The following is a 48675-nucleotide window of genomic DNA, read 5'->3' as shown; positions in this document are numbered from 1 at the left end:
CGGATAGGAAATTCAACGGCCCAAATGAGGTGAGAGGCGAGCGGGGACAGCGTGAGGCATGGGCTGCGGATCATGGGGCTGCGGATTTGGCCCGAGCGCAGCCCGAGCGGAGTCGCGCACAGTGCTCAGATGTGGGAGGGGGACGAGGGGATGTCGAAATGGGCGGAAGCGAGCGGCCGCGTGGCCGAACGTGTTCGGACAGACTGGAGGCGGGCGACTCAGTCGTCGAAGTCGGCGGGCAGCGGCGGGTCGAATATCAACTCTGGGACCGGCTCGGCCTGGGTAGGATCGAAGGCCGGGGTCGGGTCGAGGAGGAAGTCTCCTTTCGCCTATCTAAACCTATGAGTCGACATCGCTCAACGAGAAGGCATAGTCAGAAGCCGGTGAAGTCCAAAGTCTTCTTCTCTTCGGCGAAGCGGCTGGATTGAAGTGAGGAGATATCTAAGACAGAGGTGGTCCCGCCTCTGACGAGGTCCGCAACGATCTGGCCTACAACGGGAGCGTGCATGAGGCCTGTGCCGGAAAATCCGGCAGCAGTAACCAAGCCTGGAATCGACCGTTCGAGCACGGGAAGATAATCGACGGTTCCAGGGTAGAGGCCGGCCCACCCACTTAGGACTGCGGAGTTGGGTCCAGTGAGGCGAAAAGACCGAGATGCTTGTTCGCGTACAGCGGTTGACCATCTCTTCGACACGGCTTGGTCATAGCTGTCTGGATTACTTGGGTCGTCGTGGCCAAGGAAACCGCCAACAAGCGCCCGCCCCGAGCCATCAGGACGCATGTGCACCTGCTGATCGATATCGATGAGCCAAGGGATGCTTTCGGGAACTTGGGCTGTTTGTTCCAAGATCAGGAGTTCGTGGCGACGTGATACGAACGGGACCTCGAGTCCAGCAAGCGAGGAGATCACTCCGGCGTGTGGCCCGGCAGCGTTGACGACGGTCTCGCCGGTAAACAAGCCCTCTGAAGTGCGGACTCCTATGACCCTGTCATCGTCTCGAAGGATTCCCTCGACTCGTGTGTTGAATTCGAGATGCGCTCCGCCTGCTTGCACCTTCTGGGCGAATCCCTCAACTACGCGATGATGGTCGAGGTATCCACCGGTCTTGCAGTAGTTGCCGGCTTGGAAGCCCGTAACACCCAGTGACGGCCAGAGTACACAGAGTTCTTCCCTGCTCAAGACATCGCAGTGGACTCCTAGTGAATTGAGTAGGTCGGCTTGAGTCGTCAGGCCGTTGGTGTCTTTCGAAGTGAGAAAAAGGTGGCCCGTTTGCTGGTAGCGGGGGTCGATACCGAACTTCTGCTCAAAGTTGAGCCAAGTTGGAAGACTGAGTTGTGCCATTTGAACGTTTATTTCAGATCCGTGGGCAACTCGGATTCCTCCACCAGTTCTGGTTGATTGGCCAGTTCCCGGTTCGAATTGTTCAACAATCCGCACGCTGCTTCCCGCTTCTAGAAGGGCGTGAGCGGCGGCAAGTCCAATGATGCCTGCCCCGACGACGATCACGTCACTTGTGTTCGGGCTGATCCTTCGAACACTAGGTCGCGGGAGATTCATGACCTGTCTCTCTATAGGCGGGTAGTAAGTAACCCATCATCTCAATGGAGAGGGACTCTGACATTCTCTACGTTTGCTCTGTTCAGCATGGGACCATATGGGTCCACGTCAAGAGGCAGACAAGTAAATGAAGTTGGTGTTCTCCTAGTGGTTGCACGCCGAAGCGAAGATTGATGTTCTTGCGACCTTCAGCAGGGTGATGCCGTCAGTTGTGTAGGTGACGCCACGATGAGTGAACATTGGTGTGGCATTCCAAGAGGCCTTGGGGTCTGCGTTCTCGGGTCAGGCAGCGCTGAAGCAGTTGGAGGTTTCCCGCACAACTCGGGTTTGTTCTCGCCGCTAAGACCTCATGACATAGGATGAGGATGCGTTTGCGTGACCCGGAGATGGACAGGTGCACCCATGAAAGCGTCAGATTGGCTTGAGGAGCTATAGGCGTCGTTCGTCGATAGAAAGTCGGCGAAAAGCTTCACACACGTAATGTCAGAAGCCACCGAAGGTCCGGCGTAGGTATGGACTTCGCCAAAGGCCAGACTCCTCAATCAAGGAGATAGCCGCTCGATGGGCGGGCGGTGCGGCCCCGGGTATGCCGGAAGGCTCGTATCCGCCATCGGTGAGGGGGAGGATCAGAGCGAGCGAGGCCCCCTCGAAGGCGTTCGATACTAGGATGAGCGCGACTGGAAGGATTACGTGAAGCGGTCTCCCTCCAGAGATCTTCCAGTAGTGGCGCACGATGCCCCATGCCGTCGGCTGTACGGTGGGGTTACCAGGAATCATCTCAATCTCTGCGCGCTTGAGGAAGTTGCCGCGAACTGAGAACTTGTCGGCTTCGAGTATCGCATGGGGGCAGGACGTGAACGAAGGAAGGAATCAGCCGACGCAGGGTGGGGCTGTGATCACCTTTGGCACTGTGCCTGAGTTGCCCAAGGTGTTTTGCGTCGGCTTCAACAAGACCGGTACGACCATGCTTCACCGCCTGTTCTCCGAGCAGTTGGGCTATCGATCTGACCACAACCCCGAATGGACTGACTGGTCCATTGCCAGCGGGACGAGAGAACTCGATCGGCACGATGTGTTTTCGGACGGCGGATGTGCGTCGATTCGGGAGTTGGACCGTCTCTACCCGGACGCACGTTTCGTATTGAACACACGGTCTTTGAAGCGGTGGGTTTTGAGCAGACATAAGGCGGTCGAGCGTTCCCGGGCTGCCGTACGTTGGGCACTCACCAAGTATGTGCCGCTAGGGCTCTTCGCGAGCGGGGTGAACCGGTGGGTCTTAGAGAATGATGAGAACAGCATGCTCCGATGGATCGCGGTTCGTAACTCGTTTCACAGACACGTCATCCAGTACTTTTCCGAGAGACCGGACAAGTTATTGATCTTAGACATCGAGGATGACCTGGCTCTTCAGAATCTTTCCCGATTTTTGGGTGTCGATACGGTCCTGGAAGCGAAGACAGCGAATGCTGAAGGGCATGGGTCCACGACGAGGATTATCCTCGATGCGATCGGGGCGAAGATGTCCCGGGACCGAAGCGAGCGGGCCGTCGGAGCCTTGTTCGAGAAGTACGACCTCGCTCGTCATGCCGATGAACTGACCTGGTTCCAGTCCGACGTGCATCATGTGAACCGGAGTGCCTCAGGCCGAGTCCTGCAGCTTCTTCCTTACATGCGGCCGCTCGTTCAGGGCGTGTATGTTCGGCTCGTACGAACTCGGAGTAAGGCGCGAAGTTTCATGGCCAAATGGCTCGTGGACACGTTCATTCGGTTCTTCAGGAGTGAACGAGACCTCCATTACTTCACGACGGTTCGCAGATTAGGGAGCGCCTCGCAGTGACGTGTACGGTCGAACAGGTCGATGGTCGGCGCGGTGTGTCCCGGTTCATCGATTTCGCGTGGCGCGTCGAGCGAGGGGCCGCGTCTAAATGGGTGCCCCCCCTTCGCGTGATGATCCAGGGCGACCTCGATCGGAAAGGCAATCCGTTCTATCGGAATGCAGATCGCGCCCTGTTCATTGCCAAGAGAGATGGTCGTCCAGTCGCACGCGTGGCAGCGATCGACAATGGCCGCCACAACGACCACCATGGCGATCGCGTCGGCTTCTTCGGCTTTTTCGAAGGCCAAAACGACCAGGAGGCCACTCGTGCCGTCATGGCCGCCGCCGAGGCATGGTTGGCTGCACGTGGGAAGACGTCTGTCCGTGGGCCCGTGAACCCATCGATGCATCACGAACTTGGGATTCTGGTAGATGGATTCCGCAGCGAGCCTGCGATCATGACCCCGTGGAATCCTCCGTATTACGGCACCATGCTAGAGGCCGCCGGATACAAGAAGGCGCGGGACCTTTTCGCGTTCGATCTGCCGGCGGGAGATGATGCCATTTCAGATCGGGTTGGCAGAATCGCCGAACGTCACCGAAAGCGGACCGGAGTGACATTTCGGAGTTGGAAGCCGAGCGCGATCAAGGAGGAGGCCCGCAAGGTCCATGGGCTTTACTGCGAGGCTTGGGATGGGAGTTGGGGCTTCGTTCCACCAACGTGGGAAGAGTTCTGGCATATGGCGAAGGATCTCAAGTCCGTTTTGCACCCGGACTTCGCTTTCGTGGCAGAGGTGGAAGGAGATCCAGTCGGCTTTATCATGATCGCTCGGGATATCAATCGGGTGCTCCAGCGCATTCCCTCGGGTCGGCTTTGGCCTTGGAACATTGCCCTTCTCCTCCTCGGTCTTCCGCGGGTCGTGAGAGGGCGAATCGTGTTACTTGGGCTCAAGCGTGATCACCGGAACCGCGGCCTGTTTCCACTTCTCGCTGCTGAGATTGCCCGGCGGGCCAGCGCGATCGATGCCGACGGCGCAGAAGCCTCGTGGATTCTCGAAGAGAATGAGTCTCTACTGCGACCGCTCGAGTCGTTGGGGTTAGCCCCCACTAAGCGCTGGCGCATCTTCGAGAAAATGATCGATTGACTCGGCGCTCTCGAAACAGCGCTTGTGGCAGGTTTCCTGGGCTGTTTCGAAGTGGTGTGACCTTCACCCGACTCTCATGATTCCTCGCGTCGTACATCGGACGTGGAAGACCCACGACGTTCCGAAGCGATTCCTCGAGGCTCTTCGGAGTTGGCAAGAGATCCGTCCTGAGTGGGAATATCGGTTCTGGACGGACGACGATCTGGCTGATCTAGTTCACGAAAGGTCTCCAGAGCCATCACGAAGGGGTCGTGATATCCCGCAGCCAGGTATTGGTTGATCTGGCCGATTTGGAATCGTTGTCAACAACTCCATCATCCTCGTGCACGACTCCAATGAACACGTGGCCCAGGAAACCGCGGTGGATGAGGCATTGGCCATGGCGGGACAGACACCCTTTCAGCCCATCGTGCTCACGACGATGACGACCAGCGGAGGCCTGGTTCCCCTGGCCCTCACGGGCTCGGAGATGTGGAGTCCGCTGGCCCTGGCCATCATCGGCGGTCTGCTGACCTCCACAACTGCTGACCCTGGTCCTGGTACCCGCGCTCTACCGGATGGCGGCGGGGCTCATGGAGAGGGTCGGCAGCGAAGACGATGAGGTGGAGCTCTCACTGGCGTGAGGAGGAGCCCATCTGCTTGCACCTGCACTCGACGGATCCCTATATATAGCTACCTCGATATACCTGCCGATCCGTGCCCCCTGAAGAACAGCGGGTAGGTCTCCCATCCCTCATGCGGAATCGACTCCATGCGAAGGTCCGTCTTCTCGCGCGTGTTCACCGGCTTCTTCAGCTTTCTGAACCGGTTCATCGACTGGCACCGCCTGCCGCGACCGCTGGCCATTCTGAACCTCATGGCCCTCCGCACCGTTCTGCGCCACGAGAACCTGTACGATACAAGCACGCCGGGCACGGGCACTGCCGGGGGCGAATCCGCCGGAGTGGAGATCCCGGACTTCGCCGTCAGCTTCCGGACCGAGGATGGGAGCTTCAACGACCTCGAGCACCCCGAGATGGGGCGGACGGGTGAGCGCTTCGCGAGGAACTTCCCGCTCGCCCACTCTTTCCCCGAGACCGGCGAACGTCTCATGTCTCCGAACCCCCGGGACATCAGCAACGAATTGCTCGCCCGTCAGGAGTTCGTGCCCGCGGAGATCCTGAATATCCTGGCCGCCGCCTGGATTCAGTTCCAGACCCACGACTGGTTCAATCACGGGCGCTCCAAGGACGAGGAGCGGTTGGAGATCCCGCTGCGGCCCGGTGATCCCTGGCCCGAGCACCCCATGAAGGTGCTGCGCACCCCCCCGGATCCGACCCGCACCGCCGCCGACAAGGATCTGCCACCGACCTTCGTCAATACCGAGTCCCACTGGTGGGACGGCTCGTCGGTGTACGGCAGCGATGCCAAGGTGGCCGCCGGTCTGCGCACCTTCGAAGACGGAAGGATGAAGGTCCAGGACGGGCGACTCCCCCTGGACCCGGACACGGGGCTGCCTTCGACAGGCTTCAACGAGAACTGGTGGGTAGGGCTGGGCCTCCTCCACACGCTGTTCACGCTCGAGCACAACGCCATCTGCGACCGCATCCGGGGTGTGTATTCGAGCTGGAGTGACGAGCGCGTCTACCAGACCGCCAAGCTCATCAACTCGGCGCTGATGGCGAAGATCCACACGGTGGAGTGGACGACGGCGATTCTCCCCAACAAGGTCCTGCAGACGGGGATGAGCGCCAATTGGTGGGGCCTGGCGGGACAGCCCGTTCGGACCACATGGGGGCGCATCAGCAAGAGTGAGGCGATCAGCGGGATTCCCGGCTCGGAACGGCATCACCACGGCGCTCCGTTCGCCCTCACCGAGGAGTTCGTCACTGTCTACCGCCTCCATCCCCTCATCCCCGACGAGGTTAGGGTGCAGGCGGCCAGGGACGGCTCGGTCATCAAGGACGTGGACTTCAAGCAGCTGGCGCTGCGCAACGCCGTGAGCTTCTTCGACGAAGTGCCCATCGTAGACGCCATGTATACGATGGGTGTCGAGCACCCCGGGGCAATGGTCCTCCACAACTACCCCAACTTCCTGAGAAACCTCACGCTGCCCGATGGCGAGATCCTGGACATGGCCGCGGTGGACATCCTCAAGGACCGGGAGCGGGGCATCCCCCGGTACAACCAGTTCCGACGCCTCCTGCACATGCGGCCCTTCAAGACCTTCGAGCAGATCACGCCCAACCGGAGTTGGTCGGCCAAGCTCAAGGAGGTCTACGAGGGGGATATCGAGCGCATCGATCCTCTGGTGGGCATGCTGTCCGAGACGCCGCCCGCCGGCTTCGGCTTCAGTGACACGGCCTTCCGCATCTTCATCCTCATGGCGTCACGCCGAATCAAGAGCGACCGCTTCTTCACCGACGACTACAACCCACGTGTCTACACGCCCGAAGGCATGCGCTGGATCGCCGAGAACGATATGAGTGCCGTGCTGCTGAGACACTATCCCGAACTCGCGCCGGCACTCAGGGGCGTGACGAACGCCTTCGCCCCCTGGAACCGCCTGCCCATCGGACGGAAGGTCGCCCGGGCACCTGGTCATCGGGAAGTGCTCGCCGAGCGCCGGAGCACGGCCGGTCCGGTGGATAGCCAAGTGGCACCGTAAGGATGAACGGCAGCACCCCGCGGGCCAGTCGGGGGGACAGCCTTCGCTTCAACGCGTTCCAGATGGCGCCGCACCTGCTGCGTGGCGTATTCACCCCACGTCCGTGGTTGACGGCGCTGCTGGACAACCGGCACCCGGACCCCCTGGGCGTAAAGCTGGTCGGCACGCTGCGGCGGAGCTACGCGAGCGACTACCTGTGGCTCAGCGTCGCCGGCAAACCCACGCTGCTGGTCCTGGACCCGAAAGGCATACGCCACGTGCTCGATGCGTCCCCCGACGTCTACGGGCCGCCGGATCTGAAAGTCCGCGGCATGTCCCACTTCCAGCCGGGAGCCGTCACGATCTCGACGGGCGACGATTGGAAGCGGCGCAGGGCTTTCAACGATGATGTGCTTGCCGTCGGGGAGCGTGTCCACCCCCGCGCCGCTGAGTTCCTGGCGGTCGTGGAGCGCCACGTCACTTCCTTGGCCAAGACGGGCACCATGAGGCTGAGGTGGACCGACATCCACGGTGCATTCCGCCGAATCACGGCGGGCGTGGTCTTCGGCCTCGATGTCGATGCCGAGTCGGTGCTGGCGCGTCTGGACGGGCTCATGAAGAACGCCAACCGTCTCGCGGGCCAACCCGACACGAAGGGGTTGCACGCGTTCCAGCACGAGATCCTCGACCGGATGTGCGACCCGGCAGCCGGAGGGCTGGCCGTGGCCGCCTGTCCCTATGTAGAGCCCGACGACCCTCTCCCCGTGGCCGGGCAGATCCCCCACTGGCTCTTTGCCATGAAGGACACCCTGGCCACGAACTGCGCCCATGCGCTCGCCCTCGTCGCCGTCCATGGGGACGTGCAGGAGCGGGCCCGGGCCGAAGTGGCCTCCGCCGACCTGAGTGATACCGCATCGGTGGACGGGATGGCCTTTGTGGAAGGGTGCCTGCGGGACAGCCAGCGACTCTGGCCCACCACGCCAATCATCGTGCGCAGAGCCGTTCAGGACGACGAAGTGGAGGGTCACCCGGTGCCGGCGGGCTCACAGGTGCTCATCCACAACGGCTTCAATCACCGCAATCCCGACTTCATGGCCGACCCCGACGCGTTCTATCCCGAGGCGTGGAAGCAAGGCGGCTGGGACTACCGCTTCAACGCCCTGAGCAATGGTCCCCAGGCGTGTGCCGGCAGCGGCATCGTGCACTTCCTGGGCCGCGCGGTGCTCGGCAGACTGCTCCAACACCATCGTTGGACGCTGAGCCACCCCACGCTCGACCCTGGGCAGCCGATTCCCCACGCCTTCGACCACCAGGCGATGCTGCTGACGGGAGAGTCCGCCTAGCTGGCCTCTCCCTTGTCCACCGGAAGGGACTGGATCCGCTCTCCAAACGGAGCCATGGCGCTGCTGAGATTCTGAGCCTCGCTCCCTCCCAAGGAGAGGAGTCGGACCCGAGAGCGGGCGCGCACCGTGGCGGTGCGCCGCTTGTCGTTGAAGACCGCCACCTCGCCGAAGTGCTGACCGGGCCCCAGCGTCGCCAGATGCTCCTCTCCGCCGTCCACCGCTTTCCGCACGACGTCGACCTCTCCTTCGGAGATGACGTACATCTGCTGGCCGACGTCGCCTTCCCGCACGATGTCCTGGCCGGGCTCGTACATCTCCTTGCGCACGCCGAAGGGCTCGTTCATGCGGATGTTGGCGATGTCCCTCCCGGAGAACGCAGTGAGGATCCAGTCCAGTAGGATCCGCAGCTTCCTGTCCCAGGAGGGAATGAAGTACATGAACGTGGCCCGCCAGGCCACCCATCCCGGAATGCCCCACATGGGGATCCCCTTCAGGTGCGCTACAGCGCGGCGGTGCCCGATGGAGCAGCCTTCACCGACGCCGGAGAAGCGGAAGGGCTTGAGAGGTTTGCCGCTCAGAGCCCGCAGCATGTTCTGGCCCACATGCTTGCCGCCGAACATGGCGTAGGTGGCGATGGTCGGGCACACGCCACCATCGGGATGGGGCATCGCCGCACAGTCTCCGGCAGCCCACAGGGAGTCGCTTCCGAGCACACGCCCATGGACGTCCAACAGTAGCCGCCCCCGCTTGTCCTGCTCGTGGGGGAGGCTGTCGAGAAGGGGTGAGAACGCCGAACCGGCGCAACTGAGCACGCTGCGGGTGGGAATGCGGTCCTCGCCGTTGAGCACCGCCTCTTCGGAGGTCGCGGCCGTGAGGCGGGTGTTCAGGCGGAACTCGACGCCGTTCTTGGCCAGGTAGTCGCGGGCGTACTTGACCAGACGAGGCTGGCTGTCACCAAGCTCCGGCAGGATCTCCTCGCCACTGTGCACGACGATAACGCGGAAGTCCTTCCGGTCGAGACGGGGGAACTCGTTCTTCACCAGCACCTGGAAGTAGTTGGCCAATTCCGAGGCGACCTCGATGCCGCCGAAATTCCCTCCCACGACCACAAAGGTGAGCAGGCGGCGGCGCTCCTCCGGGTCGGATTCCAGCTCCGCCATCTCCAACAAGCTCAGCACGTGGCTGCGAGCCTTCACGCAGTCCCAGTACGTCTTGACCCGCAGCGAGTGCTCCGCCATTCCGGGAAAGCGCGACAGATCGTCCAGCCCTCCCAGAGCCAGGATCGCATGGTCGTACTCCAGCACGTATTCGCGACCATCGATGGCCCGGCTGGTCACGATCTTTTTCGCGACCGTATCGATGGACTCAATCTCGGCGTTGTGGAAGTGTGCGGGCTTGAAGACCCACCGCGCGGGCGTGACGAGCTGCTGGGGTTGGATTCGCCCGACGAGCATTTCGGGGATGAATCCGTGGAAGGTGTGGTAGTTCTCGCGGCTCACGACGGTGAGCTCGACTTCGCCCCGTTTGATCGCCTTGCGCAGGCTTTTCACGACGTAGACTGCTACCCATCCACCACCGAGGCAGACGATACGCGTTGGTTTTGCCATCAGGGCTTCCAAGATTTAAGATATCAGCCACAATACTTGCTGTGGCTCCTGTAGCGCCAGCCAGCCCCCTGGGCGCCATGCACTCCAAAGGTGAGTGGGTCTACGACATTCTGTTCTCGTTGAGGGAGAGTCCGGCACCGGAAAGGAATGGTTCGCGAGGGCGATTGATCCTGGTAGCCCTCGCTCGGCTGAGCCGTTCGTTGCCGTGAACTGCGGAGCGCTTCCCGAAGGTCTGGCCGAGGGGATTCTCTTCGGCCACGAAAAGGGCGCTTTCACTGGCCACGAACTGGCTTGACCGATACGAAGAGTGGACCCCCTACAACAAAGGCAAAGGCTTGGAATCCACCGACGATTCCTGACTGCCGGCTCCGGGGAGCTTCGGTCAGGCTCGACATCGGAGACCCCCGTCCGGCCCGCTCAGCACACAGGTGGCTTGCGTCCAGAGTCCGCGACACGCGGGACCGCCGCGTATTCGGGGCCTCATCCGACTGACTCTTAATCAGTAGGTTCGGGGTTCGAGTCCTTGGCGGGGCGCTATCAGGCAGCAAGGCCCCTCAGCGCTCAGCGCGTTGAGGGGCCTCGTCAGTTGGCTCGGGGACGTCCGCCAGATTTGCCTCAGCCGGCTGGCTCGGCCCCAATCGCCGCCAGCCCGACCCGAACTACCTGCGCGTCCTCGGATCCCCGCGCTCCGCTCGCGGCCATCGCTCCGACGATTTCTCCGTTCATAATGATCGGGATCCCGCCTTCGTAGTGGATCGCACCTGGAATCGAGTCCTGAGTGCCCGCGGCCAGACCCTGCCCGTACGCGCCCGACGTCCCGCCCGTTTCGAGCACGGCGACCACCTTCATCCGAACGATGTCCGTGGTTCGGGGGTTCGCCTCGTCCATGCGGCGAAGGTACATCGGGACGCCCTCGGCGTCGGCCACATAGATCGTGAGATTCCAGCCGTTTTCTCGGGCTTCGGCCTCGGCAGCGTCGACGGCTTGCTGGGCCTGCGCCATGGTCAGCTGCGCCTCTGCGGGGCGGGTTCCGAGAACGGCGATCAAGGACGCGGCGAGCGCCAGCGTGCGGTGAATCGTAAGCAACTTCATGACGAGTGACCCTCTTGGATGTTCCGAATCGTGTAAGGGGCCACGTTCGCGGACTCGAGCGTGGTGGGCAACGGCCGACCACCTTGCCAGTCGCTTGTCCCCATCCGCTTCGATATACTTGGCGGCCCGTTGAACGCCGCCTCGGACGAGATCATGAGCACGCTTCGCGCGACGCTTCGCACTTCGCTTTTGGCCCTGATTGCTGCCATCCCCGTTGCTTGTGCCACGGGTGGGGCGCCTGGGTCCACATCCAGCGTCCAGCGCCCTGCCACCGACACTGAGCTGGAGCGCCTGGAAGCCCTCTATAACGCCCGAGCCGACAGTGCGCTCCTCGACGTGAACGACGCGGACGTCCGCTTCATGTCGGGGATGATCCACCACCACGCTCAGGCTCTTGTGATGTCGGGCATGGCCCCCACGCATGGCGCGAGCGATGCGATCCGAACGCTCACGGCGCGGATCATCAATGCCCAAAAGGACGAGATATGGGTGATGCAGCGCTGGCTGCGTGAACGCGGCCTGCCGGTGCCAGAGGTGGGAGAGTCCGGCCACGTGATGCCGATGGACGGCCCCATGATGCATATGACGGGCATGTTGTCCCAAGGGCAGCTGGACGAACTCACCGCCTCACGCGGTCGCGAGTATGACACGCTCTTCCTTCGGTACATGATTCAGCACCACAACGGCGCGGTAACGATGGTGGGTGATCTCTTCGAAGCTGACGGCGCTGCACAAGACGATTTCGTATTTAAACTCGCGTCCGACATCCAAGCCGATCAGACGAGCGAAGTGGCTCGAATGCAGCGGATGCTCGACGCGCTCTCCAACGTTCCCTTGTGAGCCAAAGGCTCGCGACTCCTTCCAGGACGATTCCATGAATCTGAGTAACATCGAAAACCGGGGAGACTCCCGGCCCCGGCCCTCCCTTCCACGGCTCGGCGTGCTGCTGCCGGGTCTGATGCTCGTCGCGGGGTGCGGCGGCGCTTCAGCCCCGTCCGCGATGCTCTCGAGCGCGGCTCCATCCATGGCGGCGCAGCCGCTCACCGTGAATTCGCCGAGCCCTGATCCGCGTGTCGGCTTGGAACCGGGTCTGTTTGATGCCGAAGAGGCCGTGTGGAATATGCGCGTCGTGTCGCGAACGCCTCCTCCTGATCCGTTCGTGGGGAAGACGAACTCGGACCTCGCCTTCTCCGGCAATTATGCGATCCAGGGGAACTACGACGGCGTCCAGATCTGGGACATCGCGAACCCCGGTGAGCCGGAAACGGTGATCACCTTCGTGTGCCCTGCGTCCCAGAGTGACGTCTCGGTGTATGGCGACCTGCTCTTCATCTCCGGCGAAGGTATGACGGGCCGGCTCGACTGCGCTGGCGGGGGTGTCCAGGAAGCAGTCAGTCATCACCGCCTGCGTGGCATTCGCATTTTCGACATCACCGACATCCGGAACCCCGAGTACGTCGCCAACGTCCAGACGTGCCGTGGCTCGCACACACACACGGTGCTCGAAGATCCGAACGACGACGAGAACGTGTACATCTACGTATCGGGATCCGCTCCGGTGCGTCCGGCGGAGGAGCTGGAAGGCTGCTCGAGCCTGATGCCGGAAGAGGATCCGAACTCGGCCCTCTTCCGCATCGAGGTGATTCAGGTGCCTCTAGCGAACCCGGAGAATGCGGCGATCGTGAGTTCTCCTCGCATTTTCGACGATTTGGTCGCGCCTGAGTCCCACGGCCTCGCGCCGGATGATCTCAAGGCGATCGAGGATGCTCGTGCCGCGGGAAAGTTCATCGCCCAGATCGGGAGTCAGTCGATCGTTCTTCCTGATGGGTTCGCCAACATGCAGATCGACAGCATCATGCGCGCACGTGGGGGCACCACGCCGAACGCCGCAGACAGCGCTTCATTCCGTGAATACCTGCCCCGGATGTTCGAGGCAATGACTGGCGGAAGCGAACTGGCCGAGCGTGGCCCGACGCAGTGCCACGACATCACCGTCTTCCCCGCGATCGGGATGGCCGGTGGTGCGTGCGAAGGGTACGGGCTTCTCCTCGATATTTCGGACCCAACGAACCCGACGCGCCTAGCAGCGGTGGCGGATTCGAACTTCTCGTACTGGCATTCGGCGACGTTCAACAATGACGGAACGCAGGTCGTGTTCACGGACGAGTGGGGTGGTGGTGGTGGTCCGAAGTGCAGGGCGACGGATCCCAAGGAGTGGGGTGCGAACGCCATCTTTACCATCGATGGCAGCGATCTGAACTTCACGTCCTACTATAAGATGCCGGCGCCGCAGACATCGTTCGAGAACTGCGTGGCGCACAACGGATCACTCATTCCGATCCCCGGTCGCGACATCATGGTTCAGTCTTGGTATCAGGGCGGCATCTCGATCTTCGATTGGACTGATCCGAGCAATCCGGTGGAGATTGCGTTTCACGATCGGGGGCCGTCCGACGCGAACACGATGGGAGCCGGCGGCAGCTGGTCCATCTACTGGTACAACGGTCTGCTCGTGAGCTCCGAGATTGCCCGTGGGCTCGACATCTTCGAGTTGGTCGCAAGCGAAGCGATTTCGCAGAATGAGATCGATGCGGCCAACTCGGTCGTGCTCGACGAACTCAATTCGCAGGGACAGCCGATCCTCGAGTGGCCGTTCACCTTCGCGCTGGCCCGTGCCTACGTAGACCAGCTCGAGCGGTCACGGGCGGTGAGCCAGGGTTGGGTGACCGATGTCCGCAATGCGCTGAGCGGTGCTGAAGGAGCCTCGGACTCCGTGCAGGCGGACGCGCTGCGGGGGCTCGCATCCCAGATCGAGGACGCCGCCGGTCAGTCTCGGGACGCGGACAAGATGCGGATGTTGGCTGACGCGGTCCGAGGGCTTGCCGGAGCGTAGTCACCTAGCGGGGCATACAAGCCGGGAGTCCGCAGAAGCGGGCTCCCGGCTTTTTGTTCCTTGAACTACGCCCGCGGAGACTAGATCCGAAGGCAAGCCGAGTCCCTAAAAGGGCCCATCCCGTCAGGGCGCCCCGTCCCCGTCCCCGTCCTCGCCCTCGTCGGCACGAGCGTGGTGACCATGATCGGCTGTCGGACCCCCGTCGCCGCCGCTGACAGCTAATACTCTGGAATTTGCCGGCTTCTCCGCCATCGAATAATCAGCGAGCCGCGGTCGTTGCCGGGCAGTCGACGATCAGGATGAAAGCCCCGCGATCCGGGTCGATGCCCTGACCGAATGGTTGAACATCGGTCCCGAGCAGGGGACTCAGCATCTGGCCAGACGCTATCCACGGTGTGTGCGGGAGTTCGAGGTGCTGCAGGGTGGCGGAGCCAACGGGCGGATCGGTGATGAGGGAGACGATCCTCATGGGGCCAACACCGACCCGCTACCCCCCGTCCAGCGAAAGGACCGTGTGGATGCGCTCCGCAATGGCGCGGTTCCCCGTCTCCGTGACGTGGAAGTCGTCTATGAGTACCGGCCCGATGCCGTCAAAGCCGTCGGTCATGTCGTAGATCCAGTCGTGGTCCACCTTCCCCCGGCACCTCCAGCGGCGGAGTTCATTGCAAAGGACCAGCGCGCCAACAATCGCGCCCTACTCGGATTCTTGACACCCCGCTGGAAGCGGGCGAGGCTGGCAGCCTCGTTCATACACTGAGGCCCACGCCTCAACTCGTTGGAGTCGTCACAGTGAAGCTCATTCGTTTCTTCTCGCTCGTTGCCGTCGCTGCGCTCACTCTCACGCCGGCTCACGTCGAGTCGCAGGAGATCGCCAACGCGTATCGGGATGCTGCGAATCGCCTGATCGATGCCGCGACCGCCAATGATGACGCCTATACGCGGCTGGGTGAGGTGGTCGACCTCTTTGGCGCCCGTGTGGCGGGTTCAGTCGCGCTCGAGAATGCACATGACTGGATCTTGGAGCAGATGGAGGCTGACGGGCTCGACAACGTCCAAGCCGATCACCTTCTCATCCCACACTGGGTGCGTGGGAAAGAGTCTCTGCACATGATCCTGCCGCGGCCGCGTGAGCTTCCTATGCTGGGGCTGGGTGGGAGCATCGGAACACCCCCGGGCGGTATCCGGGCCGAGGTCATGGTCGTGAGCGACTTTGCTGAGCTCACCGTTCGGGCCGATGAAGCCCACGGCAAGATCGTGCTCTTCGACGTACCGTTCACCAGCTACGGTGCGACGGTCGCGTACCGAAGCCAGGGCGCCATCGCAGCGGGACGCGTCGGAGCCGCGGCCAGCATCATTCGGTCCGTGACGCCCTATTCGCAGCAGACTCCGCACACCGGAAACTCGAACTACGCAGACGACGTAACCAAGATTCCACACGCTGCCATTACGGTGGAAGATGCCGAGATGATCCATCGCATGGTCGATCGGGGAGAGCGCGTGGAACTGCACCTCAGCATGGAGGCGCAGACGCTCCCGGACGCTCCGTCCCGGAATGTCATGGCGGAGATCACCGGCTCTGAATTCCCCAACGAGGTGGTCGTCCTCGGCGGACACACCGATTCATGGGACGTAGGTCAGGGCGCCATGGACGACATGGGCGGCGTGGTCGCTGCTTGGGAAGCCGTTCGACTCATGAAGGAGCTCGGCCTACGTCCGCGTCGTACGGTGCGCGTCGTGGGGTGGACGAGTGAAGAGAATGGTGGACCCGGCGGCCCGGAGTATGCGCGTCAGCACGCGGACGAAGATCACGTGCTGGCCATGGAGTCCGACGGTGGTGTCTTCAAGCCCTCCGGATTCGGCTTCACGGGCTCGGACGAAGCGTTCGCCATGATGACCGAGATCGGCACGCTGCTGGACCGGATCGGGTCGGGGACGATCACCCGTGGTGGAGGTGGCGCGGATATCGGCCCGCTCATGCAGACGGGCGTACCGGGCATGGGGCTCAATGTCGACGGCACCAAGTACTTCTGGTATCACCACACCGACGCGGACACGCTCGACAAGCTTTCGCCGGACGAGGTCGCGCTGTGTGTCGCGACCATGGCCGTGATCGCCTACGTCGTGGCGGACATGCCGACGCGGCTGCCTAGGTAGCCGCGTCCGGGGCGGCGGACTTCGTTTTCGCACCCGCGCTGACTACTCCAGGTAGGTGTAGCCCTGGAGCGAGTCGTCCAGGAAACGCCGGAGGGCTTTGCCCTCGTCGATCGTGATGCGGTTGGCTTCGATGGACGCTTCAATATCGCTGCGGATGCGGCGCCGGATGTCCTCCGTGTCATACTGCACATGCGCGAGGACGTCACGTATCGTCTCGCCTTCCACGACATGATCGATGCGCCAACGACCGTTATCAGCCAGTTCCACATGGACGGCGTGTGTGTCCCCTAGGAGGTTGTGGAGGTCGCCGAGGGCCTCCTGGTAGGCTCCCGTTAGGAAGACCCCGACGTAATAAGGGTCGGTGCTATCTCCGGCTTGCCCATGGCTGTGCAACTCGAGTGTGCTCTTGTGACTGTCACCCCCCGCGAAGCGTTCAATACGCCCGTCCGAGTCGCACGTGATGTCAGCGAGGACCCCGCGGCGGGCAGGTTCTTCGCTCAGGCGGTGGATGGGCATGATGGGGAAGAGCTGATCAATGCCCCATGAGTCCAGCAGCGATTGGAAGACGCTGAGATTCAAGAAGTAGATATCCGCCAGACGATCCGGGAGGTTCTCGAGCTCTTCTGGAAGATCATCTCCGCGCCGATCGAGCATGGTACGTCCGATCGACCAATAGAGCTCTTCGCATGCCGCCCGCGCGTAGATGCTCATATAGCCGAGGTTGAACAGGTTGGTCGCCTCGGCGAGCGCGTGCTCAGCATCGGCGTAGACCTCGAACAGGTCGCCGCTGTCGCGCGTTAGGTAAGCGTCGTAGGCGTCCAGAAGCGGTTGTGTCGGCGACTCTTCATCGAGGGCGCGTTGAACCAGGGCCATATCTGGTTCCGCCGGAAACGTCCGGGTACCGAGTACTTCACACACGAGGACGCTGGAGTGCGCGACGAGGGCTCGGCCCGATTCACTCATGATCTGGGGGTGCGCGACGCCTGCCTCGTCGCAGATCGACTTGATTCGATGAACTACGTCTGCGGCGTACTGATCGAGGGAGTAGTTGATCGAAGATTCGGTAGCGGATGACGACCCGTCATAATCGATTCCCAGCCCCCCACCGATGTCGAGTGTGTCGAGGGGTGCCCCACGCCGGACGAGTTCCACGTAGAGGTGAGCCAATTCGGCCACCATATATTTCACCGCCCGGATGTCGAAGACCTGCGAGCCCATGTGGCAGTGGAGCATCTTGAGACCGTCGAGCATTTCCTCACGCTCGAGGTACTCTACCGCGTGCAGAATCTCTCCCACGGTCAGGCCGAATTTGCTGCGAAAGCCGGAGGACCCGGCCCATCGGCCGAGCCCCGGCGCTGCGAGTTTCGCCCGAATGCCGAAATGGGGCGTCACGTCATGAAGTCGTGCGGAGGCTGTGATGAGCCGCACTTCATGCGCCTGCTCTGCGACCGGGATGATATTTCGGCCCATTTTGGCGGCGATGATCACCGTCTCGACGTATTCTTTGTCTTTGAAGCCGTTGCAGACGAGGGGCATTCCGTTCATGCCCTCGGTCAGAGCGAGGCCCGCAAGGAGTTCGGGCTTGGAACCGACTTCAAGGCCGAACCCGAGGCGTCCACCAAGATCGCGTATGGCTTCGCAGACGTGCCGTTCTTGGTTGACCTTGATGGGGTAGAGGCCTGAATACGGTCCGTCATACTCCAACTCCTCGATCGCTCCATCGAATGCGGTCCGGAGTGCCGACATTCGGTGCTCGAGGATGCCTGGGAAGCGAAGTACGATCGGGGCGTTCAGGTCACGTGCAGCGAGGCCAGTGACCACGGCGTGGAGGTCGATGCCCTTGGTCGGGTCCCCGTTCGGGTGAACGGCCACAGTGCCTTCTGGGGTAACGCCGAAATACCCACCGCCCCAATCCCGGACGCCGTACAAATCAGCGGCCTTCTCGACGGTCCATTCGTCGGACGTCGCGTCGTGACCACGCTCTGGGCCGTTCTGGCTAGAAGAGTTCGGGGTTTCCACAGTCCATCCGGAGTAGGGCCCAGAAGAGTCACACGAGTGGCGTGCCGCCACGGATGGAACAGGAGAATATCGTCGACTGGCCACCCCGGCGTAAGACCGAAGCACGGTGGCGTCGTCGACCCACTCCAGCCATCGTACAGCGTCGTGACCCACCTGAATGCCATGAGGTCCCCATGTCGAAGACCAGCGACGCGCTCGTCGAGTGAATGGTCGGAGCGAGGTTCCTGAACGTCGACACCTGCGAAGAAGTCGAGGCGGATCAGGTCGCGAAGGCCCAGGCCCCGGGCCTTTTATGGCTCTTCGCGATCCTCACGATTCTGGTGGCCCTGGGGGTCTCTGGGTTCCTAGAGACGATCTTCGAGTTAGAACCTCAGGAGCCGTGACGTGATCGGGCAGGGTAGCCCCACCAAGACCATGCGTGTAGCGCAGTATCGTGACGGTGCGATGCGGCGGCGAAAGGACACGCTCGCCGTGGAGGAACCACTCGAGATTCGCGTCGCGTGGAAGGACGGTGGGAAGAAGAGGGTCGAGGCGATCGCGGTGACCATGCGCACGCCTGGGCACGACTTCGACCTCGTAGCCGGTTTCCTTCACGGAGAGGGCATCGTCTCACAGGCAGGTGATCTCACCGAACTCACGTATTGCCGCGGTGACGAGCAGCAGCAGTACAACATCGTCGAAGCGCGCCTGACTCCAGGGGTCGAGTTCGACCTCGAGCGATTGCGCCGAAACGTATTCACCTCTTCCAGCTGTGGCGTGTGTGGAAAGGCCTCGCTCGAAGCCGTCGAAGCGGTTGGTTGTGCGCTTCTGACCGACTCGTTCCGTATCTCCGGGGAGTTGATTCCCCAGTTGCCGGACTTCCTAATGGAAGGGCAGGGCGTCTTCGCCCGCACGGGTGGCTTACATGCAGCAGGGCTCTTTGACACCAACGGCAAGGCGGGAGCGCTCCGAGAAGATGTCGGACGGCACAATGCGGTGGACAAGGTCCTCGGTCATACGGTCCTACAGAAAGGCATGCCGGTGTCGGACCGCGTCCTCGTCGTGAGCGGCCGGAGTTCCTTTGAGATCGTCCAGAAAGCGGTGATGGCGCGGGTCCCGATGATTGTGGCCGTTGGAGCGCCATCGAGCTTGGCCGTCGATCTCGCGACACGATTCGGGCAAACCCTGATCGGGTTTGCCCGCGGAGGTGGCTTCAACGTCTACACGGGATCGGAGCGCGTCCTCTGACATCGTCGGGACGTATGGTGCTCGGAGCCGTGTTGGCTGGCGGACGCAGTCGTCGGTTCGGTCGGGACAAGTCTGTTGAACCGTTGGGCGGCGTGACGATGCTCGATCGGGCCGTGCGCACACTTTCAGATGCGCTCGATATCGTCGTGGTAGTGACGAGTCCGTCGGAGACGGCCGATGTGTCCGTCCCCGTTGTTCATGATCTTCGTGCCGAGCGTGGGCCTCTGGGAGGCCTTGAGGCAGCGCTTGTGGAAGCCCATCGCCTCCAACTCGCAGGCGTGTTTCTAATGGGGTGTGATTTGCCTTTGGTCACCGGGGAAGTAGTTCGCGAAGTCGTCGAGGCTTGGGATGGCCGTGCAGCTGCTGTCGCGCCGAGCAGAGCAGGGGGCATTGAGCCGTTGTGCGCCATCTACGGATCCCAGGTGCTGTCCCAGGTAAGGGATCACCTCGATACCGAAAAGCTCTCGCTCCACGATCTGTTCCGCAGCATCGAGGGCGTTGTCCTCGAGGGGCTTCTCTTGAGCGGCAAAGAGGGAGTATTCCTCAACGTGAATACTCCTGAGGATCTCGCTCGGGCCGAATCACGCATTCTTGATCAGGAGGGGTGATATGCCTCCCGCCGTGTATTGCATCGTTGGCAAGAAGAAGTCGGGGAAGACGACCACTACCGTCGGCCTCATCCGGGAGTTGGTGTCCCGAGGCCACCTCGTGGGGTCAGCGAAGCACGGTCATCACTTCGAGCTGGATCACGAGGGGAAGGACTCCTACCGGCACCGTCATGAAGGGGGTGCGGTGGCGACGGTCCTGTCAGGCCCAGAGGGAGTCGCGGTGACGGGGAAGTGGCCTTCAGGTGAACAGCCACTGGCCGAGCTCGTGTCCCAGCACTTAAGCCACGTGCATATCGTCGTTGCCGAGGGATACAAGAGCTCGAAGTACGCTCGATTCGAAGTGTTTCGCAGTACCGTCCATGCGGCTGCGCTCTACGGGACCGACGACACCGAGCAAGGCGAATATCTTGCGATGCTAACAGACGTGCCGGACTTTACAATTGCGGTTCCGGTCATTGATGTCGATGACCCCCAGCGTTTCGTCCTGATGGCGGACCTGGTGGAAGCCCATCTCGGAGGCCAAGACACTTGAGCGAAGGCGCATCGAACCGCTTGGTGTCCCTGGACGCGTTTCGAGGCCTGACCATCGCCGGGATGATTCTGGTAAATAACCCGGGTAGTTGGTCTTACATATACGGGCCGCTGGGGCACGCGCAGTGGCACGGTTGGACGCCCACCGACCTGATCTTCCCGTTCTTTTTGTTCATTGTCGGTGTAGCGATCCCGTTCTCGTTCAAGCGGCGCCTTGCCGAGGGCGCGGATCGGGCGCAGCTCTTCAAGCATGTGGTGCGGCGTGCGCTGGCCTTGATCGGCATCGGAATCGCGATGCGGGCGATTCCCGACTTGGACTTCGCTGAGATGCGCTATTTCGGCGTACTCCAGCGCATCGGCCTCGTGTACATCTTCGCGGCCGGCTTCTACCTGTGGCTGTCCGCCCGGGCTCGTTGGGTCATAACAGGGGTGCTCCTCCTCGGCTACTGGGCGCTCATGACGCTGGTGAGTGTGCCTGGGTACGGCGCGGGTGACCTGTCCCCGGACGGCAATCTCGCAGCGTACATCGATCGACTCGTGATGGGTGGCCACTTGTGGCAGGGTACGTGGGATCCCGAGGGTCTGCTCTCCACGCTTCCCGCGATCGCGACCTCCCTTTTGGGGATCTTCACAGGCGAGTGGCTGCGGCGGGGCGGATCTAAGGAGGAGATCACGAAGGGCCTGTTCGTGGCGGGCGGGATCCTCGTTCCTCTGGGTTGGGCTTGGGGGCTCGTTTTCCCGATCAATAAGAACCTGTGGACGAGTTCTTACGTGCTGTTCAGCGCGGGAATTGCCCTGATCCTCTTGGCCGCGATGTACTGGGTGATCGACGTGAAGAAGTGGCGAGGTGGCTGGCATACCCCGTTGGTCGTCTATGGCGTGAACGCCATTGCGGCTTTCGTGGCTTCCGGCATGCTGGCGAAGGCGATGGGCCGCGTTCGCATCGGGGGTGAAGACGGTGTCTCAATGCACGGTTGGATCTACCAGAACATGTTCCAGTCTTGGGCGGGAGACTACAATGGGTCCGTCGCGTACGCTGTGTCGTACATGATGTTCTGGCTCGGCGTCATGTGGCTGCTGCACACGCGCAGGATCTACATCAAGATCTAGGGGTTACGTGTCCCGTTGGACTGGCCCCTGCTGCCTGACTGCACCCGCTTGCCGGCTTCGTAGGATCCCCTGCATGTTGGTGCGTCCTACTCATCCAGATCGTGTATCCATGAGCCTTGCTGCGAAACCGCTTTCTGTTCTAGCACTCCTCGGATTAGCTGCCTGTGCGTCTGCCCCAATGGCCACGTCGGGCGGAGGTGCGGTTGAAGCCGCGACTGCTGACCCGACGAGCCAAACCGTGCCAGCGCCAGCCGCACCTGCGCCGCCGCCGGCTGCATCGGGAGACCTCGGGTTCTCTGCTGAACAAGCCGACCGTGGACGAGACGTCTATCGTTCGTCGTGTACGGCGTGCCATTACTCCAGCGAGTTCAGCGACCGCTCGTTCAAGTTCAAGTGGCGCCGCCGGACGGCGGGGGACCTGTTTGGTCATATCTCCACCTCGATGCCCGAGGATTCCCCGGGCAGTTTGGCGTTGACCCAATATGCCGATCTGGTCGCTTACATACTGCGCATGAACGGCTTCGAGACTGGAACGGGTGAACTGCCAGCGGACGAAGCTGTACTCGATGGCATCAGCCTCGCTCCCTTCGGGAACTGAGGAGGAACAGTGGCGATTGATCGACGAGATTTTCTGAAGGTCGCGACTGCGGGTGCAGGACTCGCCATCGCGGGGACACCCGCGGCGGCGGAAACGCCGTCCTCCAAACGGACTCCTCTCGTTCGTTCCGGACAGGTCCCGGACGTCGTGGTGGTCGGAGCCGGTAACTTCGGCATGTGGACCGCGCTCAACCTCCAGCGGATGGGTGCGAAGGTCACGCTCATCGATCAGTACGGCCCTGGGAACTCTCGTTCAGCCTCGGGCGGGGAAACACGAGGTGTGCGCACGAGCTACGGTGATCGCCCGCATGGACTCCAATGGGGTCAGTGGGCTGCCCGCGCCACCGACAAGTGGAAAGAGTGGGACGCGGAGCACTTCCAGGACGGAATGCTGCCGCAACTCTTCTACCAGACGGGCGACATCATCATGCGCGACGAGATGACTCCCTTCATGGAGGAGACGGTCGCCAACTGGGACACGATGGGGCGTGCGTATGAAATCCTGACCGCCGATGAGATTCGTTACAGATGGCCCGTCATCCACACCCCTGACGTCACCGTCGGCATCTACGAAACGGATGCGGGCGTAGTGCGGGCCCGCCGGGCCATGGAGTCCGTTTCGCAGGTCTTCCGGCAAGAGGGTGGAGAGATCAAGATCGGGCGTGTGTCGATGGGGCGAACCGAGGGCCGCAAAGTCGTCGACGTGCAGCTCGAGGGCGGTGATCGGATTTCGGGGGGACTCTTTGTGTTCGCCCTCGGCCCGTGGTTCCCGAAGTTCTTCCCGGCGCTGATGGCCAAGAGACTCAGTATTCGCACCTTGGGTCATGTCTACTACTTCTCGACGCCCCCAGGCGACGAGTCGTTCCGGCATCCGAATTGCCCGAGTTACAACGTGCCCGGGGTCACAGGGTGGCCTGCTCTGCCTCACGATTCCCGCGGATTCCGAATCCGCACCGGAGGACATCAGGGGACCGATCCGGACACCAGTGTTCGGTGGGTGGACGCGGAGTCTCATGAGCGTCCCCGCCAAGTTCTTGCGAAGTACTTCCCGGCGTTGGCAGAGCGCGGAATCAACGAAACGCGTGCCTGTCACTATACGGGCACCGTGAGCCGCAACTTCATCATCGACGAGCATCCAGATTACGACAACGGATGGTTAGCCGGTGGTGGCTCGGCCGAATCGTTCAAGCAGGGGCCAGTGTTGGGCGAGTTCGTCGCCGGGCGTGTGATGGGCACAGAGACGGACCAAGAGCTCAACGACAGCTTCCGTTTACTCGAAGACGAGTTCGAAGAAGGCGGCCGCCGCCGGGAAGAAGAGGACCTCTGAGCCGGTAGCACCAGTATTGTGACCATCTCTCTTACTTCGCCCAGATGACCCCGCCGATCGGGGTTATGAGCCCGGCTGTTCCGGTCGGGCGGAAGACTCGAGCTCCGCTCGCCCTCGCTCTGGTGGCAGTTGCTCTCATGGCGATGGCGGTGGTGCCCATCTACCTCGGCCAGAAGGCCGCTGTGGTGCAAGATGAGATCACCCAGACACTCCTTCCGTCCATCGAGTCAGCTGCCCGGTTGTCCCTGCTACAAGCACGTCAGATGGCAAGGTTTCAGTCTTTTTTACTCACTGGCGAGGGCAGCTATCGACTGGCGTACGGTGCCGCGATTCCGGACGAGGATAGTCTCTATACCACGCTGAGTGAGCGTGTCCGCGTGATGGATTTCGATGTCCGTGAGCGGTTGGCTCAGCTGTCGGGTGAGTCGACGCGGTGGCACTTCGACAATCAAGCAGCGTTCGATCAGGTGAAGGTCCCTGTAGGTACAGACTCGGAAATCCAGCTACGCAGCCTCACGGCGTACGAGTCGCTGCAACGGGCGACCCGGGAACTGGAGCGAGCGATCCAAAGTGAGGTGAATACGGGTCGGCGTCGCCTGGAAGATGTGCGACTCCTTCAGATTTGGATCTCGATCGTACTGTCCGTTCTCGCGTTCGGATCCACGCTCGCCATTGTACGAGTGGGTCATCGACTTCGGGGCTTCATCTCGGAGGCGGAGCGTCGCCGCAATGATGCCGTACTGGCTCGACGCGAGATCGACGCTTTGCTCGAAGCCACTGGAGACGGGGTGTTGGGTATCGGCCTCGACGGAAAATGCTCCTCCTTGAACCGAGTTGGATGTGAGTTGCTCGGGTATACCGAGCGCGACATCCAAGGACGTGATGTTCACGATACCGTGCATCACTCATTCCCTTCAGGAGAGCCGCGAAGTAGGGACGAGTCGCCGATCCTGGCCGCCCTCCGAGACGGTGCCCGCGCCGATTCAGCAGACGATGATGTGTTGTGGGCGCGTGCCCGGGAGGCCCTCCCTGCACGTTGGGCGCTCCACCCGCTCATGGACGGACTCCAGTTGCGGGGTGCCGTGCTCACGTTCACGGACATGACCGAGATCCGGGAGAAGGAAGAGGCGCTGCACAGAGCGGTCAGCCAAAGGGAAGAGGTCGTGTCGATCGTATCCCACGATCTCAGAAATCCACTCGGAGTGGTGGCCGCGTGCGCCGAGCTCTTGATCGATCTCCCTCTCGATGCCGGTGAACGCCTCAAGCAAGCGGAGATCATCGCGAGATCCGCGGGGCGGATGGGCAGGCTCATCGACGACCTTCTCGACGTCTCGCGTATCGAAGCAGGCGCCTTTGTCGTGCGCCCATCGGCTGAGATGCCGGGTCCGATTCTGGAGGAGGCCCGGGGTCTCTTTGCTGACCAGGCCGATGCCGCCGGCATTACGCTGTCCATTGACCCGTCGGAGACAGCACCTGTCCGGCTCGATCGCGACCGCGTGCTACAGGCGCTCGCGAACTTGATCGACAACGCCCTGCGCTTCACTCCCAAGGGTGGAAACGTGTTGTTATCCGCGTACAACGCGGACGCCCACCACGTGGCTTTGAGCGTCGCGGATGATGGTGCGGGGATCCCCCCTCAGACCCTCGAGCACTTATTCGATCGCTACTGGCAGGCGGATTCTACGACCCCGGGGGCGGCCGGCCTCGGCCTGGCCATCGTCCGAGGCGTGGCTGAGGCCCACGGTGGGTCGGTCACCGTCGATTCGACGGTAGGACAAGGCACGACGTTCGCCGTGCTTCTGCCGGTCGCGGAGCGTGCTCCGGAGCCAGTGGAGTGATGGGCTCGATGATGGAGTACCCGCTCACGCCAACTCACTTCATCGAGCGAGCGGGAAGCCTGTTCGGAGGGAAGGAAGTGGTCACCGCGTCCGACGACGGAGATACTCGACACACCTGGGCTGAGATTCTCGAAAGAGTCAGGCGAGTCGTGTCCGTGCTCGAGCGCCTGGACGTGGGGCCAGGGGATCGAGTCGCCACGCTGGCTTGGAATACCCACCGACACCTCGAGCTCTACTTCGGAGTGCCTGCCGTGGGGGCCGTTCTTCATACCGTAAATGTCCGTCTCGCATCGTCACAGATCGAACAAATTCTTGCTCATGGCGGGGCCCGTGTCCTCTTCATGGATCCAGATCTCGTGGATCTCGTGGGGGAGGAGCTACTGGACGGTTTGGGAATCGAACACCGCGTTGTCATGGCGGATGAGGCAGGAGCGGGCTGGAACTCGTACGAGGAGCTTCTGGCAGGCGTCGAGCCCGTCCAATCGTTTCCCGTTTTGGATGAACAATCGGCCGCGGGTCTGTGTTATACGTCCGGTACCACGGGTGAGCCCAAGGGAGTTCTGTACTCGCATCGTGCCCTCGCGTTGCATGCACTCGGGATCGCGCTGCCGGACGGATTTTCGCTATCGGAACGGGACACCATTCTCCCGGCAGTACCCATGTTCCATGCGAACGCATGGGGACTCCCCCACGCGGCGGCGATGACCGGGGCCAAGCTCGTTTTGCCCGGACCGCGGCCCTCGTCGCAACGCATCGCCCGGCTGATCTCCTCTGAGGGTGTGACCTTTGCGGCCGGTGTGCCGACGGTGTGGATGGGCGTGCTCGAAGAGCTGAGGGCCTCGGGGCACTCTGTCAGCGATGAACTCCGGATCCATTCGGGAGGAGCGCCGAGTGCCCCGAGTCTCATCGAAGGGTACCGGACGGAGCTTGGCGTCGAAATCGTCACCGGTTGGGGGATGACCGAGATCTCTCCTGTTGGGATGGCAACGCACCCACGTGCCCACATGAAGGATTGGTCGGATGACCGACTCCTCGGTGTGCGGACGAGCCAGGGTACTCCACTGCCGTTTCTGGAAGCGCGCATCGTCGACGATGCGGGTGAGGTTTGTGCCCATGACGGGAAGGTGCCGGGCGAACTCGAGGTAAGAGGACCCTGGGTTACCGCTGGGTACTTCAGGCGAGAAGCCGAAGAGGCGTTCCATGACGGGTGGCTGCGCACGGGCGACGTGGCGACCATCGATAGCGATGGTTATGTGCGGCTGGTCGATCGTACGAAAGACCTCATCCGTAGCGGCGGGGAGTGGATCTCCAGCGTGCAGCTCGAACATGCGCTGATGGATCAGGACGACGTTGCCGAAGCCGCGGTTGTCGCGGTCCCGGACGAGAAATGGCAGGAGCGACCCTGGGCGTGCGTCGTTCCCAGGGGCGGACTGGAGCTCGACTTAGATGGGCTCCTGGCCCCGCTTCGGGAGGTATTCCCCCGATGGTGGGTTCCCGACGGTGTCCTCGTCTTGGAGGCCTTACCGAGAACGGCCACCGGAAAGTTCGACAAGAAGGCCCTGCGTGAGCGTCTCGCCACCGATAGGAACGGCTAGGCCTGGTTCGCGGGCGTTACGCGTGCCGGCACGCGAGGTCCCGTCACGTGCTCCAGTGACGAGTAGGCCGACTCCCTCGGAGGCCCATGGCGTCGAGTGCCCTGAGACGACCCAGGGCGGAGAATGGATGGGGCGTGGCCCGGTCCGTCACAGCGACCGCTTCCAGGTCACCAGGGCTTCGACCTCGTTGGTCGTGATTCTCCGCACGCCCATGTCGAGCGCCTGAGTCGCTTGTCCGACATCGTCAATGCACCAGACTGCGACCTCAATCCCTGCCGCGCGGGCTCTCTCGACCAACGAAGGATCGTTGACCAGATGGTCGCCACGGAAGTCGATGAGTGCGTTTTCGTCCCCCGTTGCGCGAGCGAAGGCGTCTTCGATCGTCTCGGCGTCATCGACCACGAACCCGATCTTGATGCCGGGGTCCTGTGACCTCATCCGGTCGAGCAATGTCCAGTTCATCGCAATGAAGACGGTCCGCTCTTTCTGACCGGCCTCTGCTGTAAAGCGGACCATGCGGTCCAAGTCTTCCATCTCGCGGAAGCCCTTGATCTCAGCGTAGATCCTCGGGATGCGGTCCCCAATGTGTTCAAGCGCCTCCTTGAGGGCCGGGACACGCTCACCCGCGAATTCGGCATCGAACCAGCTGCCGGCATCAAGCTTCTTGAGCTGCTCAAGGGTTCGGCGCTGAATCGGCCCGACTCCGTTAGTGGTTCTGCTGAGCATCGCGTCGTGGAAGAGCACCGGGTTCCCGTCGCCGGCGGTGTGCATATCGAACTCCACCGCATCGGCACCCGCGGCGATGGCCGCGTCGATTGCAGAAAGGGTGTTCTCCGGCGCGCGAGCACTGAACCCGCGATGTCCGATGATTTCGACTGGGCCCTCGAAAGCGAACGCGCTCATGACGGGGTCTCCTCGCCAGCGCTCGATCCGTCCCCACTTTCGAGCTGTTGATGGAAATTCGAGACGTCTGTCAGGCGTTTAATGGAGCTTTCGAGCAACTCGATCTGTTGCTCTTGGAGCACGATCCGTCGTTCCATGATCTGGACGGTTTCGCCGAGGCCTTTGTGATCGAAGAAGCGACTCAGCGCTTCGACGGTCGGGGCCAACGCAAAACGAGCTGTGAGGCCGATGACTGGGACCAGGACGATCGAGATCCCCAGGATCGTCGCGACGAGCGCGGTGAGGTCGATGGGTGCGATCTGCATGATGGTTTTGGAGAGGGACGCGGCGGGGTCATCTCGCGTCATGGTGTCTTTGCGGGGCCCCGAAAGCAACATGGGACTAGCTAGTCGGGGCTGGCGTTCCAACCTGGGGCGATTTGTCCCTGTCAAAGGTGGTGAATGAGATGAAAAGTGGATCCTCACAGATGAGGAAATGTGGTGCAGACCGTGCGGAGGAATCCTGAAGCCGTAGACGTACGGCGCGCCGCTGAGGGAGTGCTTCGGGAGGCAGGAACGTCACTGATGAAAGGCAGCGCGCCATCCTCGCGGGCACGGATCTCTCGACAGAGCTCTAGCCCGTCGATGCCGGGAAGCTTCAAATTGAGCAGGATTAAGTCCGGCATTCCATCGTCGAGAGCCTCCAGAGCGTCTTCGCCCGAAGCGCATGCCACGACCAAGGCGCCCCGAAATCGGAGCGCTTCCGAGAAGGACCAACGGTCGGTCTCGTTGTCCTCAACGACGAAGACTCTTAGGGCGCCGACATCTTGGGTCGGTGTTACGTCGTCTGTGGGGGACACGACGCTCAGAGCGAACATCCTCGGCCTATGTAATCGACCGCATTTGGAGGTGGCTGTTACACAAGCGGATGATACAGGGCTGCTGGCCTCTGCGCGATGTTCGGGTCAGCTGGCTGCCAGCGTGCCCCCAAGACGGAGCCGGGCGGTCCGGGCCAACGCAACCCTCGCCTCGAAGAACGAGGGGTCTTTGTCGAGGGCCAACTGGTAGCCCTGGCGTGCCCGATCCCAGTCCCACCGCTCCTCTGCCGCGATTCCGGCGAGATAGCTTACCACCGCGGAGGCCCCAACCGCACTCCTGATGAAGTCGGCGGGGGCAGCGCTGGCCAGGGGATCGGACCAACCGGCCAAGCGGTCCATTCCAGCGAGCTCGTTCAAGAGGCTTCCGACCGCGACGCGCGCCAACCCGACTGCATCGGCGTCGGAGGGTGTTTCCTCTCTCCAAGAGTGGGCGACTCGACCGGTCTGAGGGTCGACCAGGCGGAGTTCGAGAACTGCGGTCGACATACCAAATGATGACCAGGTCGCTCCAAGGACGTAATCGGGGGCCACGGACACTCCCACGGTCGGTGCGGTGCTCGGCAACACGCCGCGCCGCGCCGCGTCCGAGGCTGCGGTGAACCGCCGGCGTTCTACGAAGCTCACGTCGGGGCGGCGAAGGAGCCCCGCAACAATCAGTTCTGAGAAGGCGAGCGGAAGGTCCGTTGACTCTGCCAAGCCCCAGTGATCTGTACCCGAGACCTCTACCGGGCCCACGGAGATCTTCACGGCGCCATTGAGCGAAGCTGGACGGGCGGTCGCCAGCGATTGCCAAACAGCGTCGGCGACCGTTGTCAGGGCGAGGGAAGATGTGGATCCACTGCCTCCGCCCGCTGCGCAACCCGACGCCAATACAGCGACGGCGAGTAGTAGAAGTCGTTTGATGACGTATGGGGCTCGAGCGGTAGCCTGTCGGAAGAGCATCGGTCGATCCTGATTTTCGGTGATTCGAATCCGTACTCTTAAGTTAGCAACAGGGCCCCGTGTCGCTCCAATAGCTTTTTTTCTAAGGTGTTTACGACGTATGCTGTTTCGGTGTGACCCGCATGCGTCCACACATCCTTCGCCACTCTTGATTCTCGACCTTGCCGAGCGTGAACCGTGACCGAGCCGGACTTTCGATTCAGACATCCTGTGACGGTGCGATTCCGCGATATCGATGTCGGGGGGCACGCCCACCACTCCGAGGCGTTGATGTATTTCGAGGAGGCACGCTGGGCCTACTGGGGTGAGGTCATTGGATCGAAGAGCCTCGACGAGATCGACTATGTGTTGGCAGAGGCACGAGTCCGTTGGCACAAGCGCGTGCTCTGGCCGCAAACCGTAAGTGTCGGAGTTCGCGTGAATCGTATTGGTAGGAAGCATTTCGAAATGTCCTACGAGGTACAGAGCGAGGGGGGTGAACGACTCGTTTCCGGAGTGACCACACAAGTGATGTATGATTACCAAAAAGAGTCATCCATGCGGGTCCCACCGGCGTTGGCAGAAATCCTCACCGCGTACGACGGCCCGTTCGAGTCGATTTAGGGTCCGACCGGACCAGGAGGGCCACGCAGCGTTAGCTGCCCTGCTGCACGCTGGGCCCGGCAAAATCGTATCTGATGCATGACTGGCCCAATGATGAGGGGGCGCAACCCAAGGGTCGGGCGATGATGCCGTTGACCGACGCCCCAGATTATGCATAAAATACCACGCTATATAAGGAAGGTCCGAAGCAGAGTTCGGACCTTCTGGATTTTACAATGGGTAGGAGTAGATCAACCACGTTCGGTACTGTCCCGGACGAGTTTGTTCTTTCGAGAACATCGCGATGACGGGGGAGACCCCAGGAGATTCAATCCATGGTCGGACGGATGAAGTTGACCTTCAAGATCCTCACTGCCGCGCTTGTACTGTTGCCAGCGGCCCTCACGGCTCAGGACAATGGACGCTTTCGCGTTCTGGTTCCGTATTTTCAGCCGCTCGAGGGCGCAAAGGACAACTTTGGGAAGGATGCCTCGAAGGAACTGCGTGAGCTGCTCAACACGCTCGCGACGCACGAACCTATTGAGGAGCGGGACATTAAGGACGAGGTCAAGCGATTCGACATGAAGATGGAGGACCTCGACTGCATCAAGACGCGCCAGCTGGCGGGTCAGATCTCCGCTCAGGTCGCTCTGTGTGCCGCATACACTCAGAACCCGGACAAGTCCTGGGACGTCTCAGGCGTCGAATTCTGGGACATCGGCTCCAACGAAGCCTTTGCGGTCAGCGACATCAGTGTCAGCGAGAAAGACGACGCTGTCGCGGCTCAGCACATCTTCAACGAGTTCGATCTCTACGTACAGCAGATTCGGGCAGTCGGGATTTGCGCCGATTACGCGGCGAGTCAGCAGTGGGAGAACGCTCTCCGTAACTGCGACGAGGCGCTCGTGCTGAACCCGGAGGGTATTGCGGTTCGGTACCAGCGCGCGGTGATTCTCTACGAGATGGACCGTATGGATGACTCGCTCGTTGAACTCGAGCGGGTCCTTTCTGTGAACGGCTATCACGAGAATGCGCTCCAGCGCGCTGGCTACATCTCCACCATTCAGGGCGACAAAGATCAGGGGCGTATCTACTACGAGCGCTACCTTGAGCTGAACCCGGCCAACGCCGCGATCCGCATGAACATTGCGTACGAGTTGGCCAAGGCGGGTGACCCGGTCGGTGGGATGGCGCTCATCCAGGTTGGACTGGATGTCGATGCCGAGAACGTTGACCTCTGGGAGCAGTACGGATCGTTCGCGTTCGCGGCGGCTGTCGAAGCTGAGCAGCTCTCCTCGATGGACGCTCAGGACTCTGGTGGCTTGTCCCCGGATGCTGAGGAGTATTATCGCCAGGCCATCAACGCCTACGGAAAGGTCTTCGACGGCAAGGGTGCTGAGACACCTGTAGCGCTCCTGCGCAACATCATCGCAGCGAACATTAAGCTCGAAGACCTCGCTGCTGCCGTTGCGATGGGTGCACGGGTCCTTCAGACGCACCCGGAGGAAGATGGGCTTTGGTCGATCTACGCCGATGCGCTCCAGAGGAGCGGACAGATCGATGACGCCATTACGGCGCTCGATCGAGTTCTTGAGATCAACCCGTCGCATGCCAACGCAAGCCTTCGTCAGGGCAGCTGGCTGATCGAAGCAGGGCGTGTCCTGGATGCCGTTGAGGTCTTGAAGGGTGCGGCAGCAGGGAACCCCCAGCAGGCCGAGAACGCAGCGCGGATGATCTTTGCCGACGCGTACCAGAAAGGGTACCAGCAAAAGCAGTACGCCTACGCCATCACAGGTATGACGGCAGCCAAGGAACTTCCGGGGCTGAGTGAGGCCATGACCAGTCAGCTTAACTTCTGGCACGGCTTCAGCGTGTACCAGCAGGCCTTCGCAGAGCAGGAGCCGCAGACGTTGGCTTCTGCCCAGGCCACGTTGCCGAGGTTCCATGCGGCGATCGCATTGCTGAACCAGTCCGGGGATTACCCGGCATCAGTGAGCGTCAACCTGGCCCAGTTGCTGGACAACGCGAACACGTATGTCGAAATCCAGGACGCGATCATCAAGCGTGGTCGCTAGCTCCTAAGGAGTACGTTCGGACGAAAAAGCGCCCCGGGGCTTCGGCCCCGGGGCGCTTTTTCGTACCCCTCGACTTCACTTTGAGGTGGGATTCGACCCACTCCTCCCCACGCGGACCGGCCCTGCCTTCGGTCCGACCTTCGGTTTTCGTTCGGAAACTGAAAAAATTGGATTTTGGGGTAAAACGCGGTTCTCCCTGATACGAATGGCCTTTCGGCTGATCTAGCTCCTGTGCTGGACCTCGATAAGTGCAAAAAAGAACCCTTGACCTGTTGGTCCACTGAGGAGTATGTTGGCTCCATCGCATCCCACTTCTACCCACTTAATACCACCCAGAGGTTTTGGTGAACGGTTTCGTCGGGCAGTACGAGCATCAGATGGACACGAAGGGGCGGGTCAGTCTTCCCTCGGCGTTTCGCCGTGAGGCTGGGTCTGACCGCTTCGTGCTTCTCCAATGGGAGAAACCCTATCTGACGCTGTTCCCCGAAGCCAAGTGGGTGGCCGTACAGGAGAAGCTGCTCGAGTACCGCCGGAGTGAACCGCAGGCATGGAACCAGGTCCGGCTCATCGTTTCCAATGCCGTCGAGGTGGCCCCGGACAGGCAGGGCCGCATTCTCGTGCCCGGCGGCCTCCAAGAGGCGGCGAGCCTTTCGAACACGGTCCTCCTGAGCGGCAACCTCGATCGCATCGAGTTGTGGGATCCCAAGACCTACGCGGAGGCCGTCCAGGATCAGGCAGGCGACCTCCAGCAGTTCGCACACCGGCTCTTCGGATGACCGAGATGAACGCGGAACGCGCTGAAGTGGCTGTCACCTATCACGAGCCAGTGATGACACGTGAGGTGCTCGACGTCCTCGCTCCAGGGGGCGAGCGGCTCTACATGGACGGTACCGTCGGCGGTGGAGGTCACACCAAGGCGATTCTCGAAGCGTGTGATTCTTGTCGGGTGCTCGGGGTGGATCGCGATCCCCAGGCTCTTGCTGAGGCCCGTGAGACGCTGGCCCCGTATCGCGACCGCGTTCGCTTCATTCAGACTCGGTTCGATCGCGGCCCCGAGGACATTGAAGCAAAGGTAGAGGGCCTAGACGGTGTCCTTCTCGACCTCGGTGTGTCATCCCACCAGCTCGATGAAGACGGTCGCGGCTTCGCCTTCCGGCGCGGTTTGGCACTGGATATGCGAATGGACTCCGCAGAGGGGCCCGATGCGACGCGTTTCTTAGCCGAGGCCGAGGAAGTCGAACTCGCCCGAGTGTTCTGGGAATACGGCGAAGAGCCGAAGTCTCGGAGGCTCGCCCGTGAGATCGTGAAGCGCCGTGCCACAGTGCCTCTCCAAACGAGTGACGATCTGGTTGCGGCACTGTCTGTAGCTCTCGGGAAGTCGCCGACGCAGAGGGACAAGGCGCGGATCTTCCAGGCCGTCCGAATCGCAGTGAACGCAGAAATGGAGTCGCTCGAGCGCGGGTTGCCCGCGTTCAGGGAGGCGTTGAAGGAGGGTGGGGTTTTGGTAGTGATCGCCTATCACTCGCTCGAGGATCGCATGGTGAAGCATGCGTTCCGTGAGTGGAGCAAGTCCTGCGTGTGCCCACCGGAACTTCCGCTGTGCATCTGCCGGGGCGTCCCTTTGGGTGAGACCCTCACCCGTAAGCCGATCTATCCCGGTGACGCTGAGATCGAGCGGAACCCACGTGCCCGAAGTGCTCGCCTGCGCGCGTGGCGGAGGGCTGCCTAATGGACCTGGGCCGATTAGCTCTCGCCTTTGTGATGCTCGTTGGGGCGCTCGGCATGGTTACGTGGCGGCACAGCCGCAGCCTCGAATCTCTGGCTGCGCTCGACGACGTCCGTCGTCAGACCTCGGTCGCGCTCGCTGAACGGGTCGAGATCGAGCGGGAGATCCAAGTGCTGGTCAGTCGGCAGCGTGTTGTTCCCGAGGCGCGTGCGCGCCTGGGCATGCACATGCCGGAACGAGAAGAGCTCGTTCTCCTACAGGGCTGGGTGATCTCATGACTCTGCCTCGCGATATGCATCGTCCGCATGCGTGGCGCCGGAAGGCGCTGCTCGGATTCTGGCTCCTGGCCGCCGGCGTGATCTGCGCCCGAGCCATCCAGGTCCAGGCGGTACAGTCGGGTGAGTGGAGTGCCCTTGCTGAAGCACAACATCAGAGCGACCAGCGGGTCGTCGCCGCGCGCGGGAGCGTGCTGGATCGTGACGGGACGCCGCTGGCGGTCTCGCGTGAGCGCTTCAGCATCGCGATTGCGATGGAGCAGATCACAGATCTCGACCTCGTACGCATGAAGTTGGTCGATGTTCTCGGCCTGTCCGCGTCAAGAGTTGCTCAACTCCTGGATGGAAGCCGGGATTGGCGCCCAATACCTGGCACGTTTCCGCCCACGGTCCGTGAAGAGATGGCGGGTGTTAGGGGTGTGCACGTGACCCGTGAAATGCAGCGCTACCACCCGCACGGTGACTTGGCTCGAGGTGTGGTCGGTGTTGTCCTGGATCATGAGGGTCGCAGTGGCATCGAAAACGCATTCGAGGAATTGCTCCGTGGAACTGCCGGTCGTGAGGTCTTTGCCCACGACAACGTAGGACGCCAGATCCCCGGTGAGCGCCTGACGGTCGAGCCGCCCCGGTCGGGCGGCGAAGTCGTGCTGACCATCGATATGGATCTGCAGGAGATCGCTCGTCAGGCCTTAGAATACGCGATCGAGAGTTCCGAGGCCCGAGGCGGCGACGTGGTTGTTACGGACCCTCACACTGGCGAGATCCTCGCCCTGGTGTCGATTCGTGACGGTCAGACCGCACGCCTGTCCGCGATCAACACTCCATACGAGCCGGGATCGACGCTCAAGCCGTTTACCGTTGCGGGCCTGTTGGACAACGGCTTGATCTCGCTCCGCGATACGATCGACGGAGAGAACGGTCACTGGCGGATCAACGGTCGTCAATTGAACGACGTGAGTCCCCGTGGACTCATGACGATCTCGGATGCGCTGCGCGTTTCGTCCAACATCGGGATCGCCAAAGCTGTCATGCCTATGGAGCCCGGCCAGCAATACGAAAACCTCCGAGACTTCGGCTTTGGTGGACTGACTGGCCTCGGGTTGGGTGAGGTCGCCGGCACGCTACGGCGCCCGGATGGTTGGTCTAGCCAGTCTCAGGTATCGCTGGCCATCGGGTATGAAATCGGCGTAACGCCACTCCAGATGGCGATGGCGTACGGTGCGTTGGCCAATGGTGGCAAGCTGATGCAGCCGCGCCTCGTCAAAGAGGTCCGGAACGCCTCAGGCAGCGTCACGGAGACGTACCGTCCTCAAGTGATTCGCCAGGTCGTATCGCCCCGAACCGCATCGTCCGTCGCGCGGGTGCTCGAAGACGTTGTCGAGGACGGCAGCGGGACTCTCGCACAGATCGGGACTTTCCGTGTGGCGGGAAAGAGCGGCACAACGCGCCTGTACGAGCCAGGCGTTGGGTATGAAGAGGGCGCGTACTGGTCGTCGTTCGTCGGTTTCTTCCCGGTCGAAGACCCGCAGTTGGTCATTTTTGTGAAGTTGGAACGCCCACAGGGTGCCTACTACGGCGGTGCGATCGCTGCTCCGGTGACACGTGCCACCATGGAGGCCGCACTCGCATCAAGGGCAACGCCCCTCGACCGCGGCGCGCTTCTTAGTTCGGTGCAGGGCCCGGTTGTCGCTCCGATCCGTACGGTGGCCCAGTTCGCTTCACAACCCATCGATCCGCCGTTGCCTCCGGTAGACGCAACGCCGCTGTCGATGTCCGGCTTTGATGGTGTCCCCGCGTTGGGGAACGGAGTGCCGCTTCCGGACGTTGCCGGGCTCCCCTCGAGAATCGCTGTCCGGCGCCTCCACGCGCTGGGCCTGAGAGTGTCACGCTCCGGATCGGGAGAGATCCTGAGCACCCAGCCGCTCGCGGGCACCCGGGTGATCCCGGGTGACACGATCCGGCTGCAGGTCAAGCGACGGTCTGATGATTGAGTCCCGTGGTTCAGTTGATTCGGTAGGCGATGTCCTCCGGGCGGCCGGTCTCCTACGGGAGGCACGCGGCCCGGGGGACGTCGCCGTTATGGGGGTTTGCCAGGACAGCCGTGAGGCAGAGCCGGGGGACGTTTTCTTCGCGTGGAAGGGCGTCGGCATGGACGCGCACAATTTCGTCGGTCAGGCGGCTGACAGGGGTGCCGTGGCTGCCGTGGTCGAGCGCTTTGTGAACGTCGACATGCCGCAGCTGCTCGTCGAAGACGGCCGCCGTGCGGCCGCAATCGGGGCCAGCGCGATCATGGGCTCGCCGTCCAACGACATGTTCATGGTGGGTGTGACCGGTACGAACGGGAAGAGCACCACCGCAATGCTGGTTCGTCACCTTCTCCAGCAGCGCGGGCAGGCGGCGGCGATCGGAACTCTGGGGTTGGTGGACGACTCGGGCGTTCGTCCCGGTACTGAGGCATTGACCACACCCGGACCCGTCCAAGTGGCGGTATGGCTGTGGCAGCTGGCTGATGGTGGCATGGAGGCGGTCGTGATAGAAGCCTCGTCCCACGCGTTGGAGCAGCATCGGCTCGACGGCACGCACTTCGATGTGGGCGTCTTCACCAACCTGACGCAGGACCACCTCGACTACCACAAGAACATTGCCGGCTACTTCGGGGCGAAGGCTCGCCTCGTTGAACTCGTCGCTCCCAACGGAACGCTCGTTGTGAACGGTGACGACCCTGCATGGGCAGCACTCGACACGCGTGGCCGGTCGGTGACGACCTACGCTGTGGATGCCCACGCGGATGTCCGCGCCGAGAAGGTGCGCTTGAGTGCCGATGGCTCCTCTTTCGATCTGGTTGTGAATGGAGCAACGCGTGAGGTCGCGCTCCCGCTCCTGGGTCGGTACAACGTTGAGAACGCGCTGGCGGCCGCCGCGGTCGGTGCCGAGTATGGCCTCGATATCGACCAACTCGCAGCCGGCCTCTCGACGGTGCCGCAGGTTTCTGGCCGACTCGAAGCCGTCGTCACGAGCCCGTTCTCCGTGCTGATCGATTTTGCGCACACTGCAGATGCATTGGACGGGGTGCTCGCCGCGGTCCGTCCGCTGGCCTCCGGCCGACTCATCGTCGTGTTCGGCGCTGGCGGAGACCGTGACGCCGGTAAGCGGCGCCCCATGGCCGAAGCCGTTGCTCGCTTCGCGGACGTCATCGTCCTCACCTCAGACAACCCGCGTACTGAGGACCCAGAGCGAATTCTGGATGACCTCGCAGAGGGACTCGAGAACCACGACTACTCACGTATCGTGGATCGGAGAGAAGCGATTCGTCATGCGCTTGATGCGGCTGAAAACGGTGACACCGTCGTCCTCGCGGGGAAGGGGCATGAGACGTATCAGGTGCTGGGGACGGAGAAGCGTCCGTTCGACGAGCGATTGATCGTTCATGAGTGCCTTTCGGAGCTCGGGGTCGCATGAGCTCGTTTACGTGGAGTGACGGCTCAGTGCGTGAGGCGCTCGGGATGCGAGCGGACCTGGCCGATGTGAGCAGCACATTTTCGGGCGTGTCCACGGATTCGCGTGCGGTTCAACAGGGCGACCTGTATGTCGCGCTCGTCGGAGAACACTTCGACGGGCACGACTTCGTCGCCGACGCGTTCGCCAAGGGTGCACGGGGTGCCGTTGTGTCTCGGCAGGTCGTGACGGAGCCGAACCAAACACTGTATCCGGTGGACGACACGCTCGTCGCGCTTGGTGCACTCGCCTCTCGTCGCCGTGACGCGCTTGAAGTGCCTGTGGTGGCGATCACTGGGTCGTCTGGGAAGACGACGACCAAGGACCTTACGCGAGCCGCGTTGGGAAGCGCCCGTCGTGTCCACGCGACCGAAGGCAACTTCAACAACCGGATCGGCATGCCGCTCACGTTGTTGGCTACTCCGGACGAGGCCGACGTGGTCGTGCTCGAACTGGGCACGAACGAACCCGGAGAAATTCGGACGCTCGCGGCGATCGCTAGGCCCGATTTGGCCGTCGTCACGACCGTGGGCGAGAGCCACCTCGAGAAGCTCGGTTCGATGGATGGTGTGCTTCAGGAGAAGCTAGATCTCCTGCGCGCGGTCGCCGCCGGTGGGAGTTGCGTGGTTGGAGACGAGCCAACGATCCTCGCGGACCGTGCCAGGACGATCTGCTCCGACGCACGTGTCGCGGGCTGGAGCGAACGAGCCGATGACGGACTGCGCCCGGAAAGCGTCGAAGCCGATGTGTCCGGTGGATATCGCTTCCGCTGGCGTGGACAGGCCGTGACGCTCTCATTGCCGGGCCGCCACTCGGTTGCGAATGCGATGATTGCCCTCGCGATCGCTGACCTGCTTGGTGTCTCGCCTAGTGATGCGGCCCAGGGCCTAGCTACCGCCGCGCCGGGAGCCATGCGGGGTGAGGTTCGTAGCGTGGGTGATATCACCCTGATCATCGACTGCTACAACGCGAATCCACAGAGTGTCCGCGCGGCACTCGAACTACTCGAGAGCCATGCGCCGGCCACGAGCCGGGTCGCCGTTTTGGGCACCATGCTCGAGCTCGGGGATCATGCGGCAGCGCTGCACGAGGAAGTCCTGCGAGACGCGCTGGCGACGGGTGTGGACCTGATCGTTGCCACGGGGTTGTTCTCGGAAGCCGTCGACGCCGTGGGCGTCAGCGCAGACCGGGTGCTGTGTGCAGACGACTGGCGCGCCGCCTATCCGGAGCTGCGTTCACGCCTGGGCGGTGGAGAAGTCGTGCTACTCAAGGCGTCCCGCGGCGTGGCGATGGAAGGGATCCTACCGCTCTTTGAGGACGATTTCGGCACCACGGACCTAGTCGGCGTGGTGGAGGCCTGATGTTCTATCACTTCCTGCCTGGCCTGACCGATATCCACACAGTCTTCAACATCTTCGGATACATCACGTTCCGGGCCGCTGGAGCTGTGGTCACATCGCTCCTTATGGCCTTTGTGTTCGGCCCTTGGGTCATTCGACGCCTGGAAAGGGCAGGCGTGGGCCAAGTGGTACGGGAGGTGGGCCCAGAGACACATCTGCTGAAGGCCGGTACGCCTACAATGGGCGGACTCATCATCATCTTCGCCGCGGTTGTGTCGACGCTCCTTTGGGCGGAACTCACGAATCCGTACACGGTGATCGCGCTGATCTCTCTGTTGTGGATGGGCGCGATCGGATTCTTGGACGACTACCTCAAGGTTGTGCAGGGCCAGACACGGGGCCTAATCGCCAAGTACAAGATGGTCGGCCAGTGGACCTTCGGACTCGCATTGGGGGCGTTCCTCGTCTTCAATCCGATTTCTCCGCACCCGTCCACAGCAACAGCGGTTCCGTTCTTCGCGGACCTGCAGGCCATGTTCACACCGCTGGCTTTCGTACTGTTCGCTGGATTTATCGTGTCGGGCTCGTCCAACGCAGTGAACTTGACCGACGGCCTAGATGGCCTAGCCGCAGGACTCACAGCGATTTCTGCCGTGACCTTCGGCATCTTCGCCTACATCGCCGGCCGCGTGGATACCTCGAGTTACCTCGGGTTCTTCCATCTGCCCGGCGCAGGAGAGCTGACGATCTTCGCGGTCGCGTTGGCTGGAGCGGCGATCGGGTTCCTGTGGTATAACGCCCACCCGGCGGAAGTCTTCATGGGTGACACCGGGTCGCTCGCCCTGGGCGGCGCGATCGGAGTCATGGCCATCCTTCTTAAGGCTGAGTTCCTCCTCGTGTTCGTGGGCGGCGTGTTCGTCCTCGAAACGGTGTCGGTCATCATCCAGACCGGTTGGTTCAGGTACACGCGCGCCCGGACGGGTGAAGGGCAGCGCGTCTTCAGGATGGCCCCAATCCACCACCACTTCGAGAAGCTCGGTTGGCCCGAGACGAAGGTGGTGGTCCGGTTTTGGATCCTCGGAATCCTCTTCGCGATGCTCGCTTTGAGCACCCTAAAGATACGGTGAGCGAATATGCCGCGCATATGCGATGTGGAGACCGGTAGTGAGCGGTTTGAGCGGAGCGAAAGTGGAAATCATCGGCCTCGGAGCCAGTGGCGTCGCCGCGGCTCGGTTGGCCCTCAAAAAGGAAGGAGACGTCTATGTCTCGGATTTGCGTACTAAACCCGCGGTTGCAGCTCGTGGAGCCGACCTCAGAGCAGAGGGAGCCCGCGTCGAATTGGGAAAGCACGACGTCGAACGCATGGCGCGAGCCGACCTCGTCGTGGTCAGTCCAGGAATCCCGCCGCATGCTCCGGTGCTTACAGCGCTCAGAGACCGTGGCACGCGCTGGATCTCCGAGCCCGAGTTCGCCGTTCGGTTCTTCTCGGGTTCACTGATCGCGGTTACTGGGACCAATGGAAAAACAACGACGACCCTACTCGTGGGCCACTTGCTCGAAGCGGCGGGAATCCGTGCGGCTGTGGGCGGTAACGTGGGCGGCGGACTCGCCCCTGCGGCGTCGGAACTTGCCCTCCTTCCGGTATCCCCGGAATGGTACGTGCTCGAAATGAGTTCTTTCCAACTCGCGGATGTGGACACGTTCCGACCGGATATCGGCGTGATCACGAACCTCTCGCCAGATCACTTGGATCGGTACGAGAGCTTGGAGGCTTACTACGCCGACAAGGCGAGGCTTCTCGATCAGGCGGCTCCTGACAGCAAGTGGGTGCTTCCGTGTGGTGATGGGGATGTTGCGGACCTCGTCGGAGACGCCGAGGGTCACCGATTCTACTTCGGAGGCGATGACCTCACGGACACACACGCTTACGTGTCTGAGGGTCGCTTGATGCTCCGTTTGGGTGGAAGCGACGACGCGTTGATTGGGGCCACAGACCTCCCGTTGCTCGGCACTCACAATCTGAACAATGCGCTGGCCGCGTCGCTCACGGCGTCCTTGGCGGGCGCTTCTGTGAGTGGGATTAGGTCTGGGCTGGAATCCGCTCGCTCGCTGCCGCACCGGCTCGAGCCTGTAGCGGAGCAGGGTGGCGTGTTGTGGGTCAATGATTCCAAGGCGACGAACGTCGCGGCTGCCCGTAGCGCGCTTCTTAGCTTGGACCGTCCCATCGTTCTTTTGGCCGGCGGAACAGACAAAGGTGAGGACTTCACCGGACTCGTGCCTGAGGGCGCTGACATGCGAGCGGTGATCAGCTATGGGGCCGCAGGGCCGCGTATCGCTTTTGAGGTGGAGGGTTCCGACCTCGTGGAGGGCGACTTCAGGGGTGTGCTCGAGGCTGCACGCGGAGCGGCGCAGCCTGGTGACGTCATTCTGCTGTCCCCAGCCTGCTCCAGTTTCGACATGTTCGAGAGCTACGAAGACCGTGGTCGACGTTTCTCAGAATTTGCGCGGGAGAACGTATGACCGCCCGCCCCATGGACATCGCCCCGGCTCGTCCGGTGCGCCTGCCCGACTCCGGTCTGGGCAGTGGCTGGGAAGGTCGGGCGATTCTGGGGCTCACGCTTCTGCTTCTCTCACTCGGCCTCGTGACGCTCTACAGTGCATCGTCTGTGCTGGCCATGCGGCAGGGAAGTCCCGACACCTACTACGTGCTTCGCCAGGCCGCCGGCGCGGTTGGGGGTCTGGCTGCGATGATCGGCTGTGCGCTCACGCCATACAAAAGGTGGGAGCGTTGGTCCTGGCCGTTACTCTGGGTCAGCGTCGTGACGCTCGTTCTAATCATCCTGCCTGGAACTGAGGCCATTGCTCCTGAGATCAACGGGGCTCGCCGTTGGCTCCAGATTGGGATCACGATTCAGCCGTCCGACTTCGCGAAGATCTCGGTCATCGTGTGGACCGCTGCTATGGCAGTGAAGAAGGCGCCTCACTTCGATTCGTTGAGGAATGGCCTCGGCCCGTTCTTCGTCGTGTGGAGCCTGGTGCTCATCCCGATCGCGCTCGAGCCGGATCTTTCGACTGCGGTCCTGATTGGCATTCTCGGTGTGATGGTGGTCTTCGCTGCCGGCGCCCGGATCGCCCACTTCGTCTTTCTCGGTCTCTTGGTCGTACCGGTCTTCCTGAATCAACTCGCAGTTGGCTTCCGACAGGACCGTATCGATGCGTACCTGAACCCCGCCTTGGATCCTGCAGGCGCGGGCTTCCAGCTGCGCCAGTCGCTCGTGGCGCTCGGGTCCGGTGGCCTCACCGGCGTGGGCTTCGGAGAGGGGCGCCAGAAGTTCGGCTTTCTCCCGGAGGCCCATAACGACTTCATCTTTGCCATGGTCGGGGAGGAGTGGGGGCTCCTAGGTGTGGTCCTCCTGCTCTCGATCTATATGGCGATCGTCCTGGTCGGTTTCCGCATCGCGAGCCGTGCTCCTGACATGTTCGGCGAACTGCTGGCCGTTGGGTTCACGACCTTGATCGCGCTCCAAGCCGTCTTGCACATGGCGGTTGGCCTCGGGTTGGTCCCGACTACGGGCTTGGCTCTGCCCCTTCTCTCGTATGGGCGTTCCAATCTTGTGGTCACATTGGTCTCGCTCGGAATCCTGATGTCGGTCGCTCGGGCTGCACCAAGTGGAAGGGCGGCCCGTGCATGAGCGCCGTGTGGTCGTCTTCTCCGGCGGCGGGACTGGCGGGCATCTCTACCCCGCCTTGGCAATCGCTGACGCGGTTCGTGAGCAATACCCGGAAGTCGATGCGTTCTTCGTCGGTGCTACGAGGGGTATCGAATCCCGGATCCTTCCTGACCGTGGCGAGCAGCACGTGCTGCTCCCTGTGCAGGGGATCGACCGTACGCGCCCCTGGTCCAGCTGGCGGGCCGTCCCGCGTCTCCTCCGATCGCTGCAGTCCGTGGTCGAACTCTTCCACCGCCTTCGCCCGGAGGTTGTCGTGGTGACAGGCGGATATGCAGGTGCACCGGCCGGCCTCGTGGCTGGGTTGATGGGAATCCCATTGGTGCTTCAGGAACAGAACTCGGTACCCGGGATCTCCACTCGTGCGCTGAGCCGCTGGGCGGACACCATCCACATCGCGTTCCCCGAAGCCCGCGAGCTTCTTCCGCGCTCTGTACGAAACCGTGTGCTGGTGAGTGGAAATCCGGTTCGACCGGTCTCCCCACGCGCCCGGACCGACGCGCGTGATGTCTTTGATCTGCCGGCCGGTGCCTTCGTTGTTCTTGTCACCGGTGGAAGCCAAGGCTCACTCGCGCTCAACCGGATCGTCGCCGATATGATCGCGCTGCGAAGTGTCGGACCTCTCGAGGCACAGGCTGGAATCAGACTGCTCTGGTCGACGGGCACGAAACACTTCGAGGGTATTTCAGAGATGATGTCGGAGGATGACACGAGTTGGGTGACCGCAGTCCCGTACATCGAAGACATGCCGTCGGCGCTCGCTGCAGCAGATCTCGCGGTGAGCCGCTCCGGGGCGATGACGACCGCCGAGTTCCTGAATCAAGGACTGCCGGCGCTGCTCATCCCGCTCCCGTCGGCCGCTGCGAACCACCAGGCCCACAACGCTGAAGCACTGGCCGAGGCCGGTGCGGCGATTGTGATGCCTGAGCATTCAATCACGCCGGAGGCCCTTTGGGCCGAAGTTCGCAAGCTCGCCACGGACGCTGTGGCCTTAGAGGGGATGCGAGCAGCGGCAGGGTCCCGTGCCCGCCCCGAGGCGTCAGGTCAGATCGCCGCCCAGGTCGGCACGTTCATCGGCTCAGGCGGGAGGGCTTCATGACCGGCATCGAGTTGGATCTGCGTTCGCTCTCGAGCCAGGGCCCAGTTCATTTCATGGGTGTCGGTGGCTCGGGCATGTGTGCGTTGGCCGAGCTGATTGTTCGGCATGGTGGACAGGTGTCCGGCTGCGACTCCAAGGACACTCAGACGGTTCGCGACCTCGAGAGGCACGGTGTCGTGTTGTCGATCGGCCACGATGCCGAGCACCTCGGCGAAGCGGTCGCTCTGATCGTGACGGCGGCTGTTCCGGTGGACCATCCTGAACTCCTGCGCGCGCACGAGCGTGGCATTCCCGTGCTCAAGCGAGCGCAAGCACTGGGTGCGGTTGTGAACGGTGGTCACGTGGTCGCGATCGCCGGAACTCATGGCAAAACTACGACCACGGCCATGGCCACCGAGGTGATCGCAGCCGGTGGCCTGAATCCGACCGGATTCGTCGGTGGGCGCGTCGAAGGTTGGGACGGCAACCTCCGCCTCGGCTCGGATGAACTCTTCGTTGTCGAGGCGGACGAATACGATCGTTCCTTTCACACGCTGACCCCCGACGTCGCGGTTGTTACGAATCTCGAAGCCGACCACCTCGATGTGTACGGTGATCTGCGCGGGGTTCGTGAGGGCTTCCTGACGTTCCTGGCTGGCGTGAGGGGCGGTGGACGAATCGTGGCCTGTGCGGATGACCACGGCGCATCGTCTCTACTGCCCTTCGTGGGTACGGCCGGGTATTCGTACGGCACTTCTGCGGGATCGATGCTGCGCGCGACTGATGTGCGCATCACCGAAAGCCACACCTACTGCACCGTGGTCGAAGAAGGCGTGGTCATCGGGGAAATGGCATTGGTGCTGGGTGGCCTCCATAACCTGCGGAATGCTCTGGCTGCGGCTGCGGCTGCGCGGGCGTGCGGTGTGGAATGGGACGCGATTCTAGCGGCCCTCAAAGCATTCCGAGGCGTCGGTCGTCGCTTCGAACGGCTCGGTGAAACGCACGGTGTGATCGTGATCGACGACTACGCGCATCATCCGACGGAGATCCAGGCCACACTACGAGCGGCTCGCTCGATGTTCCCGGATCGTCGCCTCGTTGCAGCGTTCCAGCCGCATTTGTTCTCCCGGACCAGGGACTTCGCCTCCGACTTCGGTGCGGCTCTCTCCGCGGCCGATGTCACCTGGGTGACCGACATCTTCCCGGCACGGGAGCTGCCTATTCCAGGAATCACGGGACACACGATCGTGGAGGCGGTCGAGGCCTTCGGTCAGAACCAAGTGCACTACGTCGAGGCACTCGCGGATCTCCCTGAAGCGCTGGCAGACGATCTGGATGAGGGCGACGTCCTGGTCACGATCGGCGCTGGATCGATTGAAAGTGTGGGTGCACGTGTTCTCGAACTTTTGGGAGCCCGTGTCCATGCGTAGAGAAGTGAAGATTCTGGCCGTGACCGGCATGCTCGGGACCGGCCTAGCGTGGGGTGACCGTGTCCCCGTCGCTCTGCGCACCATGGAGACTTTTCGTGTAACCGATGTCGAGATGGTCGGATTGCACTACCTCTCACGAGAGGCCGCTATCGAAGTGATGGGGATCACTGCCGAGACCTCGGTGTGGGGAGATACCGACGCGTGGGCTGAGTCGCTCCGCGAGCATCCGCTCGTGAAGGGAGTGGTCGTAGCGCGACGAATTCCGAATGGCTTACTGGTTCAGGTTACGGAACGCGTGCCGGTTGCACTGATCGCGACACCGCTGCTGGAGCCGGTCGACGTGGATGGGATCAGGCTCCCAATCGACCCCAGTGATTACCGGCTCGATCTGCCACTGGTGGAGACGACCCAACAGCCAGCGCACGGCTCGCTACTCCTCCCGGAAGACCTTCGCACGATCGTGGCCGAAGTCGGGCGACTCATGACCGTGGACACCGCGTTCCTTCACATGGTGTCCGAGGTCCGGCCCGGAGAACGCGAGTCTTTGGTGGCCCGATGGGCTGACCCCGAAGTGGACTTTCTGCTGGGGTACGGCCTTCCACAGGCTCGGCTCCGTGAGGGACTCATCGCGCTGGCGGACGCCATCGCTCGTGCTCCGGGCGAGATGCCCATTGAGATCGACTTGAGATTCGCGGACCAGGTTGTGGTCCGGAACACTGCTGGGAACTGACAACTATGCGCTCAAACCTCATTTGTGGCCTCGACATCGGGACGACCAAGACGTGTGCGGTCATCGGCGAGATCGTTGGCGATCCTCGTCGGCCCGGTCTGACCATCCTCGGGGTCGGCCAAGCCCGTACAGGCGGTCTCCGCGGCGACAGGGTCACGAACATCGAAGAGATGACCGAGTCGGTGCGGAAGTGCATCCAGGAAGCCGAACTGATGGCCGGTGCTTCGGTAGATCGTGTTTATGCCGGTATTGGTGGGGACCACATTCGAGCCACGAACTCCATGGGTGTCGTGGCCGTGCCCGAAGAAGACGTCACGCTGGACGATGTGAAGCGCTGCCACATCGTGGCCCGGGCGGTAGCGCTCCCGCCCGACCGCGAAATGTTACACGCGATCCCTCAGGAGTACCTGGTAGACCACCAGCGAGGTATCAAGGACCCACTCGGTATGGCAGGGGTGCGGCTCGAGGCCGAGGTCTTCCTCGTGACGGCGGCGATTACCGCGTCCGCCAACATCCGCAAAGCTGTGAATCGGGCAGGGTACCGCGTTCAGGAGCTAGTACTGGAGCCTCTCGCAGGTGCCAGAGCGGTTCTAACAGAAGACGAAAAAGAAGTCGGCGTCGCCATGGTCGAGATCGGTGCTTCGACCACTGACGTTGCGGCTTACTATGAAGGCAAGGTCCAGCACGTCGCGATTCTGCCCTTCGGTGGGAACACGTTGACGCAAGACTTGGTCCGCGGACTCTCAGTCCCGTATGCAGAGGCACAGAAGGCCAAAGAGCACTATGGGACTGCGTTCGCTCAGTTGGTCGATCCTCGGGAGACCGTCGAAATGCCCGGACCTTCACCGGGACAGATGCGGGCCGTGGCCCGCGAGCTCATCGCACACATCGTCGAGCAGAGGCTGGACGAAATGTTCGGGCTCGTCCAAGGCGAACTCCAGGACAACGACCTACTCGACAAGCTGGGGGCCGGAGTGGTGCTCACGGGTGGCACAGTCGCCATGCCAGGCATCATGGAGTTGGCCCAACAGATTTTTGCCTCTCCGGTACGCCTCGGCGTGCCGGGTGAGGGGCTTGCAGGACTCGCCGACTCCGTCGCGCGTCCGCGCTTCTCGGTTGCGGCTGGGCTCGCACTCTGGGGAGCTGACCGATTTGCCGAAACCGGCCGTGGTGCCTCGACTGTTACGTCGGGGATGTTCACCAAGCTCGGCACTTGGCTCAAGGAGTTTTTCTAGTGGGTGCCGCTAGGGCCGGCACCCGTCACGCTTTTTTATTCCAACACTCCGCTAGGGAGGAGACATGATGATCTTCGAGTTTGAGGACACACCGAGCCAGAACGCCAAGATGAAGGTGATCGGGGTCGGCGGCGCAGGCGGGAATGCCGTAAACCGCATGATCGACGAGGACCTGGAGGGCGTCGAGTTCATTTCCATGAACACTGACGGCCAGGCGCTCAAAGCCTCACGTGCGCAGGTAACTCTGCAAATCGGGAAGAAGCTCACCCGTGGTTTGGGTGCAGGTGCGCGGCCGGAAGTCGGTCGGCAGGCGCTCGCCGAGAGTGAAGAGGACGTGCGTCGAGCGCTGGATGGCGCGGACCTCGTGTTCGTGACCGCCGGAATGGGTGGTGGTACGGGAACCGGTGCCGCTCCGATGGTCGCGGAGATCGCGCGGGACATGGGAGCGCTCACGATCGGAGTCGTGACGAAGCCGTTTTCGTTCGAGGGCCGGAAGCGTGAGCGCCAGGCGAACCAAGGCTTAGCCGAGCTCCGCCGCTGCGTCGACACCATGATCGTCGTTCCGAACGATCGTCTCATGGCCGTCGTCCCCAAGGGCACCTCGTTCCGCAATGCGCTCAAGAAGGCGGATGAAGTCCTGTTGAACGCAACGCAGGGCATCAGTGACCTGATCCGCGTGACCGGTGAGATCAACGTCGACTTCGCTGACGTGCGCACGATCATGTCGTCCAGAGGCCCAGCGCTCATGGGTTCTGGCTTCGGTGAGGGCGACAACCGCGCCCAAGAGGCCGCTCAGGAAGCCATATCCTCGCCGCTACTCGACGACGTGTCGATTACGGGGGCACGAGGAGTTCTCATCAACATCACTGGAGGCCTGGATCTCGCGATTGACGAGGTCACGCTGATTTCCTCCATTATCCAGGAAGAAGCGGGTGACGAGGCCGAGATCATCTTTGGCGCTGTGCACGACCCGGAACTCGAAGGCAAGATCCGCGTGACGGTGATTGCCACGGGCTTCGATTCTGCGGTAGACGAGAAGATCATTCCGGGCAACTTCCGGGGTACTCGTCCGCAGTCACAGGCAGCCGCCGCTCCGGTTCAGAATCCGGTGCTCGAAATGCCGCAGTTCCAGGAGCAGAAGCGGGTTGCAGTGGGTGGCGGTCGTGATGAGGAAGTTCTTCCGCTGAGCAGATT

43 protein-coding genes (1 of these 43 running past the window's edge) are annotated in these 48675 nt (G+C 62.2%); 33 read left to right on the top strand and 10 right to left on the bottom strand.

Annotation, left to right across the window (positions count from 1 at the left end; all coding sequences use genetic code 11):
- Positions 1-373: 373 nt before the first annotated feature.
- Both P8L30_02030 and P8L30_02025 read right to left on the bottom strand, forming a co-directional pair.
- Positions 374-1558: an FAD-dependent oxidoreductase gene (locus tag P8L30_02030; GenBank protein ID MDG2238979.1), complete on the bottom strand. Its 1185-nt coding sequence runs from the start codon at positions 1556-1558 to the stop codon at positions 374-376.
- Between the two features lie 483 nt (positions 1559-2041).
- On the bottom strand, positions 2042-2335 hold the full coding sequence (locus P8L30_02025; protein MDG2238978.1) for a hypothetical protein: 294 nt from the start codon (positions 2333-2335) through the stop codon (positions 2042-2044).
- A gap of 16 nt (positions 2336-2351) precedes the next feature.
- Here P8L30_02025 and P8L30_02020 point away from each other — a divergent pair, with 16 nt between their 5' ends.
- The 5 genes from P8L30_02020 (at position 2352) to P8L30_02000 (ending at position 8488) form a co-directional block, all read left to right on the top strand.
- A complete protein-coding gene (locus P8L30_02020; GenBank protein MDG2238977.1) occupies positions 2352-3395 on the top strand; it encodes a sulfotransferase in 1044 nt (347 codons plus the stop codon).
- Complete coding sequence (locus P8L30_02015; protein ID MDG2238976.1) at positions 3392-4519, top strand: hypothetical protein; 1128 nt, start codon at positions 3392-3394, stop codon at positions 4517-4519. The genes P8L30_02020 and P8L30_02015 overlap by 4 nt, the downstream gene beginning before the upstream one ends.
- A 295-nt stretch (positions 4520-4814) precedes the next feature.
- The gene (locus tag P8L30_02010) at positions 4815-5120 is read left to right on the top strand and encodes an efflux RND transporter permease subunit (GenBank protein ID MDG2238975.1); all 306 of its coding nucleotides are present in this window, start codon (positions 4815-4817) and stop codon (positions 5118-5120) included.
- 150 nt (positions 5121-5270) lie between these two features.
- Entirely contained in the window at positions 5271-7166 is a 1896-nt protein-coding gene (locus P8L30_02005) for a peroxidase family protein (GenBank protein ID MDG2238974.1), read from the top strand.
- A 2-nt stretch (positions 7167-7168) separates the two neighbouring features.
- Positions 7169-8488 (top strand): cytochrome P450, encoded by a 1320-nt coding sequence (locus P8L30_02000; protein MDG2238973.1) that lies wholly within the window; start codon positions 7169-7171, stop codon positions 8486-8488.
- Here the strand turns inward: P8L30_02000 and P8L30_01995 are convergent.
- Positions 8485-10095 (bottom strand): FAD-dependent oxidoreductase, encoded by a 1611-nt coding sequence (locus tag P8L30_01995; GenBank protein MDG2238972.1) that lies wholly within the window; start codon positions 10093-10095, stop codon positions 8485-8487. The two genes, P8L30_02000 and P8L30_01995, sit on opposite strands and share 4 nt — an antisense overlap.
- A 615-nt stretch (positions 10096-10710) precedes the next feature.
- Positions 10711-11187 carry a heme-binding protein gene (locus tag P8L30_01990; GenBank protein ID MDG2238971.1) on the bottom strand — a complete coding sequence of 159 codons (477 nt, stop codon included), beginning with the start codon at positions 11185-11187 and terminating at the stop codon, positions 10711-10713.
- A gap of 153 nt (positions 11188-11340) precedes the next feature.
- On the opposite strand from P8L30_01990, the gene P8L30_01985 reads away from it, so the two are divergent.
- Complete coding sequence (locus P8L30_01985; GenBank protein MDG2238970.1) at positions 11341-12027, top strand: DUF305 domain-containing protein; 687 nt, start codon at positions 11341-11343, stop codon at positions 12025-12027.
- A 34-nt stretch (positions 12028-12061) separates the two neighbouring features.
- Positions 12062-14080: a hypothetical protein gene (locus P8L30_01980; protein ID MDG2238969.1), complete on the top strand. Its 2019-nt coding sequence runs from the start codon at positions 12062-12064 to the stop codon at positions 14078-14080.
- Positions 14081-14339: 259 nt separating this feature from the next.
- Here P8L30_01980 and P8L30_01975 read toward each other — a convergent pair whose 3' ends face one another.
- Entirely contained in the window at positions 14340-14549 is a 210-nt protein-coding gene (locus P8L30_01975) for a hypothetical protein (protein MDG2238968.1), read from the bottom strand.
- 320 nt (positions 14550-14869) lie between these two features.
- On the opposite strand from P8L30_01975, the gene P8L30_01970 reads away from it, so the two are divergent.
- Positions 14870-16234, top strand: coding sequence for a M28 family metallopeptidase (locus P8L30_01970; GenBank protein ID MDG2238967.1), 1365 nt, complete (start codon positions 14870-14872; stop codon positions 16232-16234).
- A gap of 42 nt (positions 16235-16276) precedes the next feature.
- On the opposite strand, the gene speA is transcribed toward P8L30_01970, so the two are convergent.
- On the bottom strand, positions 16277-18253 hold the full coding sequence (gene speA, locus P8L30_01965) for a biosynthetic arginine decarboxylase (GenBank protein ID MDG2238966.1): 1977 nt from the start codon (positions 18251-18253) through the stop codon (positions 16277-16279).
- 206 nt (positions 18254-18459) lie between these two features.
- Between speA and P8L30_01960 the strand changes: the two genes are divergently transcribed.
- The 9 genes from P8L30_01960 (at position 18460) to P8L30_01920 (ending at position 27086) form a co-directional block, all read left to right on the top strand.
- Complete coding sequence (locus tag P8L30_01960; GenBank protein ID MDG2238965.1) at positions 18460-18636, top strand: hypothetical protein; 177 nt, start codon at positions 18460-18462, stop codon at positions 18634-18636.
- 1 nt (position 18637) lies between these two features.
- Positions 18638-19480, top strand: coding sequence for a formate dehydrogenase accessory sulfurtransferase FdhD (fdhD, locus tag P8L30_01955; protein ID MDG2238964.1), 843 nt, complete (start codon positions 18638-18640; stop codon positions 19478-19480).
- A gap of 32 nt (positions 19481-19512) precedes the next feature.
- A complete protein-coding gene (locus tag P8L30_01950) occupies positions 19513-20088 on the top strand; it encodes a molybdenum cofactor guanylyltransferase (protein ID MDG2238963.1) in 576 nt (191 codons plus the stop codon).
- 1 nt (position 20089) lies between these two features.
- Positions 20090-20620, top strand: coding sequence for a molybdopterin-guanine dinucleotide biosynthesis protein B (gene mobB / locus P8L30_01945; protein ID MDG2238962.1), 531 nt, complete (start codon positions 20090-20092; stop codon positions 20618-20620).
- A complete protein-coding gene (locus P8L30_01940; protein MDG2238961.1) occupies positions 20617-21729 on the top strand; it encodes a DUF5009 domain-containing protein in 1113 nt (370 codons plus the stop codon). The genes mobB and P8L30_01940 overlap by 4 nt, the downstream gene beginning before the upstream one ends.
- Before the next feature lie 109 nt (positions 21730-21838).
- The gene (locus tag P8L30_01935; GenBank protein ID MDG2238960.1) at positions 21839-22327 is read left to right on the top strand and encodes a cytochrome c; all 489 of its coding nucleotides are present in this window, start codon (positions 21839-21841) and stop codon (positions 22325-22327) included.
- A 9-nt stretch (positions 22328-22336) separates the two neighbouring features.
- Positions 22337-23653 (top strand): FAD-dependent oxidoreductase, encoded by a 1317-nt coding sequence (locus P8L30_01930; GenBank protein ID MDG2238959.1) that lies wholly within the window; start codon positions 22337-22339, stop codon positions 23651-23653.
- A 65-nt stretch (positions 23654-23718) separates the two neighbouring features.
- Positions 23719-25491, top strand: a complete 1773-nt coding sequence (locus P8L30_01925; GenBank protein ID MDG2238958.1) for an ATP-binding protein — start codon at positions 23719-23721, stop codon at positions 25489-25491.
- A complete protein-coding gene (locus tag P8L30_01920) occupies positions 25491-27086 on the top strand; it encodes a long-chain-fatty-acid--CoA ligase (protein ID MDG2238957.1) in 1596 nt (531 codons plus the stop codon). Before P8L30_01925 ends, P8L30_01920 begins: the two co-directional genes overlap by 1 nt.
- A gap of 147 nt (positions 27087-27233) precedes the next feature.
- Here P8L30_01920 and P8L30_01915 read toward each other — a convergent pair whose 3' ends face one another.
- The 4 genes from P8L30_01915 to P8L30_01900 form a co-directional block, all read right to left on the bottom strand.
- A complete protein-coding gene (locus P8L30_01915) occupies positions 27234-27989 on the bottom strand; it encodes a glycerophosphodiester phosphodiesterase family protein (protein MDG2238956.1) in 756 nt (251 codons plus the stop codon).
- Positions 27986-28336 carry a hypothetical protein gene (locus P8L30_01910; protein ID MDG2238955.1) on the bottom strand — a complete coding sequence of 117 codons (351 nt, stop codon included), beginning with the start codon at positions 28334-28336 and terminating at the stop codon, positions 27986-27988. Before P8L30_01910 ends, P8L30_01915 begins: the two co-directional genes overlap by 4 nt.
- A gap of 113 nt (positions 28337-28449) precedes the next feature.
- Positions 28450-28845: a response regulator gene (locus tag P8L30_01905; protein MDG2238954.1), complete on the bottom strand. Its 396-nt coding sequence runs from the start codon at positions 28843-28845 to the stop codon at positions 28450-28452.
- An 87-nt stretch (positions 28846-28932) separates the two neighbouring features.
- Positions 28933-29787, bottom strand: a complete 855-nt coding sequence (locus P8L30_01900; protein MDG2238953.1) for a hypothetical protein — start codon at positions 29785-29787, stop codon at positions 28933-28935.
- A gap of 177 nt (positions 29788-29964) precedes the next feature.
- Between P8L30_01900 and P8L30_01895 the strand changes: the two genes are divergently transcribed.
- From P8L30_01895 to ftsZ, 16 genes are all read left to right on the top strand, one after another.
- Positions 29965-30390, top strand: a complete 426-nt coding sequence (locus P8L30_01895; protein ID MDG2238952.1) for a thioesterase family protein — start codon at positions 29965-29967, stop codon at positions 30388-30390.
- Positions 30391-30704: 314 nt separating this feature from the next.
- Complete coding sequence (locus P8L30_01890; protein ID MDG2238951.1) at positions 30705-32444, top strand: tetratricopeptide repeat protein; 1740 nt, start codon at positions 30705-30707, stop codon at positions 32442-32444.
- 344 nt (positions 32445-32788) lie between these two features.
- Positions 32789-33220, top strand: coding sequence for a hypothetical protein (locus P8L30_01885; GenBank protein MDG2238950.1), 432 nt, complete (start codon positions 32789-32791; stop codon positions 33218-33220).
- A gap of 5 nt (positions 33221-33225) precedes the next feature.
- Positions 33226-34173, top strand: a complete 948-nt coding sequence (gene rsmH, locus P8L30_01880; GenBank protein MDG2238949.1) for a 16S rRNA (cytosine(1402)-N(4))-methyltransferase RsmH — start codon at positions 33226-33228, stop codon at positions 34171-34173.
- Positions 34173-34448 carry a hypothetical protein gene (locus P8L30_01875; protein ID MDG2238948.1) on the top strand — a complete coding sequence of 92 codons (276 nt, stop codon included), beginning with the start codon at positions 34173-34175 and terminating at the stop codon, positions 34446-34448. Before rsmH ends, P8L30_01875 begins: the two co-directional genes overlap by 1 nt.
- Positions 34445-36436 carry a penicillin-binding transpeptidase domain-containing protein gene (locus tag P8L30_01870; GenBank protein MDG2238947.1) on the top strand — a complete coding sequence of 664 codons (1992 nt, stop codon included), beginning with the start codon at positions 34445-34447 and terminating at the stop codon, positions 36434-36436. The genes P8L30_01875 and P8L30_01870 overlap by 4 nt, the downstream gene beginning before the upstream one ends.
- A complete protein-coding gene (locus P8L30_01865) occupies positions 36429-37904 on the top strand; it encodes a UDP-N-acetylmuramoyl-L-alanyl-D-glutamate--2,6-diaminopimelate ligase (protein MDG2238946.1) in 1476 nt (491 codons plus the stop codon). Before P8L30_01870 ends, P8L30_01865 begins: the two co-directional genes overlap by 8 nt.
- Positions 37901-39301, top strand: coding sequence for a UDP-N-acetylmuramoyl-tripeptide--D-alanyl-D-alanine ligase (murF, locus tag P8L30_01860; protein ID MDG2238945.1), 1401 nt, complete (start codon positions 37901-37903; stop codon positions 39299-39301). The genes P8L30_01865 and murF overlap by 4 nt, the downstream gene beginning before the upstream one ends.
- Entirely contained in the window at positions 39301-40407 is a 1107-nt protein-coding gene (mraY, locus tag P8L30_01855; GenBank protein MDG2238944.1) for a phospho-N-acetylmuramoyl-pentapeptide-transferase, read from the top strand. Before murF ends, mraY begins: the two co-directional genes overlap by 1 nt.
- Before the next feature lie 61 nt (positions 40408-40468).
- Positions 40469-41800: a UDP-N-acetylmuramoyl-L-alanine--D-glutamate ligase gene (murD, locus tag P8L30_01850; GenBank protein MDG2238943.1), complete on the top strand. Its 1332-nt coding sequence runs from the start codon at positions 40469-40471 to the stop codon at positions 41798-41800.
- Positions 41797-42972, top strand: a complete 1176-nt coding sequence (locus P8L30_01845; GenBank protein MDG2238942.1) for a putative peptidoglycan glycosyltransferase FtsW — start codon at positions 41797-41799, stop codon at positions 42970-42972. Before murD ends, P8L30_01845 begins: the two co-directional genes overlap by 4 nt.
- Positions 42965-44107 (top strand): undecaprenyldiphospho-muramoylpentapeptide beta-N-acetylglucosaminyltransferase, encoded by a 1143-nt coding sequence (gene murG, locus P8L30_01840; GenBank protein MDG2238941.1) that lies wholly within the window; start codon positions 42965-42967, stop codon positions 44105-44107. The genes P8L30_01845 and murG overlap by 8 nt, the downstream gene beginning before the upstream one ends.
- On the top strand, positions 44104-45516 hold the full coding sequence (gene murC, locus P8L30_01835) for a UDP-N-acetylmuramate--L-alanine ligase (GenBank protein MDG2238940.1): 1413 nt from the start codon (positions 44104-44106) through the stop codon (positions 45514-45516). Before murG ends, murC begins: the two co-directional genes overlap by 4 nt.
- The gene (locus P8L30_01830; protein MDG2238939.1) at positions 45509-46246 is read left to right on the top strand and encodes an FtsQ-type POTRA domain-containing protein; all 738 of its coding nucleotides are present in this window, start codon (positions 45509-45511) and stop codon (positions 46244-46246) included. Before murC ends, P8L30_01830 begins: the two co-directional genes overlap by 8 nt.
- 5 nt (positions 46247-46251) lie before the next feature.
- Positions 46252-47481 (top strand): cell division protein FtsA, encoded by a 1230-nt coding sequence (gene ftsA, locus P8L30_01825; protein ID MDG2238938.1) that lies wholly within the window; start codon positions 46252-46254, stop codon positions 47479-47481.
- A gap of 64 nt (positions 47482-47545) precedes the next feature.
- Positions 47546-48675: the 5' portion of a cell division protein FtsZ gene (gene ftsZ / locus P8L30_01820; protein MDG2238937.1), read on the top strand. 76 nt of this gene lie beyond the right edge of the window; 1130 of the gene's 1206 nt are visible here — the first part of the coding sequence; the start codon lies at positions 47546-47548; the stop codon falls past the right edge of the window.

Source organism: Longimicrobiales bacterium (assembly GCA_029245345.1).
Classification (GTDB): domain Bacteria; phylum Gemmatimonadota; class Gemmatimonadetes; order Longimicrobiales; family Gaopeijiaceae; genus CALFPJ01.
This window is presented reverse-complemented; position numbering and strand designations above follow the sequence as displayed.

Bases quoted from the DNA above. Each gene is read 5' to 3' on its own strand.
- P8L30_02030 (MDG2238979.1), bottom strand. From the start codon at position 1,558: ATGAATCTCCCGCGACCTAGTGTTCGAAGGATCAGCCCGAACACAAGT.
- P8L30_02025 (MDG2238978.1), bottom strand. From the start codon at position 2,335: ATGATTCCTGGTAACCCCACCGTACAGCCGACGGCATGGGGCATCGTG.
- P8L30_02005 (MDG2238974.1), top strand. From the start codon at position 5,271: ATGCGAAGGTCCGTCTTCTCGCGCGTGTTCACCGGCTTCTTCAGCTTT.
- P8L30_02000 (MDG2238973.1), top strand. From the start codon at position 7,169: ATGAACGGCAGCACCCCGCGGGCCAGTCGGGGGGACAGCCTTCGCTTC.
- P8L30_01995 (MDG2238972.1), bottom strand. From the start codon at position 10,095: ATGGCAAAACCAACGCGTATCGTCTGCCTCGGTGGTGGATGGGTAGCA.
- P8L30_01990 (MDG2238971.1), bottom strand. From the start codon at position 11,187: ATGAAGTTGCTTACGATTCACCGCACGCTGGCGCTCGCCGCGTCCTTG.
- P8L30_01985 (MDG2238970.1), top strand. From the start codon at position 11,341: ATGAGCACGCTTCGCGCGACGCTTCGCACTTCGCTTTTGGCCCTGATT.
- P8L30_01980 (MDG2238969.1), top strand. From the start codon at position 12,062: ATGAATCTGAGTAACATCGAAAACCGGGGAGACTCCCGGCCCCGGCCC.
- P8L30_01975 (MDG2238968.1), bottom strand. From the start codon at position 14,549: ATGAGGATCGTCTCCCTCATCACCGATCCGCCCGTTGGCTCCGCCACC.
- P8L30_01960 (MDG2238965.1), top strand. From the start codon at position 18,460: ATGGTCGGAGCGAGGTTCCTGAACGTCGACACCTGCGAAGAAGTCGAG.
- mobB (MDG2238962.1), top strand. From the start codon at position 20,090: ATGCCTCCCGCCGTGTATTGCATCGTTGGCAAGAAGAAGTCGGGGAAG.
- P8L30_01935 (MDG2238960.1), top strand. From the start codon at position 21,839: ATGAGCCTTGCTGCGAAACCGCTTTCTGTTCTAGCACTCCTCGGATTA.
- P8L30_01925 (MDG2238958.1), top strand. From the start codon at position 23,719: ATGAGCCCGGCTGTTCCGGTCGGGCGGAAGACTCGAGCTCCGCTCGCC.
- P8L30_01920 (MDG2238957.1), top strand. From the start codon at position 25,491: ATGGGCTCGATGATGGAGTACCCGCTCACGCCAACTCACTTCATCGAG.
- P8L30_01915 (MDG2238956.1), bottom strand. From the start codon at position 27,989: ATGAGCGCGTTCGCTTTCGAGGGCCCAGTCGAAATCATCGGACATCGC.
- P8L30_01910 (MDG2238955.1), bottom strand. From the start codon at position 28,336: ATGACGCGAGATGACCCCGCCGCGTCCCTCTCCAAAACCATCATGCAG.
- P8L30_01905 (MDG2238954.1), bottom strand. From the start codon at position 28,845: ATGTTCGCTCTGAGCGTCGTGTCCCCCACAGACGACGTAACACCGACC.
- P8L30_01900 (MDG2238953.1), bottom strand. From the start codon at position 29,787: ATGCTCTTCCGACAGGCTACCGCTCGAGCCCCATACGTCATCAAACGA.
- P8L30_01890 (MDG2238951.1), top strand. From the start codon at position 30,705: ATGGTCGGACGGATGAAGTTGACCTTCAAGATCCTCACTGCCGCGCTT.
- rsmH (MDG2238949.1), top strand. From the start codon at position 33,226: ATGAACGCGGAACGCGCTGAAGTGGCTGTCACCTATCACGAGCCAGTG.
- P8L30_01875 (MDG2238948.1), top strand. From the start codon at position 34,173: ATGGACCTGGGCCGATTAGCTCTCGCCTTTGTGATGCTCGTTGGGGCG.
- P8L30_01870 (MDG2238947.1), top strand. From the start codon at position 34,445: ATGACTCTGCCTCGCGATATGCATCGTCCGCATGCGTGGCGCCGGAAG.
- P8L30_01865 (MDG2238946.1), top strand. From the start codon at position 36,429: ATGATTGAGTCCCGTGGTTCAGTTGATTCGGTAGGCGATGTCCTCCGG.
- murF (MDG2238945.1), top strand. From the start codon at position 37,901: ATGAGCTCGTTTACGTGGAGTGACGGCTCAGTGCGTGAGGCGCTCGGG.
- mraY (MDG2238944.1), top strand. From the start codon at position 39,301: ATGTTCTATCACTTCCTGCCTGGCCTGACCGATATCCACACAGTCTTC.
- P8L30_01845 (MDG2238942.1), top strand. From the start codon at position 41,797: ATGACCGCCCGCCCCATGGACATCGCCCCGGCTCGTCCGGTGCGCCTG.
- murC (MDG2238940.1), top strand. From the start codon at position 44,104: ATGACCGGCATCGAGTTGGATCTGCGTTCGCTCTCGAGCCAGGGCCCA.
- P8L30_01830 (MDG2238939.1), top strand. From the start codon at position 45,509: ATGCGTAGAGAAGTGAAGATTCTGGCCGTGACCGGCATGCTCGGGACC.
- ftsA (MDG2238938.1), top strand. From the start codon at position 46,252: ATGCGCTCAAACCTCATTTGTGGCCTCGACATCGGGACGACCAAGACG.